52 protein-coding genes, 1 rRNA gene, 1 other RNA gene and 1 riboswitch (1 of these 55 running past the window's edge) are annotated in these 57,671 nt (G+C 48.7%); of the genes, 17 read left to right on the forward strand and 37 right to left on the reverse strand.

The features are described 5' to 3' along the window. The 15 genes from E0496_RS19755 to rpoE form a co-directional block, all read right to left on the reverse strand. Positions 1–80: ribosomal RNA gene (locus E0496_RS19755) — 16S ribosomal RNA — on the reverse strand; the annotation flags it as partial. 285 nt (positions 81–365) lie between these two features. Next, complete coding sequence (locus E0496_RS19760) at positions 366–629, reverse strand: pro-sigmaK processing inhibitor BofA family protein (RefSeq protein ID WP_141503569.1); 264 nt, start codon at positions 627–629, stop codon at positions 366–368. Then, a complete protein-coding gene (locus E0496_RS19765) occupies positions 626–874 on the reverse strand; it encodes a DUF2508 family protein (protein ID WP_241674894.1) in 249 nt (82 codons plus the stop codon). Before E0496_RS19765 ends, E0496_RS19760 begins: the two co-directional genes overlap by 4 nt. Before the next feature lie 165 nt (positions 875–1,039). Beyond that, positions 1,040–1,639, reverse strand: a complete 600-nt coding sequence (gene recR, locus E0496_RS19770; protein ID WP_141503571.1) for a recombination mediator RecR — start codon at positions 1,637–1,639, stop codon at positions 1,040–1,042. 137 nt (positions 1,640–1,776) lie between these two features. Next, positions 1,777–2,088, reverse strand: a complete 312-nt coding sequence (locus E0496_RS19775) for a YbaB/EbfC family nucleoid-associated protein (RefSeq protein ID WP_141503572.1) — start codon at positions 2,086–2,088, stop codon at positions 1,777–1,779. Positions 2,089–2,111: 23 nt separating this feature from the next. After that, entirely contained in the window at positions 2,112–3,902 is a 1,791-nt protein-coding gene (gene dnaX, locus E0496_RS19780) for a DNA polymerase III subunit gamma/tau (protein ID WP_141503573.1), read from the reverse strand. A gap of 231 nt (positions 3,903–4,133) precedes the next feature. Then, an RNA gene (gene ffs / locus E0496_RS19785) (signal recognition particle sRNA large type) lies at positions 4,134–4,402 on the reverse strand. A 70-nt stretch (positions 4,403–4,472) separates the two neighbouring features. Further along, complete coding sequence (locus E0496_RS19790) at positions 4,473–4,877, reverse strand: hypothetical protein (protein WP_141503574.1); 405 nt, start codon at positions 4,875–4,877, stop codon at positions 4,473–4,475. 86 nt (positions 4,878–4,963) lie between these two features. Beyond that, complete coding sequence (gene rpmE / locus E0496_RS19795) at positions 4,964–5,161, reverse strand: 50S ribosomal protein L31 (protein WP_053373265.1); 198 nt, start codon at positions 5,159–5,161, stop codon at positions 4,964–4,966. A gap of 143 nt (positions 5,162–5,304) precedes the next feature. Further along, positions 5,305–6,558: a radical SAM family protein gene (locus E0496_RS19800; protein WP_139990701.1), complete on the reverse strand. Its 1,254-nt coding sequence runs from the start codon at positions 6,556–6,558 to the stop codon at positions 5,305–5,307. Positions 6,559–6,579: 21 nt separating this feature from the next. Further along, positions 6,580–7,917, reverse strand: coding sequence for a transcription termination factor Rho (rho, locus tag E0496_RS19805; RefSeq protein WP_141503575.1), 1,338 nt, complete (start codon positions 7,915–7,917; stop codon positions 6,580–6,582). Between the two features lie 128 nt (positions 7,918–8,045). After that, the gene (locus E0496_RS19810; RefSeq protein ID WP_141503576.1) at positions 8,046–9,302 is read right to left on the reverse strand and encodes a UDP-N-acetylglucosamine 1-carboxyvinyltransferase; all 1,257 of its coding nucleotides are present in this window, start codon (positions 9,300–9,302) and stop codon (positions 8,046–8,048) included. A gap of 485 nt (positions 9,303–9,787) precedes the next feature. Next, positions 9,788–10,186: a response regulator gene (locus E0496_RS19815; protein WP_141503577.1), complete on the reverse strand. Its 399-nt coding sequence runs from the start codon at positions 10,184–10,186 to the stop codon at positions 9,788–9,790. 157 nt (positions 10,187–10,343) lie between these two features. Then, on the reverse strand, positions 10,344–11,945 hold the full coding sequence (locus E0496_RS19820; RefSeq protein WP_139990698.1) for a CTP synthase: 1,602 nt from the start codon (positions 11,943–11,945) through the stop codon (positions 10,344–10,346). A gap of 489 nt (positions 11,946–12,434) precedes the next feature. Beyond that, the gene (rpoE, locus tag E0496_RS19825) at positions 12,435–13,010 is read right to left on the reverse strand and encodes a DNA-directed RNA polymerase subunit delta (RefSeq protein ID WP_141503578.1); all 576 of its coding nucleotides are present in this window, start codon (positions 13,008–13,010) and stop codon (positions 12,435–12,437) included. Between the two features lie 461 nt (positions 13,011–13,471). On the opposite strand from rpoE, the gene E0496_RS19830 reads away from it, so the two are divergent. Next, positions 13,472–14,608, forward strand: a complete 1,137-nt coding sequence (locus E0496_RS19830; protein ID WP_241674895.1) for a S8 family peptidase — start codon at positions 13,472–13,474, stop codon at positions 14,606–14,608. A 29-nt stretch (positions 14,609–14,637) separates the two neighbouring features. Here E0496_RS19830 and argS read toward each other — a convergent pair whose 3' ends face one another. From argS to E0496_RS19895, 13 genes are all read right to left on the reverse strand, one after another. Further along, positions 14,638–16,317: an arginine--tRNA ligase gene (gene argS, locus E0496_RS19835; protein ID WP_141503579.1), complete on the reverse strand. Its 1,680-nt coding sequence runs from the start codon at positions 16,315–16,317 to the stop codon at positions 14,638–14,640. Then, positions 16,314–16,787, reverse strand: a complete 474-nt coding sequence (locus tag E0496_RS19840) for a YwiB family protein (protein ID WP_141503580.1) — start codon at positions 16,785–16,787, stop codon at positions 16,314–16,316. The genes argS and E0496_RS19840 overlap by 4 nt, the downstream gene beginning before the upstream one ends. A gap of 79 nt (positions 16,788–16,866) precedes the next feature. Continuing rightward, entirely contained in the window at positions 16,867–17,376 is a 510-nt protein-coding gene (locus E0496_RS19845; RefSeq protein WP_141503581.1) for a DNA-deoxyinosine glycosylase, read from the reverse strand. 187 nt (positions 17,377–17,563) lie between these two features. After that, positions 17,564–18,433: an agmatinase gene (gene speB, locus E0496_RS19850; RefSeq protein WP_102708963.1), complete on the reverse strand. Its 870-nt coding sequence runs from the start codon at positions 18,431–18,433 to the stop codon at positions 17,564–17,566. 36 nt (positions 18,434–18,469) lie between these two features. Then, complete coding sequence (gene speE / locus E0496_RS19855; RefSeq protein ID WP_141503582.1) at positions 18,470–19,297, reverse strand: polyamine aminopropyltransferase; 828 nt, start codon at positions 19,295–19,297, stop codon at positions 18,470–18,472. Between the two features lie 294 nt (positions 19,298–19,591). Continuing rightward, on the reverse strand, positions 19,592–20,458 hold the full coding sequence (locus tag E0496_RS19860) for a hypothetical protein (protein WP_141503583.1): 867 nt from the start codon (positions 20,456–20,458) through the stop codon (positions 19,592–19,594). A gap of 51 nt (positions 20,459–20,509) precedes the next feature. Next, positions 20,510–22,603, reverse strand: a complete 2,094-nt coding sequence (locus tag E0496_RS19865) for a 3-keto-disaccharide hydrolase (protein WP_141503584.1) — start codon at positions 22,601–22,603, stop codon at positions 20,510–20,512. A gap of 93 nt (positions 22,604–22,696) precedes the next feature. Beyond that, positions 22,697–24,265 carry a response regulator gene (locus E0496_RS19870; protein WP_141503585.1) on the reverse strand — a complete coding sequence of 523 codons (1,569 nt, stop codon included), beginning with the start codon at positions 24,263–24,265 and terminating at the stop codon, positions 22,697–22,699. After that, positions 24,243–25,979: a sensor histidine kinase gene (locus E0496_RS19875; protein WP_241674905.1), complete on the reverse strand. Its 1,737-nt coding sequence runs from the start codon at positions 25,977–25,979 to the stop codon at positions 24,243–24,245. Before E0496_RS19875 ends, E0496_RS19870 begins: the two co-directional genes overlap by 23 nt. An 83-nt stretch (positions 25,980–26,062) precedes the next feature. Beyond that, a complete protein-coding gene (locus tag E0496_RS19880; RefSeq protein ID WP_141503587.1) occupies positions 26,063–27,424 on the reverse strand; it encodes an ABC transporter substrate-binding protein in 1,362 nt (453 codons plus the stop codon). 166 nt (positions 27,425–27,590) lie between these two features. Next, complete coding sequence (locus tag E0496_RS19885; RefSeq protein WP_141503588.1) at positions 27,591–28,421, reverse strand: carbohydrate ABC transporter permease; 831 nt, start codon at positions 28,419–28,421, stop codon at positions 27,591–27,593. A gap of 30 nt (positions 28,422–28,451) precedes the next feature. Beyond that, positions 28,452–29,393 carry a carbohydrate ABC transporter permease gene (locus tag E0496_RS19890; RefSeq protein WP_141503589.1) on the reverse strand — a complete coding sequence of 314 codons (942 nt, stop codon included), beginning with the start codon at positions 29,391–29,393 and terminating at the stop codon, positions 28,452–28,454. 75 nt (positions 29,394–29,468) lie between these two features. Further along, positions 29,469–30,842 carry an FAD-dependent oxidoreductase gene (locus E0496_RS19895; protein ID WP_241674896.1) on the reverse strand — a complete coding sequence of 458 codons (1,374 nt, stop codon included), beginning with the start codon at positions 30,840–30,842 and terminating at the stop codon, positions 29,469–29,471. A 348-nt stretch (positions 30,843–31,190) separates the two neighbouring features. Between E0496_RS19895 and E0496_RS19900 the strand changes: the two genes are divergently transcribed. The 8 genes from E0496_RS19900 (at position 31,191) to E0496_RS19935 (ending at position 41,621) form a co-directional block, all read left to right on the forward strand. After that, a complete protein-coding gene (locus E0496_RS19900) occupies positions 31,191–33,293 on the forward strand; it encodes a transglycosylase domain-containing protein (RefSeq protein WP_141503590.1) in 2,103 nt (700 codons plus the stop codon). Between the two features lie 180 nt (positions 33,294–33,473). After that, entirely contained in the window at positions 33,474–33,755 is a 282-nt protein-coding gene (locus E0496_RS19905) for a hypothetical protein (protein ID WP_141503591.1), read from the forward strand. Between the two features lie 406 nt (positions 33,756–34,161). Beyond that, a complete protein-coding gene (gene cyoA, locus E0496_RS19910; protein ID WP_141503636.1) occupies positions 34,162–35,157 on the forward strand; it encodes a ubiquinol oxidase subunit II in 996 nt (331 codons plus the stop codon). Between the two features lie 62 nt (positions 35,158–35,219). Continuing rightward, positions 35,220–37,190 (forward strand): cbb3-type cytochrome c oxidase subunit I, encoded by a 1,971-nt coding sequence (locus E0496_RS19915; protein WP_141503592.1) that lies wholly within the window; start codon positions 35,220–35,222, stop codon positions 37,188–37,190. Beyond that, a complete protein-coding gene (gene cyoC / locus E0496_RS19920; protein WP_139990681.1) occupies positions 37,190–37,831 on the forward strand; it encodes a cytochrome o ubiquinol oxidase subunit III in 642 nt (213 codons plus the stop codon). Before E0496_RS19915 ends, cyoC begins: the two co-directional genes overlap by 1 nt. Before the next feature lies 1 nt (position 37,832). After that, a complete protein-coding gene (gene cyoD / locus E0496_RS19925; protein WP_141503593.1) occupies positions 37,833–38,156 on the forward strand; it encodes a cytochrome o ubiquinol oxidase subunit IV in 324 nt (107 codons plus the stop codon). 280 nt (positions 38,157–38,436) lie between these two features. Beyond that, positions 38,437–39,441, forward strand: a complete 1,005-nt coding sequence (locus E0496_RS19930; RefSeq protein ID WP_141503594.1) for a GNAT family N-acetyltransferase — start codon at positions 38,437–38,439, stop codon at positions 39,439–39,441. Between the two features lie 284 nt (positions 39,442–39,725). Then, positions 39,726–41,621, forward strand: a complete 1,896-nt coding sequence (locus tag E0496_RS19935; RefSeq protein ID WP_241674897.1) for a CotH kinase family protein — start codon at positions 39,726–39,728, stop codon at positions 41,619–41,621. A gap of 95 nt (positions 41,622–41,716) precedes the next feature. Here E0496_RS19935 and E0496_RS19940 read toward each other — a convergent pair whose 3' ends face one another. The 5 genes from E0496_RS19940 to E0496_RS19960 form a co-directional block, all read right to left on the reverse strand. Beyond that, entirely contained in the window at positions 41,717–42,400 is a 684-nt protein-coding gene (locus E0496_RS19940) for a hypothetical protein (RefSeq protein WP_141503595.1), read from the reverse strand. Further along, the gene (locus E0496_RS19945) at positions 42,397–43,572 is read right to left on the reverse strand and encodes a hypothetical protein (RefSeq protein WP_175598091.1); all 1,176 of its coding nucleotides are present in this window, start codon (positions 43,570–43,572) and stop codon (positions 42,397–42,399) included. Before E0496_RS19945 ends, E0496_RS19940 begins: the two co-directional genes overlap by 4 nt. A 28-nt stretch (positions 43,573–43,600) precedes the next feature. Continuing rightward, positions 43,601–44,134: an anti-sigma factor gene (locus tag E0496_RS19950; protein WP_141503596.1), complete on the reverse strand. Its 534-nt coding sequence runs from the start codon at positions 44,132–44,134 to the stop codon at positions 43,601–43,603. Next, positions 44,131–44,688: a sigma-70 family RNA polymerase sigma factor gene (locus E0496_RS19955; RefSeq protein WP_141503597.1), complete on the reverse strand. Its 558-nt coding sequence runs from the start codon at positions 44,686–44,688 to the stop codon at positions 44,131–44,133. Before E0496_RS19955 ends, E0496_RS19950 begins: the two co-directional genes overlap by 4 nt. 200 nt (positions 44,689–44,888) lie before the next feature. Next, positions 44,889–45,413, reverse strand: a complete 525-nt coding sequence (locus E0496_RS19960) for a YwhD family protein (RefSeq protein ID WP_139990674.1) — start codon at positions 45,411–45,413, stop codon at positions 44,889–44,891. A gap of 105 nt (positions 45,414–45,518) precedes the next feature. Here E0496_RS19960 and E0496_RS19965 point away from each other — a divergent pair, with 105 nt between their 5' ends. The 5 genes from E0496_RS19965 (at position 45,519) to E0496_RS19985 (ending at position 51,602) form a co-directional block, all read left to right on the forward strand. Next, positions 45,519–47,534: a M1 family metallopeptidase gene (locus E0496_RS19965; RefSeq protein ID WP_141503598.1), complete on the forward strand. Its 2,016-nt coding sequence runs from the start codon at positions 45,519–45,521 to the stop codon at positions 47,532–47,534. A gap of 27 nt (positions 47,535–47,561) precedes the next feature. Beyond that, positions 47,562–48,371, forward strand: coding sequence for a hypothetical protein (locus tag E0496_RS19970; protein ID WP_141503599.1), 810 nt, complete (start codon positions 47,562–47,564; stop codon positions 48,369–48,371). 137 nt (positions 48,372–48,508) lie between these two features. Further along, positions 48,509–49,093 (forward strand): copper amine oxidase, encoded by a 585-nt coding sequence (locus tag E0496_RS19975; RefSeq protein WP_141503600.1) that lies wholly within the window; start codon positions 48,509–48,511, stop codon positions 49,091–49,093. 388 nt (positions 49,094–49,481) lie between these two features. Next, a riboswitch (cyclic di-AMP (ydaO/yuaA leader) is annotated at positions 49,482–49,635 on the forward strand. Between the two features lie 4 nt (positions 49,636–49,639). Next, positions 49,640–50,113 (forward strand): C40 family peptidase, encoded by a 474-nt coding sequence (locus tag E0496_RS19980; protein WP_141503601.1) that lies wholly within the window; start codon positions 49,640–49,642, stop codon positions 50,111–50,113. A gap of 145 nt (positions 50,114–50,258) precedes the next feature. Then, entirely contained in the window at positions 50,259–51,602 is a 1,344-nt protein-coding gene (locus tag E0496_RS19985; RefSeq protein ID WP_141503602.1) for a cryptochrome/photolyase family protein, read from the forward strand. A gap of 221 nt (positions 51,603–51,823) precedes the next feature. Here E0496_RS19985 and E0496_RS19990 read toward each other — a convergent pair whose 3' ends face one another. After that, on the reverse strand, positions 51,824–53,071 hold the full coding sequence (locus E0496_RS19990) for an MFS transporter (protein ID WP_141503603.1): 1,248 nt from the start codon (positions 53,069–53,071) through the stop codon (positions 51,824–51,826). Between the two features lie 115 nt (positions 53,072–53,186). On the opposite strand from E0496_RS19990, the gene E0496_RS19995 reads away from it, so the two are divergent. Beyond that, positions 53,187–53,708, forward strand: a complete 522-nt coding sequence (locus tag E0496_RS19995; protein WP_141503604.1) for a GNAT family N-acetyltransferase — start codon at positions 53,187–53,189, stop codon at positions 53,706–53,708. On the opposite strand, the gene E0496_RS20000 is transcribed toward E0496_RS19995, so the two are convergent. Together E0496_RS20000 and E0496_RS20005 are read right to left on the reverse strand one after the other, a co-directional pair. Continuing rightward, positions 53,705–54,940 (reverse strand): EAL domain-containing protein, encoded by a 1,236-nt coding sequence (locus tag E0496_RS20000; protein WP_141503605.1) that lies wholly within the window; start codon positions 54,938–54,940, stop codon positions 53,705–53,707. The two genes, E0496_RS19995 and E0496_RS20000, sit on opposite strands and share 4 nt — an antisense overlap. 131 nt (positions 54,941–55,071) lie before the next feature. Next, complete coding sequence (locus E0496_RS20005) at positions 55,072–55,365, reverse strand: hypothetical protein (RefSeq protein WP_141503606.1); 294 nt, start codon at positions 55,363–55,365, stop codon at positions 55,072–55,074. A gap of 182 nt (positions 55,366–55,547) precedes the next feature. Here E0496_RS20005 and motA point away from each other — a divergent pair, with 182 nt between their 5' ends. Both motA and E0496_RS20015 read left to right on the forward strand, forming a co-directional pair. Next, entirely contained in the window at positions 55,548–56,348 is an 801-nt protein-coding gene (motA, locus tag E0496_RS20010; RefSeq protein WP_141503638.1) for a flagellar motor stator protein MotA, read from the forward strand. Beyond that, positions 56,332–57,171 (forward strand): flagellar motor protein MotB, encoded by an 840-nt coding sequence (locus E0496_RS20015; RefSeq protein ID WP_139990663.1) that lies wholly within the window; start codon positions 56,332–56,334, stop codon positions 57,169–57,171. Before motA ends, E0496_RS20015 begins: the two co-directional genes overlap by 17 nt. Before the next feature lie 101 nt (positions 57,172–57,272). Here the strand turns inward: E0496_RS20015 and rluF are convergent, their stop codons facing one another. Then, positions 57,273–57,671, reverse strand: partial view of a 23S rRNA pseudouridine(2604) synthase RluF gene (rluF, locus tag E0496_RS20020; RefSeq protein ID WP_141503607.1) — the 3' portion only. The gene runs 303 nt beyond the window's last position; only the last 399 of its 702 coding nucleotides appear in the window; its start codon lies beyond the right edge, outside the window — the gene reads right to left on this strand; it ends in the stop codon at positions 57,273–57,275.

Consider the following 57,671-nt stretch of genomic DNA (forward strand, 5'->3'; position numbering starts at 1 on the left):
CCTCATCAACTCCGCTCGACTTGCATGTATTAGGCACGCCGCCAGCGTTCGTCCTGAGCCAGGATCAAACTCTCCAAATTGGTGTTTGAAATGCTCATTACTTTTTTATCGCTTTTTCGCTTATCCCAAAGGATTTGCGAGGCAGTTATTACTCGTTGTTCAGTTTTCAAAGAGCAATCTTTTCTTTCGTGTCGGCCGTGTGTCTCATTGGCGACTTTTATAATATATCACAGATGCCCAAGTTAATGCAAGCACTTTTTTTATTTCTTTTTTTGAAGCTTGTTTACTTACTCTTGGCGCGAGATATAATGTAGCATATAAACACAGCCCGAGTCAACCTTTTGCGTGACCTTTTTTTCGATTCGCTACATAACCACCCATTGAAGACCAGCAATTAACGCTACTCCAGGGACTCCCAAGGTAAGAACGGTACCGATCGTCACTGGATTCAAAGGGATATACATACCTGGAACGAGTCCTGAATAGTTAAGTACATACAATAAACCAGCAGCCAACACCAAGTGAAGAGTAAAACTTCGGAGCCAACCCCATGACAGTTTGTTTCTTAATATAACCAAAATCAATAAAGCTGATGATGCAATGAAAATAGTCATCCAAATCGTTTTCATTTGATGATTCCCCTCCAGCTTGGCCAATTTTCACTCGTGCGTTTAGCTAATCGAAGCAGCATGTCATATCTTTTCTCCGCAGTTACCATACAATGAATGGCATAATCTATTTGATCCTTGCCATGAGCGTAATTAAAAAATCGGTTGGCGTTTTCCCACTCCCGATGAGCCTCAACGATCTCGCTTCGAATCTCATCCATTTGTCTTGCTTCTTTCTCCATACTGATATCCTGTCGCTTTTTCAATTGCCAACCCCTCCCGCTTGTCCGGTTTTCATACATCACATTACTATATGTATAAACATGGGGAGAGGATTAGAACGATGTCCTCGCTTTTAAGCATTCATTCCAGAAACAAACAAAACGGCAGACCGAGTTGCCCTCGGCCTGCCGTTTTGTTTGTTTTCTGTTCTAATTTATTTCCCTGCGGCCCTCCAGCGCTTTGGAGAGAGTTACCTCATCGGCATATTCAAGATCGCCGCCAACAGGCAAGCCATGGGCAATTCGCGTTACACGAATGCCGAAAGGCTTAATCAACCTAGATAAATACATGGCCGTCGCTTCACCCTCGATATTCGGATTGGTCGCCAGTATTAGTTCTTGGATTCGCTCGTCACTCAGCCGCCGCAATAGCTCGGCGATTCGAATCTCATCCGGACCGATCCCCTCCATTGGAGAGATTGCACCCTGAAGCACATGATACTGCCCTTGGAAATCCTTCATTCGTTCTATGGCCACAAGATCCTTCGATTCTTGTACGACGCAAATCACAGAATGATCACGGGATTTATCCTGGCAAATCCGGCATGGGTCCGTATCGGTAATGTTGCAGCAAACCGAACAATAGAACAAATTGCGCTTAACGCTAACTAGCGCCTTCGCAAAATCAATGACGTCGTCTTCTTTCATTCGAAGCACATGAAACGCCAGACGGGCGGCTGTTTTGGGTCCAATACCCGGTAATCGCGTAAAAGCATCAATTAATTTCGCTATCGGCTCGGGGTAATACAAATCAGGGTACAGCTCCTTTCAAGCAAAAAACGCCATCGGTGTCCCCTAGACACTGAAGCAGCTTTGACGGAAAAATAAAAGATAAGTACGAACGTAATATACTTTCCTTTATTTCAAACGTAAAGCAAGGTCGCTTCTTAGAACAATCCCGGTATTTTCATACCGCCAGTGAATTTACCCATATCTTTGTTTGCGAGCTCATCAACTTTAGATAGTGCATCATTAACAGCTGTAAGCACTAGATCCTGCAGCATTTCAACATCATCCGGATCAACCGCTTCCGGTTTAATTGTGATGCTTAGAAGTTTCTTGTGGCCATTTGCTGCAACCGTTACAACTCCGCCGCCTGCTGTGCCTTCAACCGTCTTCGTTTCAAGCTCTTCTTGTGCTTTCATCATTTGATCCTGCATTTTTTTTACTTGCTTCATCATTTGGTTCATATTGTTCATTACAATCACCTCATCATTAGTATTTAATCTTTATCCTTCACAACAACCAGGTCCTCACCAAAAAGCTTAATCGCTTCTTCTACCCATTCAGGTCTACTTGGATGCTGAGATGGAATTGAACCCTCAGGCTCCAGCTGAAGCGTCTCGCTCTTCTGAACGGTTGCGCCTTGCGCTGCCGCCTGCCACTCCTTCATCATCACCGTAACGATCCGAAATGGGCTGCCAAGGACAGTATGCATGACTTTCTCAATAATATCACGATTTGCAGGTTTTTCGGTCGTTTCCCGGTGCATTGTATTTTTGAAAGCGACAAGTATAGCATCGTCAGCCGATGCAACGGGCTCGCCATCCTTCAACCAAGCATGTACCGTAATTTTAGCATCCTTTACACCTTGGAGAACATCATTCCATTTCATGCGGATTTGATTGAATTCTGGACTCCCCGCTGTCGCGAGATAAGGATCAAGCTTGACCGATGACCTTGCTATGCCGCCTGAACTACCAAACGAGTTGCGAACCGCATTGGTTCGCGCCGCCTGCTTGCTCGCAGCTTGGTCGCTAGCCGAAGTCGTTCCCGAACTAATTCCATTCTGAATCGCTTGTTCCAGCTTCCGCTCCAAAGCCTCTATCTGCTGCCGCAATCGGCCAATTTCAGCTGATGGCGCTCCACCAGACGCAGCACCCTGTGATTCAGAAACCGCCGATTGGCCTGAGCCAGACGACTGTTCTTCACTTAGTGTGCAAAGCTTCATCAGTGCAACCTCAAACAAAGTCTGCGGCTGCGACGCATGCTTTAGCTCAACCTGATAACGGTTTAGCGTATCAATCATGGCAAACAGACGAACTGGAGTGAAGGCTGCGGCCATTGCCTTAAAGCGCTCTGGATCAACAATCCGCTCGGTGGCTGCCCCCCCTTGTGGAGCAAGCTTCATGACTAGCAGGTCTCGGAAATAATATATCAAATTTTCCATACATTTGTCCGCACTTTTGCCTGCTTGCATCAAGCTCTCCACAAGCGGCATAACAGCCGCAACATTCCGGTCCTTCACAGCCTCGGCCAACTGATAAAAATGATCAGCCGCCATGCCGCCAGTAACGTCTACCGCAGCTTCTAGAGTGATGCTCCCATCGGCAAAAGCAGAAACCTGCTCTAGCAAGCTGATCGCATCGCGCATACCGCCTTCAGACAATCTTGCGATATATGCGATAGCATCCTCTTCTGCCTGAATGCCTTCTTCTCGGCAAATCTTCACTAAGTGCTTCGTCTGCTCTTCCAGCGATACCTGCCTGAAATCAAAGCGCTGGCATCGTGAGATAATCGTCGCAGGAAGCTTATGCGGTTCAGTTGTCGCCAAGATAAAAATCACATGCCCCGGCGGCTCCTCAAGTGTCTTGAGCAACGCATTGAACGCCTCTGCCGTAAGCATATGTACCTCATCTATGATATAAACCTTGAACCGCACTTCGGAAGGGGCATACCGTACTTTATCGCGAATATCACGGATCTCGTCAATCCCACGGTTAGAAGCGGCATCGATCTCGATAACATCCATAATGTGACCCGCGGTAATGCCGATGCAAGCATCGCACTCATTACAAGGTTCTTCTGCAGGGCCCCGCTCACAGTTAACCGCTTTCGCCAAAATTTTCGCAGCGCTTGTTTTCCCCGTACCCCTTGGACCATTGAATAAATAAGCGTGAGATACGCGCTGTTCGCGAATGGAGTTTTGCAGCGTTTGAATAATATGCTGTTGACCAACCATGTCCTGAAACGTCTGCGGACGCCAGGCACGGTATAAAGCGATATGTGACACGCAGACCTTTCCTTTCATGTTGCCTTTTTGTATCAATGAACTGCAATATATGAATGCTTTATCCCTATTATACAACAACTGTGTAGCAATCAAAACTTCTTTTGCCCTTGTCGGCTCGAATAAAACAAAAGATTTAAAAACAAAAACACCTGCAATCGCTAGTTTCGATAAAATATCGAATAGCGAATACAGGTGTTGTTATTAGCATTACACTTCAGAAAATAGTTAGTACCGTGCACCTACTCCTGATAAATGCGACCCAAGCGACATCCTTGCACTACAGCTCGAGTCAGGCACTCCCCCGGCACATGAACTAATTTGCTTATGGCTGCTTCCTTCCGGACCTGACCGGGTTCACAAACGTCCATTGCGGCGGACCCAACTGTCAACACTGCTCGCAAGTGCCAAGACCCTACATCAGCACAACCTCAAATAGGAATTCAACCTCGCTACAGCGGATTGCGAGTTACAGGGCACCGCTACCTCCCCATCTAGCACGGCAAAAATAAGTATAGCCGATTCCGAGGCAAAGCGCAACTCGTACCTATAATTGATTAAAATGGGCTGCAATTACTTTTTCGCTTCAACATGCACGTCATACCGCGGCATATTGTATTGCACCACGGATTGTGCCTTTGCAAGCAGTTGCTCGGCTTGCGTATCAGAGAGCGATTTGTTTACTTTTATATTCACATGCAAAGCCGTACCATTAAAGTAGATTTGGGTATGCTCTATTCCCGTTAGAGGCTCGAGCACCTGCTCCACCATCTTGCCGTCTGCATCATAATTAAGATATTGATACCGATTCGGCAAATTGGGGTTGCTGTTGGAATAACCCATATACCCGTCATGCCCATAGGTTTTTAGCCTGTTTTCCTGCTTGCTGTTGCCACAACCCGCCACCATAAATACGAACGCAGCTGTCAGCAGCATGAAAACAGCAAAGCGGCTGAACGAATGTATTGATTTTTTCACCAATCAAAAAACCTCCCTTCTATCCAATAGGATGGCTGAGGGAGGTTCTTGTATTCTGCCAAATAAAGGCAAAACGATTTGTAGGATTAGATGCCGTATTTCTTCTTGAAACGATCGACGCGGCCGCCAGCATCCAGGAACTTTTGCTTACCCGTGTAGAATGGGTGGCATTGGGAACAAACCTCTACGCGAAGGCTCGGTTTAATCGAACCAGTCTCGAAGGAATTTCCACAAGCGCAAGTTGCTGTAATGATGTGGTATGTCGGATGAATAGCTTGTTTCATCTCGTTCACCTCTTTCTGCCCTGAATCGCATGCGGACCCAGAGTTAAATCACACATCTCGGATTATAGCATGAACTGATTTGCAGTTGCAATGAATAATCGCTCATATGTTAATAATAACGAAAATTACCGATTAATTGACAGTTAACGAAGCATCGTGGCTGGAGGTACATGCGTGTAGGAACCAATGACAACGTCAGGAAGCTCTTCACGGAATATCTCAAGCATCTGCTTCATCCCATAAATTTCGCCCTGCGCCTTTGGAATAATAGCCAGATAACTCTCAGGATCGATATTGAGATTACGCATCTGAATGAGCTTTAAGCCCGTCCGCTTCACGAAACCAATCATCGCTTCGATTTCTTCCTCACGGTCCGTAACCCCTGGAAAAATCAAATAATTAATTGAGGTATAGACACCCTTGTCGGAAGCATACTTCAATGACTTCTCGACATTTTTCAGCGTATACCCACGTGGTTTGTAATAAGCGTTGTAATGATCATCCAGCGCACTGATGGTACTTACGCGCATAAGATTCAATCCTGCATCTACAATAGCACGCATGTAATCGGTCAAGCCCGCATTAGTATTAATATTAATATAACCTAAAGAGGTCTGACTACGTACACGATTCATCGCTTCTACAATAATTCTCGCTTGCGTAGAAGGCTCACCTTCGCAGCCCTGACCAAAGCTTATAATGGATTCAGGTGCATTTAAATGCTCCAACATAATCTCAACTACTTCATCAACGGTAGGCTTGAAGTTCATCCGTGTCTGAGGCGCTACAAAGCCACTGTCATCCGGTTGCTCCGAAATACAGCCAAAGCACCCTGCGTTGCAGGAATAAGATACCGGGACTGCGCCTTCCCAACGTCCCAAGAACGTATTGGAAGAAGTTAAGCATTCATAGCCTAAAGCGCAGTTGGATAAATGCTTGTATAAACGGTTTTCTGGGTATTTAGCAAGCAGGCGCTCGACCTGAATGCCCAACTCGCCACGATCGCAGTTGAGTGGGTCCCAACGCTCCGGATCATCGCATTGCTCTGCCGTTACATAGAAATTGCCGTCCTTCCATACGACTGCTGTATAACCGAATAACGGGAGTTTTTCGTTTTTGTCCGCCTTGACATAACCAGGCAGACATAGACGCGTAAAGCCTTGCGGCAGCAGCGCACCAACCGCCTGAGCACCTCCGGGCAGCACCTGCATGTCACCCGTGTCCGGGTTAAGTCCAATAGGCCTGGTGAAGGGCAAGCTGACTAAAGTCGCTCCATTAGGAAGAGGAATAAGCTCATCCTCCATAATTTCAACGATCATGTCACCGCTTCTACCCAAGGCTATAAAATCCGGATGGTCAAATACATTGCCTTGTTCATCCGCATATACGAGATTCATGTTGTTCTCCCTCCTGCGGTCTTACGATCCGTGCGTTGTTCTAGGCGTAGGCCGTCTGCTTGTCGTTGTTGCTGTGCTGCTCTTGATACTAGTGCGCTCCGGCTTGGCTTCCACAGTAGTATCCAGCGACATCAGAAACTGTTCGTTGTTCTCGCTGTCTTTGAGCTTCTTCAAGAAATTATCAACATAATCTGGAGTATCCGTCATGCCTCTGCGAATCGCCCATACTTTATCAAGCTCTTCCTTCGTAAGCAGCATTTCTTCCCGTCTTGTCCCTGATCTGCGCATATCAAGCGCAGGGAATATCCGGCGTTCGGAAAGCTTCCGATCAAGATGAAGTTCCATATTGCCCGTACCTTTAAATTCTTCATAAATGATATCATCCATACGCGAGCCCGTTTCAATTAGGGCTGTAGCGAGTATCGTCAAGCTGCCGCCTTCTTCCACATTCCTTGCCGAACCAAAGAAACGTTTCGGACGGTGGAACGCCGCCGGATCAATACCGCCGCTCAGCGTACGGCCAGATGGAGGTATGACCAAGTTATAAGCACGAGCTAGACGTGTAATACTATCCATAAGAATAACGACATCCTTCTTGTGTTCCACAAGGCGGAGCGCACGTTCAAGCACAAGCTCAGCTACTTTAATATGATTTTCTGGCAGCTCATCGAACGTTGAGGCGATAACCTCACCTTTAACAGAGCGCTGCATATCGGTAACTTCCTCTGGACGCTCATCAATGAGCAGAACGAATAGTTTAATATCGGGACGGTTTTCAGAAATACTGTGGGCAATTTCTTTGAGAAGCAACGTCTTACCTGTTTTAGGAGGGGCAACAATGAGTCCGCGTTGTCCGAGTCCAACAGGAGCGAGCAAATCCATCATGCGAGTAGAAAGCTTCGAAGAGGTGGTCTCAAGCACCAGCTTCTTTTCGGGATAAAGAGGAGTAAGCGCAGGGAAATGAAGTCTTTCTGATGCTGTTTCCGGATTTTCACCATTTACAGCATTTACCTGCAAAAGCCCGAAGTATCGTTCGTTTTCTTTTGGCGGGCGACATTTGCCGGATACGAGATCACCGCTCCTAAGATCAAATCTTCGTATTTGGGAAGCTGAAATATAAATATCTTCCTTACTCGGCAAATAATTAATCGGCCGTAAAAATCCGAAGCCTTCGGACAAAATATCCAGTACGCCTTCCATGAACATTAAGCCGCTTTTCTCTGCTTGAGCACGCAATATAGCAAATATTAATTCTTTTTTCTTAAGAGTCCCGTAATACGGCACCTGAAATTGCTTTGCTAATTTGTATAGATCCGTCAATTTCATTTCTTCTAGATCAGCGATCTGAAGGTCTGTCATATTCTCACCACTTTATTCAATTTTCAATATAAGGTTAGATATCTAGTAAAATCATAGCACTGATTAACCATCATTGCCGAATTAGACGCTGTCTATTCCACAACGTCCGCTTCGCCATGCTTCTGAGATTATGCTTCCGTCTCCCGCCATACTTCGGCACCCAAACGGCATAGGTTTTCTACGAGATTATCATATCCCCGGTCGATATATTCCACGCCTGAAATTTCAGTAACGCCATCATTCACCGTTAGCGCAGCAACCACAAGCGCAGCGCCCGCACGCAAGTCCGCAGCTTTCACTTTAGCGGCATTAAGTTGATTGCCCTCAACCACAGCAGACCGGCCTTCCACGCGTATATTTGCTCCCATACGGGAAAGCTCGGGAACGTGCTTGAATCTCGTCCCATACACGTAATCGGTTAAGATACTAACCCCGCTTGCCTGGGTTAGCAAAGTCGTCATAGGAGATTGAAGATCCGTAGGAAATCCAGGATAGACAAGTGCTTTTACATCAATCGAAGAATACACCGGCGCGCCAATAATTCGGATGGATTCATCCATTTCAATGACTTGGACACCCATTTCCTCGAGCTTGGCAGTCATCGCTTCCAAGTGCTTTGGAATAACATTGTCAATGAGGACGTCGCCGCGCGTTGCAGCAGCTGCAATCATGTACGTACCGGCTTGAATACGGTCAGGAATAATGGAATGGCGGCAACCGTGCAGCTGATCGACTCCTTCAATGCGAATCGTTTCAGTCCCGGCACCTTTGATTTTTGCGCCCATGGCATTAAGGAGGGTGGCTACATCTATAATTTCAGGCTCTTTTGCCGCGTTTTCGATAATCGTTAACCCTTTGGCCCGGGATGCCGCCAGCATAATGTTAATGGTTGCTCCGACACTTGAGACATCGAGATAAATTTTCGCTCCGCGCAGCTCCTTGGCAGAGATACGAATCGAACCATGATCATTAGTAACCGTGGCGCCCAATGCTTCAAACCCTTTAATGTGTTGATCGATCGGCCTTGGTTCGAAGTTGCATCCGCCAGGCATTCCTATGGTCGCTTCTCCAAAACGGCCAAGCATGGCACCCATCAAATAATAAGAGGCGCGCAATAGCTTCACTTTTCCGTTAGGCATAGGCTTAGAAACTAGCTCCGAGGGTTCAATACGCATCATATCGCCATCACGCTTTACTTTAGCCCCAAGCTCTTGCAAAATTTCACTGTATACGGCTACGTCGCTTATCATCGGCAAATTGTCTAAAATGACTTCTGATTCTGCTAAAATAGCTGCGGGTACAAGCGCTACAGCGCTGTTCTTTGCTCCGCTAATTTGAACGGTTCCACGAAGCGGCCGTCCACCGCGTATCATCAATTTCTCCATCTAATTATAGTTCCTCCCGTAGATTGGAAGAGAATAAAGGAAAAACCGCCTATGCCAGCGAGTGTTGAGCCCACTTGTCGTTTTGAGGCGGTTTGACTCCTTTGCTCCTGTTATTACACTTGGTTGTGGCTTCCGAACAAACGGATTTTTCTTGCATAACAGCCCTCGCCGTATGGCAAACAGCTGTTGAATATTTACGCGGACTCAGCACTTCACCTTATTCGCCATAACTTCACGTTCAAGGCTCGTATAAGCCGCTTGGTTTTCGGTTTTCACATGGGCTTGGCATAAATTAGCTACAAAAGATTAAATAATAGCTTCGTCAGAAAGAATTGAACACCGCTTGTACAGCCTGCTCTGACTTGTCATTCTGAGCCATTATAACATATTGCGCCTCCAAATAGTAAAGCTTGTTTCTCCACTTCCAACAAATGCAAAAAACGACACCGTCTCCAAGCAAGCGACGATGCCGTTTGTAAGCTACACTAAGAACCTATTGCAAAACGACTTGGAGGGTTCCCGCCTCGCAGCTGCATATTTACTGCAATTCGCATCTCATCAATGTCGAAAGGCTTCGTAAAATGCATTAATGCGCCAAGGTCTGTCGCTTCTTTAATCATATCTAATTCACCATATGCGGTCATCATGATGACTTTAATGTTTCGGTCGATTGCCTTCACATGCTTCAAAATTTCGAGACCATCCATTCCAGGGATTTTCATGTCCAGCAGCACAAGGTCCGGAGCATCGTTTTTCACGATTTGCAGAGCCAGCTTGCCATTAGACGCCTGGAACGTATTATAACCTTCACTGCTGAATACTTCCATGAGCAATACGCGAATACCGTTCTGATCATCAACGATCAACACTTTCTTCTTATCCAACTCCAAATCCCCCCGCGACTGAGCTTACCTACAAAAATGGCCAACTCTTCCATAATCGTTAATATATTCGCTAATGTGGGTATATAATCCTTCTCGCCTTGAGAAAAACTTATCAGGTGTTGTAATAGAATATGTCATTGATAGAAATGGCAGCTAATTACTCTGAATAACCTAGTGCCGCTTGAACGAATCCACGGAACAATGGCTGAGGACGGTTCGGTCTGGAAGTGAATTCCGGATGGAATTGAACAGCCAGGAACCATGGGTGATCAGCCAGCTCCACCATTTCGACAAGGCGGCCATCCGGGGATGTGCCGGAAATGGAAAGACCTGCTGCCTCAACAGCTTCACGGTATTCATTATTAAATTCATAGCGATGACGATGGCGCTCATAAACAAGCTCATCTCCATATTCCCGTGCAGCAAGCGTGTCCGACTTAAGCTTGCAAGGGTATAGGCCAAGACGCATAGTGCCGCCCATGTCCTCGATGTCCTTCTGATCCGGCAGCAGATCGATAACCGGATAAGGGGTAGACGGATTAATTTCAGAGCTGTTTGCATTAGCAAGTCCCACTACATTGCGGGCATATTCAATCACGGCTACTTGCATACCCAAGCAGATGCCGAAGAATGGAATTTTATTCTCACGTGCATATTTAATTGCAGCAATCTTGCCTTCAATGCCACGATCGCCAAATCCGCCTGGTACAAGAATGCCATGAATGCCTTGCAGTTGCTCGTGCGCATTAGCATCCGTAAGCTCATCGGCATGCAACCAGCGAATCTTAACTTCCGAATCCGATGCAATACCTGCATGCTCCAGCGATTCTACGATACTGAGATAGGCATCATGCAAAGCTACATATTTGCCGACAATCGCGATTTCCGTCTTCTTATGAAGGGATTTTACGCGTTGAACAAGACTTTCCCACTCACGCATATCCGGCTGCTCGGTTTTCAGCTTCAAATGATTAACAACGATCTCATCAAGGCCTTCCTCACGAAGCATCAATGGTACTTCATACAGCGTAGATGCATCGCGGCATTCAACAACGGCATTGGCATCAATATCGCAGAACAAACCGATCTTGCGCTTCAAATCCTCGGCAAGCGGATGCTCCGTACGGCAAACGATAACGTTTGGCTGAATACCGATGCTGCGCAGTTCCTTAACGCTGTGCTGCGTAGGCTTCGTTTTCACTTCGCCTGCCGCTTTAATATAAGGAATAAGCGTAACATGGATATACATCACGTTGTCGCGGCCAATATCACTCTTAATTTGGCGGATAGCTTCAAGGAAAGGCAAACTTTCGATATCGCCAACCGTTCCGCCAATCTCAGTGATGACCACATCAGAGCCCGCTTCTTTGCCCGCGCGGAATACGCGGTCTTTAATTTCGTTCGTGATATGCGGGATAACCTGAACGGTTCCTCCCAAATAATCGCCGCGGCGTTCTTTCGTAATGACGTTGGAGTAAATTTTACCGGATGTCACGTTGTTGTTCTTAGACAGGTTAATATCGATAAACCGCTCGTAGTGACCTAGATCCAAATCCGTTTCCGCGCCATCATCGGTGACGAATACTTCTCCGTGCTGGTATGGACTCATTGTTCCCGGGTCCACGTTGATATAAGGATCAAACTTTTGAATCGTTACTTTGAGGCCCCTGTTCTTCAGCAATCTACCGAGCGAGGCTGCTGTTATCCCTTTGCCCAAGGACGACACTACGCCGCCGGTTACAAATATATATTTGGTCACTGTGATGATACCCTCCAAGCTCTTATGGTTATTGTTTAGGTTTGCCCATTTACTCGATAAACATGGATGCGGATACGCTCCGCCATTCCATCCAGTTTGTGGAAATTCGTCCTACAGACCCATTCCCTACAAACAAAAAAAGTGACACCCGTAGCAACGGGGCACTTTTCATTTTTTTGGCATATATAAAAATATAAGAAAGCATAAACTCAAGCGAGCCACACTTTGCTCATACTTCAACGCGAAACGAGTTTATGCTGCCAAATGACAGTGTCCGTCGCTTACGGTTGTATGCGTTATTTGTTAACCGAATCTTAAGCCCATGAGATAGTTTACTCTGCCCTTGTAGGACCTGTCAAGCGAAACTGACAGGATAAGTAAAAGTCGGCCAGAAACGGCTTAGTCACTATCTACCGCCAAGCATATTTGTCGATAAAATACAGGGCAGGAAAAGCTCTTCGCTCGTCCTGCCCTGCTGCTTGTCGCTCATTATTTCTCGTTCTCGTCTTCGTCCTCGAAATCTTCATCCTCGTCCGAGTCGTCATCGTCAGCTTCCAAATCGCCGTCGACCTCTTCCTCATCCAATTCTTCATCATCGATTCCGACTTCCTCATCGACTTCCGTTTCCTCTTCCGCTTCTTCGAAGTCCTCACGGTCCTCGTCAAATACGTCGTAGTCCTCTTCCGCCTCTGCGTAAGTATCTTCTTCCTCGTCCGCGAATACATCGTCATCCTCAAGATCATCGTCATCGTTAATAATGCGCGTGCGCTTAGCGTTGCCTACAGGATCTTCCGAACGCTCAACCGGGTACCAGCGTTTCAGTCCCCACATATTGCTGCCAACACAAGCAAAGCGACCGTCAATATTGATTTCCGTATATACCTGAGCAATAAACTGGTTGATTCCGTCTGCGGAAAGACCGCGTATTTTAGCGATCTCCATCATAAGATCGCGATAGTAGTAAGGGGTATTAGCCGCTTTCAGCACTTCAAAGGCCAAATCGACCATAGGCATTTCCTTCATACGTTCAGGATCCAGCTTTAACGTAAAATTGCTGCTGCTCATATGGACACATCCTCTCTTGCCATTCAAATTTATGTACTCGTTCATTACCTTCAACATGCCAGGAATGTGTATGCGTCCCTCTTATACACCGCTCGCATATCATTGCGCAACGAGCGGGTGCTGCCAGAGGATGGCACCGTCGTATACGCTAGTCAAAGTATAGTAAAACCTATTTCCCCCAAAAAAGCAAGCGCCCTTGCCCCAACACGTACAGCTTGGACTTAAATGCAAAAAGCGAAAGGATAGACCTTCCGCTCCGACTGTATCCATCCGACCATGACACAAGGTAACGTATCTTGGGCGTAAGAGCCCCTGAGAACTCTTTGTTCATCGTATGTACCCCGATGATTTTTGACACGGTTTGTTGCCCAATTATACGAAAAAAGGCAAGTGGCTCATGCGCCGAATAGCATTTCCTCATACAATAGTTCAGCACGGTCCGTCGGGAGGGGAAGCCAAGTTTGGACACCGCCGCTTTTATCCGTTTGCTGCAGGATACGATGGCTTGCACGGACGCCACGACTGTGAAACGAATTATTCGTTTTCGGCGTGCGAGCGACTACCGATATTTCCTACAGCAATTGTCTCAAGTCGCTTCGTCGTCATCGCCTCAAAAAAGCATCAGGCAAATGCCCAGTATTCGCGGTATTTCTTGTAGACTACCAGCCGAAGAATCGCTTGAGCGATTCTCGGGACGCGTATGGATTGAGAAGGATTGCAAAATCAGCGTTCATTCCTCTGCACAAAAGTCGATTATTGTAGATAAAGGAATACCCTGGGGCGTGAATCAAATTAAAGCTCCCCAGGCATGGAGCACAACAACGGGCCACCGCATAAAGGTTGGCGTCATTGATACAGGAGCTGATTTCAGTCATCCCGATCTCCGTCATTCCCTCTCTAGGGGCATCAACCTGCTAAACCGAAGCATGCTTCCTCACGATGACAATGGTCACGGTACGCATATCGCCGGTACAATCGCTGCAGCTAACCAGCTGCAGGGGATGATCGGCGTAGCTCCGCGCGCGCTGATCTCGCCAGTCAAGGCATTCGACCACAATGGGAGCGCCTTCGTATCCGACATTATTCTCGGTATTGAATGGTGCATCCGCAATCGCATGAATGTCATTAATATGAGCTTCGGCATGAAGACAAGGAGCAAAGCGTTGCTTGGCGCTGTTATTAATGCCCATAACGCAGGCGTCATTATCGTTGCCTCCTCCGGCAATGATGGAAAAAGGCGCACAGTTGACTATCCCGCCCGCTATCCTCAGACCATTGCCGTAGGAGCTACAAACAAGCTGCGCCGCATTGCTCCATTCAGTAACCGCGGGGCCTATATTGATGTATATGCCCCGGGAGACAAAATTGTATCGGCATGGCTGCGCGGCAAATATAACGAAATGAGCGGCACTTCGATGGCCACCTCGCACGTCAGCGGTGCCATTGCCTTGCTGCTTGCTCACAAACCAGGGCTTAATCCAACTGAAATCAAATCAATTATAAAACGTTCCGTACAGCCCCTAAGGGGCAGCAAAGCCCGCCGAATGATCGGCGAGCTTGACGTGATGCGTATGATGCAGGCCGTGGATAAATCATGAATCCACGGCTTGTCTTTATGTGACAGCTTCTACATACGCTCGGGAGCGGATACGCCGACCAAACGCAGTACATTGGCAATAGAGAGACGAACCGCTCCAAGCAATGCCAGTCGTGCCTGCGACTGCTCAGCATCGTCAGTAATGACGCGCTCAGCCCGATAGTAGCTGTGAAACTGCGAAGCCAACTCGTAAACATACCGAATCAGGCGATGCGGTGCGTATTGGACAGCTGCCTCCGAAATCTCGTGTGGAAGCTCTCCAATTTTAAGAAGCAGATCATACTCCCCTTCGGCAGTCAGCTTGCTGAAATCAATGCTGTCCACAGACTTAAGCGCGATTCCCTGCTCCTCAGCCTGTCTGAAGATGCTGCAAATGCGCGCGTGCGCATATTGTACGTAAAAGACCGGATTTTCGTTAGAGGTTGAAATAGCAAGGTCCATATCGAAGTCAAGATGCGAATCCATGCTCCGCATAGAGAAGAAATAACGGATGGCATCGATGCCCACCTCGTCCATCAAATCCTGCATCGTTACCGCTTTGCCCGTACGCTTGGACATTTTCATCTTCTCGCCGTTCTGGAACAAGCTAACCATTTGGGCGATCAACACGGTCAGTTTCTTCGGATCGTTGCCAAGCGCCTCCATAGCTGCCTTCACACGCGGAATATAGCCATGGTGATCGGCTCCCCAAATATTGATCATTTGATCGAAGCCACGGCCGTATTTGTCACGGTGATAGGCGATATCCGGCGTCAAATAGGTGTACGAGCCGTCATTTTTCACGAGTACGCGGTTTTTGTCGTCGCCAAAGGTCATGGTTGACAGCCAAGTCGCGCCTTCTTCTTCATAAACATGTCCTGTAGCTTTGAGCGCCGCAAGGCCTTGCTCAACTAAGCCGCTCTCGTAAAGGGATGTTTCACTGTACCATACGTCGAAACCTACGCGGAACCGTCCTAGATCACGCTTGATCTTGTCAAGCTCCCGCTCCAGGCCGAACTGACGGAAGAACGTAAAGCGTTCCTGATCGGGAAGCTCAAGCAGCTTGTCTCCCTCTTGCTCCACGAGCAGCTTGGCAAATCCGATGATGTCTTCGCCGTAGTAACCATCCTCAGGCATTTCAGCGATTTGTCCTAGCGCTTGCCGGTAACGAGCTTCAATGGAGACAGCGAGGTTCTCGACCTGTTTTCCCGCATCGTTAATATAGTATTCCCGAGTTACCTCATAGCCAGCGTAATCGAGCACGTTGCACAAAGCATCGCCAACGGCCGCGCCGCGCGCGTGGCCTAGATGCAGGCTGCCTGTTGGGTTTGCGCTGACAAACTCTACTTGGACGCTTTTGCCAAGGCCATCCTCGGTGCGTCCGTAGTTTTCTCCCGCTGCAAGCGCAGCCGCTACAACCGGATAGAGGTAGCTGTTGTCCATGCGGAAGTTGATAAAGCCTGGACCGGCAATTTCTGCGGCTTGAATGGATGCTTTCTCTTTATCCAAATGAGCTAGAATCGCTTCCGCAATCTGGCGCGGGTTTTTCTTAGCCAGCTTTGTCAACTGCATAGCTGCATTTGTCGCCAAATCACCATGCGATTTGTCCTTTGGCACTTCCAGCACGAATGCCGGCAGCTCCTCCCGCTCTGCAAGCCCAGCTGCTACCGCCGCATCGGCGATTGCCGCCTTGACCTGCTCATACATATTTTCCAATACATTTGTACTCATGAAATTAGTTCCTCCTGTATATGGAGCCGTATATGAAAACGGCCCGACATTTGTTCGCCTACGTGAAGCTCGTATTTCCATTCTAATGTAAAAGGCAGCTCTGTGGGCAGCAATTCAGCCTCCGTGCTTCCGCCCTTGCCGTCTGGCACCTGCATGGAAAGCCTATCCGTATCTGTCTCAAGCTCAAATGAAGTCATGCTCGAGTGATAACGGCCTGTCCGTCTCAGTCCCTGTACGAACAACTGCTCCGATTCTATGACGCCACGCCGCACAATGGACAGCTCGTCAATCCGGTATTTCAGCAGCGTGCGCACCTCGCCGGCACTTGGATCTCCTTCAACAGCGGGTTCACTATAACGAATAAAAATCGATTTTTCCTTACGGAACCATTCGCCCTCGTAGGTGTGAAGGTGCGAGCTTCCATCCTGCACGCTCTCCAATGTAATTCGCACTTTCCTGCTATCGCTCATGATCTTTCTCCTGTTATCAGACTACTCTTATGTAACTACTATATACAGGAAGCTTCTTAATTTCAACGCTAGCGCTCGGTTAACTTGTGGCATACGGCACAATAACGCTCCATGCGGTTACGCGATCCTCAAGCGTTCGCATACGGGGAGTTGGGATCGGGCTGGAGGAAGGAAGCTTAAGCAGGGCCATATCTTTAAAGCTTTCATGCCCGCGGTAAAACTTGTGAAAGGTATCATAAGCTTTGCTCCCATTAAAAGCAAAACAACGCAGCGACGGGTATTTGGCGACTAATTCCGGCAGCTTTTGCGGTACTTCCGCCTTTATATTCACATCGAGGCTGCCCTCCCGCTCACAGGATTCAATGACGTCCCATAACGCCAGATGGTGCTTTTTTAAGAAAATAAGCCGATTTTCATACACCGGGTCCATCTCGGAATCGTTAAACAAACGGTAGATAATCTTCCACATAAAATTTTGCGGGTGGCCATAAAATTGTTTGTGTTCCAGCGACTTTACGCTCGGCGCCGTTCCTAATATGAGCACGCGCGCATGCTCATCTATCACTGGCGGAAATGAATAGATACGCATGTGATCATCCCCTTCGCTCTTTTCTGCTGAAGATCGTTATCCTTTCATTTTAGCCTGATTTGCAATCTGGCATCCACCGTATCCGGCTTGGGGGGTTCAGAAGGAACCGTCATCAACGCAAAAAAGGGCTTCGTCCCAAACGGAATGTTTACCGCAAGGGGCGAAGCCTTTTTTGATCAAACCAAAACTATTTCAAAAATCCGAGCAGCATCTCACGAATGACTTTCGCTGCTACGATCTGCGTTTGCTCCGTTGGATCATAAGCAGGCGCTACCTCAACGAGGTCAAAGCCCACGATGTTCACACCGGAACGGGCAATCGCATGAACCGATTCGATCAACTCTTTCGACGTAATGCCACCCGCTTCGGCCGTGCCTGTACCAGGCGCTGCAGAAGGATCCAGCACATCGATATCGATCGTCAAGTAAACCGGACGTCCTTCAAGCTCTGGAAGCACCTTCTTCAGCGGCTCCAAAACCTCGAACGGATGGAAGTTAATGTTCTCGCGTGCATACTGCCATTCTTCGCGGGAGCCCGAACGAATACCGAACTGGTAAATGTTCTGACCGCCCATTAGGCCAGCTGCTTTGCGAAGCGGCGTAGAGTGCGACAAAGGCTCGCCTTCATACGATTCGCGCAGATCCGCGTGAGCATCAAAGTGGATGATCGCAAGATCAGGATACTTCTTGTACACCTCTTGGAAAATCGGCCATGAAACGAGATGCTCGCCGCCGAGTCCAACAGGGATTTTGCCATCGTCAAGCACGCCGCGCACGAATTCACCGATGATTTCAAGGCTGCGGGCCGCGTTTCCGAAAGGAAGCAGCAAATCGCCGGCGTCGAAATATTCAATATCCTCCAGGCTGCGGTCTAGGTAAGGGCTGTACTCTTCAAGTCCAATGGACACTTCCCGAATGCGCGGAGGGCCAAAACGCGAGCCCGGACGGAAGCTGACTGTGAAATCCATCGGCATACCGTAAATAACCGCTTTGGAAGCTTCATAGTTTTCCGAGCTCAAAATGAAGACGTTGCCGGAATATTTTTGATCCAATTTCATGAGGGCTTGTCCTCTCCTTCTATAACGTAGCCGCTATTACTTAATCAGATCTTCAACAAATTTAGGCAGCACGAAGGCTGCTTTGTGAAGGCGCGGCGTGTAGTATTTCGTATCGATTTCAGGAATTGCTGTCTCATCAACAGCCGTCGGATCGTATTTTTTGCTGCCCATTGTGAACGTCCACAGACCGCTTGGGTAAGTCGGGATGTTAGCGCCGTATACGCGAACGATCGGGAATACTTCCTTCACGTCTTTGTTTACGCTTTGGATGAGGTCAGCCTTGAACCAAGGGTTGTCCGTTTGCGCAACGAAAATGCCGTCTTCCTTCAAGGATTCGTAGATGCCTTGGTAGAAGCCTTTCGTAAACAGGTTGGCAGCAGGGCCTACGGGCTCCGTGGAATCAACCATGATCACGTCATACGTATTTTTATGGTCATGAATATGCATAAAGCCGTCGTTCACAAGCACTTCAACGCGCGGGTTGTCGAGCTCGCCAGCGATGGATGGCAAGTATTTTTTGGAGTACTCAATCACTTTACCGTCGATGTCGACTAGAACAGCCTTCTTCACCTTCGGGTGCTTCATTACTTCACGAATGACACCGCCGTCGCCGCCGCCTACTACAAGCACGTTCTCTGGGTTCGGATGCGTGAAAAGAACAGGATGCGCAACCATCTCGTGGTATACGAACTCATCCTTAACTGTAGTCATAACCATGCCGTCTAGCACGAGCATCGTTCCGAACTCTTCCGTTTCGATCATATCCAACTGTTGAAAATCCGTTTGTTCATTTACGTAAGTTTTCGTAATCTTCGCCGTAATGCCGAAGCTCTCTGTTTGTTTTTCCGTATACCACAATTCCATGTCGTAAAACCCCTTCTTTCCTTCAATCGTTCAACCTGTATTATATGCAAATTATCCAATCACTACAAGTACTCTATACAAGCCGTAATATTAAGGATTTTTAAATATTTCATTCTATAAGCTCCTTAACCTAATGTAATTTTCCACACCGTAATCCAATCCCCCCATCCATGCTGAAAGTCCAGGCACCCTGCTGTGAACATGCGGCCACAAGGCAAAGAACGTTCCCCAGTTTAACTAGAGAAACGTTCCTTACGCTTCTTATGGTCTGCTCAATCGTCGTGTCTGCTTCCGCTATTGTAATCCGGACAGCTTCAGGCGCGAATAAACCGGCGTATTGATTTGAACATCTGCCGCTCTTAACTGTTCTGTCAGCCATGATTCATAAGAAGCATGAGCGAGCGGTTGACCGAATGCCGCTCCAGCAGCATCGCCAGCGTCCACCAGATGTGCTTTTAGCTCAATCACCATGTTCGCCAGCGTATAGGTATAGTAGACTTTCTCGCTGTACTGCTTAGGCCCATAAATGGTTTGACCCTGAGCCAAGCGGCTCTTACGCTGGCTGTTCTCCTTTTCCATACCGGCCAGAAATGCCTGATAACTGATATCCTCGATAATACCAGCATTTCTCGCAGCCATTTGCTGCACCTTGATTTCAGCCAATCGATCAAGCGCAAGCTTCCGCAAGGCCTCGATCGGCGTATGCCCGTTCCGAGCCTCATACCAGAACGAATCCGAGCTGACATCCCCCGAAGACGGCGCCCATTCAGCTGCGACAACACTTCGCAGCTCAAGCATGCGGGGCATCCATTCCCCAATAGTTATCGGCTCGCTATTGATCCATGCGACAACGTCAGCAGATGCTTCGAACGGTTGCTCCGTATCGGCTACGGACAGAGCTTGGATAGCAGATGTGGCGCTCCCATTCCGATCTGCTTCTGCATGCATCCCTGCCGGCGCAGCAGAACAAGCGGTGAGCAGCAGCGGCAAGATCAACAACAGGAGGGATAGGGACAACAACAATGCCCGAATGCCTGGATGGCAGCGCGGCTTTGTCAGGGCGGCTCGCGACGCTCCTAAAGCCGAACGCTTGCCCACTGCTACAACCTTCCTCGAACACCGTTTGTGGATATCCTGGAATGAACCATTCTTCAACTCCATTTCCACTATCCCTCCTCATTATCTTTTTATCCTGATCAGCTTAAAGCCTAATTATTGAATCACTTGCACATTATCGTACGATGCCAGTGTGGAATGGCTGCGCAGCCCAATCTTGCCGGTCTGCAGCTCCGCTGGATTTCCGATCCAGGTGAGTATAGTCGTTCCATTCACGTAACCCGTTATATTCCCGCCGCTTATCGAAGCCTTTAGCCGGATGAACTGTCCTGCGCTAATGGGCGAGGACACACTCGTAAGCAATTGAAGTGTACCCGCTGTCTTCTTATAGAGGTCAACGGTATCGCTCGTGTCGTTCAAACGAAGCATATAGAAGTTGTTCGCATCTTGATAGCGGAACAGAATGCCTGCATTGCCTCCATTGGAATTGATCTTGATGTCAGCTTCCACGCTGTAATCACTCCAAGATCCATCGCCTGCATAAGCGATAAACTCTCCTGACATTGAATTCTGCACATAGGAGAACGTCCCGTCATTCTGCACGGCCCAGCTGCCGCCGATAGTCGTCCAGCCGTTCGCGTTTTCATCTTCAAAGTTATCCGTGAACAGCGTGATGGGAACCGTTACCGCTCCCGTGTATTCATGCACACCGATGTCCGGGACGCCGTTGTACAATGGATTGCCGAAGAAGTCACTCCCACCGTTGCTCGTGAGGGTTCGGCCTTTGTTGATGGCAGGAGACGCCGAGGTCAGCTTGTAAGCATCCGCGGTTGCGATGCCGGTTGCTGCCCCTCCGTTTACGAAGAGCGGGTTGCCGATCACTTTATTCGCATCATTGGCAGTGCCGGTATTGGCTCCGTAGAACAAATTGTTATTATATTGAACACGCGGACTGACTGTATAATTACCGCTGCCCATATTATAGAAGATGTTATTGCTGTAATAAACCATGCCCGTATTGCTGCCCTCGGTCAAATGGTTGTATGTCCCGTTGGTCCGATAGATGACGTTGTTGTATACGTATAGGTTCCCCCCGTTGTTAATCACATCAAAGGTCCCGAACGCATCTCCGTCGTTCTGGCTGATATTATAGCGGAAGACGTTGCCATCTGTATTGTTCATGACAAGCAGCGCGCCTCCTTCATTGTGATGGCTGAAATTATATTGGTAAATGCTGTTGTACACATCGATATCGAAGTCCCATGCTTGCCCATCTCCGTTGATGACTCTAGTATTAAAGGCTTCATTGTTCTGGAATACAGCCCCCGTCGTCGCATAAGCCCACTGTGCGGCCACAACATAGATCGGATCCAAATAGTTGACGATAGACGTATTGACGTCGCAGCTCACTCCGATTTCGTTCGTCGTATTGTATTCAATTAAAGGAGAAATCGCGGCACGTACGAGAATGCCATCCCGATGAATACGCTCCACGTAATTGTCACGGATAACTACATTTGTAAAGGCATTGAACTTGTGCGTCCAAGAAGCATTTGCGAAGGCGTCTGTCATAATCTGAATGCCCGTATCCGCCACGTTAATCACCGTGTTATTCTCAATAAGCACATCGTCCCAAGTGCTCTCCGCCATCCAATTGCTTCCCCGCGCATAGAAGTTGATGCCGCCGGTTCTTCGGTTCGTACCAAAAACATCATGAATATCGTTGTTGCGGATATAAATATGGCGGAACGCTCCCGCTCCGGCGCCTTCACCGAGCACTAAAATGCCGCTTCGTTTGCGGTCTGTCGCATGCTGTCCACTCGTAATTTCTAAATTGTTGACCTCCCAGTACGAGACGTTTTTGAGCCTGACACCAAAACCGTCTCCCTCTACCTCCGTATCCCCAAAGTTGATTAGCGGCTTAGAACCCGAACCGTAGCTATCGACCACAATGGGGCTGCCGCTCGTCCCTGAGCCTTGCAGATCCAAATACTGACTGTTCCAAATGGAACCTGCTTTGAGCAGGATCCGGTCTCCTGGACTAAACACGATGCTGTTCACCTTCGGCAGCGTACGCCAGGCGGTTGAGCTGCTTGTTCCGGCATTTGCATCATTCCCTGCGGCGGCATCTACATAATAAGTCGTCCCTGCGGCTTGCACCGATGGCGTGTGGATAGGACTCCATGGCGCTACGAATACAAGGGCAAAAACCAAAAAAATCAACGAGGTTTTAATTAAAAGCGCTTTCATAAATACGCCTCCTAATAATAATTTTAATAAAAGCAAACAAAGAGATTCACCGCGGTTACAGGATACCTTAGCAGTACCCCTTGATCTCCCTTATTACCCCTTGTATTCACTAGGGCTTTTGCCGCTATACTTTTTGAATACCTTGGAGAAGTACGCACGATCCGAAAACCCGATAGTATAAGCCACATTCTCAACCGTCTCATGCTCTTGCTTCAGCATGGCAATCGCAAGATTGATCTTATATTGGTTGACGTAGTCTGTGAAATTTACGCCTGCAAGCCGTTTGAAAAACCGAGAAAAGTAACTTGCATTCAGGTGTAAATGTGCCGCCATATCGAAGGAAGTGACCATTCGGTCGGCATTCGCCTCCAAATACAAATCGATGGCTTGCAGACGAATATCCTTCTCGTTTCCTGCTGTTGGTCCGCTGAACTGCTGCCCGAGTAGATTACGCAGCTCCCGCTTCGTCAACCGCGCTGCCTCATCTGCAGTAAAAGCATGACCCAAGAGCACGTAGAAACCATCCTCGACTTCGGCATTCGTCTCATAGGCAGATTGACGCACCAGGTCTGCCAACCGTTCCTTCACCAAGCGCGGGGACAGCTGCTCAGCCGCCGCTTGTTGGATCAAAACGTTGACCGCTAGATCGAATAACGACATATTGCCTTCTGAGAAGCCGAGCGACAATAGCGAACGTTCCTTATCGCCTCTTCCTTCGGAAGAGTGCCGGAAGAAGATTGGCGACTCCGGTGCTGCGACAACGACGGCTGATTCATAGAAGCCACTGTCGCAACTGCTCATTAAGGACTGGTACGAAGCACCGATCTGATGAAATGGATAAGCATGCCTGCTGTATATGCCGCGCAGCTCCACCTTCAAATAATGATAGGCCTTCTCCCTAACCGAAGACAGATAAGCTTGGAGTGAATCGCCCAAACTGACGGTCCCCTGAACATTTGAAATGATATAAAGATCCGAACCTCCGCTAGGCAACGCTGTTATTGCCGCACCCTCCGAAAGCTCGGCAGCGATATTGGCAACTGCAAAATGAATAAGCGGCAGATCCTGATGCCGATAGCGTTCCAGCGCACTTGCTGCGTCGATATGCAGCACAGCATGCTGGAAGTACGGAAGCTTCCAGGAGATGCCTAGACGTTCCCCGAACAACAGCAGCTCCTTCTCGCTGCTGCCTGCCAGCAACTGTTTGAGGAAGCTTTGCTTCAACGCTTCCTTATGTCGCATCATATCCTGCTGCAGCGTATACCGATCCAGCAGTTCGCGACGGCTTCTAATGCGGCTTATTGCTTTGTCCAGACTAGTCGCCAGTTGTTCGGCCGATAGCTCATCCTTGATGATATAATCGTCAGCGTCGAGCTGAAAGGCTCGTTTCGAATATTGGAAATCCTCATAACAGGTCAGAAATAACAACCTCACCTCCGGATTCACAACTCGGAAGGCTTCGGCCAGTTCGAGCCCGTCCATGCCTGGCATGCCAATATCAGTCACGACGATATCGGGCTCCGTAAGTCTGAATTGCTCCAGCGCTTGCTCACTCGCAGATGCCGAGGCAACGAGCACCAGACCCAGATTCGACTCGGCCAGCAGCCGTCCGACATATTCCAACATCGGGACGTCATCATCAATAAGCATGATCTTCATCATGGCGATCCGCCTCCTTTCTGCTTTGCATAGGAATCTGCAAGGTAAAGCTCATGCCACCGCCCTCGCCTTCAGCAGCCGTCAAGCGCGCACGGTGGCCATAGAGCACACGCAATCGCCGGGCGGTGTTAACAAGCCCTACGCTTTTCTCTTGCACGGGTATGTTGGACTCCGCGTCCAGCAGCCGTTGATTCAGACTCATGATCGCCTCTTCCGGCATCCCTCGTCCATTATCACGAATCTCAATTTCCGCCATGCGGCCTGCTATGCGGGCAGATAACGAGATGACTGGCCATTCAGGACGAGCCGAGAAGCCATGAATGATAGCATTCTCGACAATCGGCTGTAGTAGAAGCCGCGGCAGAGACAGAGACGACAAGCCTTCGTCCAGCGTGAAAACAAAACGAATATCGAGCCGATTGCGAATTTGCATCACCTGGATGTAGCTATCTAATATTTTTACTTCCTCGGCAAGCTCCAGCGGCGCATCTACCCTTACGTAGGCGCGCAACAGCTTCATTAACGAATCAATCATTCCGCCATGGGCATCGTCGCCCGCCATGAGAAGGTTGACCTTGATCGAATTAAGCGTATTGAGCAAAAAGTGAGGCCGAATCTGTGCCGCCAGCGCTTGCAGCTCCAGCAGTCGCTTTTCCTCTTGTTCGTTCTCCATTCGCCGCAGCAGTTCATCCATCTCATCGAGAATCTGGTTAAAGGCCGCGGACAATACCGCTACTTCATCCTTTCCTTTTACAGGGATGCGCACAGCCCGATTGCCTCCCACATACTGTTTGACGTTTGACCTTAGCAGACTGATCGGCTTGTTAATTTGCCGGGCCCAGAGCATGGACAAGATCAGGAAAAACAGAAAGAACAAGCCGACGAGCGAGGTGGAGAAGAAGAATTCCCGATTGATCTGCCCAACTACGGAGCGCTGCGGCATGTGACTCTCCAGCTTCCAGCCCACTCTCTGGAGGACCGTTTCGCTTTTCAACACGCTGCCTGATGATTCCGATTTACTGCCCTCATGCCTAGCAATCAGTATGCCCGCGCGATCGGACAGCGTGATGGAAACAGCAGGATTGCCCGTGTCCAACAGACTGCGGAAATAGTCGGCGGGGATGCCAATGAACAAAGTGGCCAGCCGCTCGCGATCAAGCGGATCGACGATGAAACGTGCCGCATAATACATATCTGGCAAGGCTCCTGCCTCGCCATCTGCGAACCAATGAAGCTCAGTTGTTTCCTTGGCATCAAGCTTGCCAAGCTCATCCTGAAGCCGGTCCGGAAGCACAGCAAAAACAGGCCTGCTTTGGTTGGAAATAATGACACGGTCATGACGGTTAATAAGCAAAATTTCAAGATTAAGATCGAGCGACTGAATGGAGAGGATGCTCGCCATCTCCTTCAGCTTCGCTTGATGCGCATAGGTCTCATAATTCGTGAAGCTCTCCACATCCCTCAAACTTCGCAACCGTTCGAGTAGATCGGTATCGTAAGGTTGAGAGAAAAAGACCGACGCAAAGGAAATGCCGTCGATCGTTTTCTCCATTTGATGGGCAATAACGTTCAGTGTCTCTTGATTGGAGAGCGTAATCTTGTCGCTTACATTGCGTCCAACGGAAGAGTAGGACCAGAACGTAACCGCGATGAATGGCAGCAAGATAAAGATAATGAAGGAGAACTGCAGTCTGCGATAGAAAGAAAATCGACTCATCCAATTCAAGCTGACATCCATCCTCACGCTGATTTTTCGTTAAGTTCTATTATATCTTATCGCTGCCACTGCCCGGCCAACTTTTATTTTTGGTTCGCCTGAACGACCTTCTCGACTTCAGCAGTCATTTCCTTCTGGACATCCTCAAAGCTGCGCTCGTCCAGCATGAAGCTGGCGAAGCCGTTCTCGACGATCTTCTTAAGCTCGCTTCCATAAGGAACACTGAAGCTGTCTGGCATCTTGTTGCGTGGATCGAACAAAGTCTTCGCCAGGGAGTCGATATCGATCAGATTCGTGTTTTTGCTAAAGAAGGTATTAAGTAGTGCAGTGCCGTCCACGTCCTTGATGTTCGGTATATCCTGCGTATATTTATAGGCCTCCATCGTCATCCAACGCATAAAATCAAAAGCTGCTTCTTTGTTTTGCGACTTGGCGCCCATGGCAAGACCGCCGCTGGAAATATTGGTCATACCCACGTCCTTAGCGTTCACCGAGCGCGGAAGCGGTGCGTAGACCATTTGGAAGCTGTGCGGGAACTTCTCCAGGTTCAGACCAGCCCGAACTGCGTAACTCGGAACAGCCAGCATGCTTGCGTTACCGGCAAAAAACTGCTGAAGCACATGATAATTAGCGGCCAATACGTCGGCATAAGGTTCAACGCTCTTGTCTTCCTTCTCCATGACACGGCGCAGATTAAAGAAATAATTGAAAGAAGGGTCGTCAAAAATCGGCTTCAGATCGTCGCTTAGCTGCGGATTGGAGCGCTCGGTATAAGCTACGATATTCGGATATTCACCCCACGTATGGAAATAGGTTCCGTAATGGTCTTTAGTGGTCAGCTTCTTGGCATAGGTACGGAAGTCATCCCAAGTCCAGCCCATCTCAGGCAGCTCCAGCCCCGCTTCTTCAAGGTGTTCGCGGTTGAAGACCGTGAACCACTGCGTGACGCTGTTCATCAGACCGTAGATCTTCTGATCCATCTTCAGCACTTTAAAGTACTCATCCTCCGCCTTAATGCCTTCAGCCTCCAAAAAGCTGTCAAGCGGTTCTACCACGCCGCGCGACGCGCGTTCCATAAGCGTCTCCTCGTTGCCCGTCATAAAGACGTCCACGACTTCGCCGCCCGCGATCAGCACATCAAGCTTGCTCAAAAATTCTACGCTGTCGCTATTCTGTACGAGCGACACGTATTCAACCTCTACCTTGTCTTGCGATTTGTTGTACTCCTGAACCGCTTGGTAGGTCGGTTCCTCCGGTTTGTTGGCCTTAAATGTATAAAACTTGATCTTGGACTTCGCTGACGGCTCCACCGACTCAGTCGCCGCTGTTGACGTACCTGGAGAAGCGGATGGGCTGGCAGACTGTTCGCTGCCGTTATTTCCTCCGCATGCTGCGAGCGGTACGATAATCATCAAACTGATAAGCAAGGCTAATGCTCTCTTCAAGTTGAATCCCCCTATTTAGATGATCACTGCAGGCTCATTATATAATGGCTAGATTCGGAATACCGTGTATCGTATTGCCATTAATGCGTGGATATTTTTGACTTCATGCACGGGCCTCACTTGAACACGAGTGTACAGCAGGGAGCAGCCCTTCATCCTTCCCTCGTCAGCCCTTAACACCGCCGATGGCAATTCCGTTAATAACCTTTTTCTGCAGCAGCAGGAATAGTATCAGCAGAGGAACGATCGCCGATAAGGATGCCATCATCATGACCGATATGCGGGTACCGAACTCCTCCTTGAAGAATTGCATCCCAAGCGGGATCGTGAACAGGTCGTTCGAATATAGGAAGATAAGAGGACCTTGGTAGTCGTTCCATGTCCAGATAAACTTGATGATGCCCACGGTCGCCAGAATAGGCTGGCTTAGCGGAAGGACAACACTCCAGAAGACACGAAAGAATCCAGCGCCGTCTAATTCAGCGGCCTCGAGCATATCGCTATGGATGCCAAGCATGAACTGACGCAGCAGAAACGTAAAGTAGCTGGAGAAGAGTCCGAGCAAGATAAGTGAGGTATGTGTGTCGTACAGCCCCATCTCTTTAATCATAATATAGCGCGGAACGAGGGTCGCCTGCTCGGGAATCATCATAAAGGCCATCATCAAGCTAAAAAGCAAGCCTTTTCCCTTAAAATTCAGCTTGGCGAGCGCATACCCAGCCATCGAACAGACCAGAATCGTGCCGATTGTAGACAGAATACTAATTTTCAATGAATTCATATAAAACAGGCTGAAAGACACATCCCCCATCCAGACCGCCTTGAAGTTCTGGACAAAGTTCCATTGGTCCGGAATCCATTGAATCGGAAACGTCCAAACGTCCAGTTCCGTCTTGGAGGCGGCTGACAGCATCCAGAACAGCGGTAATAGAAAAAATATGGAGAGCGCTGCAAAGAGCAGCGTTAACAATAGGTTGCTTACTTGTACTTTTTTCATCACAGCGGGCCTCCATTAAGTCTCAATAGGTCAAGCATGAACCTTCTTGCTTTGCGACATCCAGGTAATCGAGGTGACGAGGAGAATGAGCAGGAACAGCATCCATGACATCGCCGAAGCATAACCCATTCTGAAATTCTTGAAGCCTTCCTCGTAAATTTGATACACGATGACCGTACTGGAGTGAACGGGACCGCCATTGGTTAGGAACTTAATCATGTCGAACACTTTGAAGGAAGAGATCGTGCTCGTTATTGCCAAGAAGAAGGTTGTAGGCGCTAGCAGCGGCAGGGTGATCAGTCTAAACTGCTGGGTGCCGTCCGCTCCGTCTATTCTCGCGGCCTCGTACAGCTCATCCGGTATATTCATCATGCCCGCCAAGAAGATAATGATCTGATACCCGATTAGCTGCCAAATATAGATAATCATGATCGCAATCAGCGAGAAGCTCGTATCGACAAGCCAGCGCGGTGGATCGGACAGACCAAGCTGCACAAGAAACTGGTTCAGCGGTCCCTTCGACGGGTGATACAGTGCCGACCAGACGGCTGCGACCGCGACAGTGGAACAAATATAAGGTACGAAAAATGCAACTTTAAAATAGCTCTTGGCATATAGCTTCTTATGAATCAGCGCCGCCATAATAACGCCCAGCAGCATCGTTATCGGTACTGTACCGAGCGCGAACAGCAAATTATTTTTCAGGGCACGAAGGAATAAATGATCTCGAAACAGCTCAATAAAATTGTCTAACCCAATATAGTTAATGGCAGACAGACCGCCGACGAGATTCCATTCCGTTAGGCTCAGGAACAGGCTGAATCCGAGTGGAAACACCGCCAGCAACAGCATGCCGAGCGCCTCGGGAGCAATGAAAAGCCAGCCGGCAAGCGTCTCACGCCGCTTGCGGTTCCAATAGGCTTTTGGGGGTACGGATGCCGCTTTTCGAAGTTCGGCTTGTTCGTTTATCATTGGATACTCCCTTCCTATCGTTAAATACAAGCAAAAGCAATCGTGGTAGCACTTCGAAACAGCTCTTGTTTCTGTTTAAGCTATAGAAGATGGAGCTGTCTCAGCTGGATATGCTGGCAGATAAGCACCTTCTTCGCGCAAACGGTCTCTCAGGACATGTACGTCAACCTTATGAACATCCCCTTGATTGCCCGAAGCCGCCAGCGCTGCTGCGATGCCTGCTGCCTCGCCCATCGCCAGGCATACCGGCATAACACGCACACTGCCAAGCACCTTGCGCTCGCAAGAGATCGAACGACCGGCTACGAGCACGTTGCGCAGTCCGCGCGGTGTGAGGCAACGGTAGGGAATGCCGTGCGACTCGCCCGGACCGTAAAGTTCGATGCTAGGCGTATTGCCACTCTTCTGTTCTTTCTCCGTACCGTGGACGTCGATGAAATAGCTATTGCGGCAAATCTCATCCTCAAAGCTTCTGCGCTCGACGTAATCTTCTACCGTAAGAATATAGTCGCCGGTAATGCGGCGTGATTCGCGCGTTCCCATCAATGTCCCCGTACTCATAATGTAGGCGTTGCTAAAGCCAGCCGGATGCTCAGCAGCCAGCATATCCCGGTAAGCGGCAGCCATGCGACGCCCCTGAATCAGCGCACGGGACACCGATTGCGAATCCGTGTTATCAACACCCCAGAGATGGCCGGCGTTGAAACCGACCGCGCGCGGCGCGACGAGATTGTTGCACAAATGGGTATCCGGAATCAATGGATAATTCCCCGATTTGACGACTTCGTGAATTGGGCTTAGCGGATTGCCGGCGTAGAGCATTTGCCCGTTCAAATAAGCATACTCGTCCACGTTGCCAAGAATGAAGCAATGTGTGGCAGGCTGAAGTTCGCCCGTCACCTCGTCTCCCTTGTGGTACTCGGCGCCTGCCCAGGCCGCGACATCACCATCACCTGTGCAATCGATATAAACCGCCGCGAGGAATGCCTGCAATCCGCTCTTGTTGAGCACGACCAGTGCCGTGATATTGCCTTCGTCATCCGTCTCCACTTGCGCTAGCGAGGTCAGGAATAGCACATCAGCGCCGGCCTCTGTGACGAGATCGTCATACACAACTTTGAGCTTCTCGGGATCGATTGGAACCCAGTCCATCGCATCCGTCCTGACATGAGGCATCTGAGCCTTCAAGGTTTCGAAGACGCGAGCGGCAAGACCGCGGTAGACCATCTTCTCCTTATCAGAGAATGGGCACCATGCTGGGACAAGGCCGGAAGTTCCCATGCCGCCAAGGCTGCCCGTGCCTTCGATTAACAACGTGCGCGCACCTTCCCGAGCAGCGGCTGCCGCTGCTGTGCATCCTGCCGGGCCACCGCCGACGACGATGACGTCGTAGGATTCATCCAGCAAAATTTCTCTTTGTTTCATTAAATAAGTCTCCATGTATACCATCCTCTTTTCGGTCCGCGTATCCCTGTTCCCATGAATCGCACCGTAGTGTTTCTTGCTTCATATTTATTGTAGCAACCGGCTTCCTACATGACGGTATAGGTTTCATACGCGTTTTCGTGCATTATTTTGACCTCGCCTAGGGGGGACAAGAATTACGGACAGATACATGCTGACACAACAAAAAAACCAGACCATAGCGCTGGCTGGCTTCTTTCTCTTCGTTTAAGTTCTATTTTTTAACAGAATCAAACAAATATTTATACGAATGCGCTTGGCTAATGAATAGGCTGCTCTTTGTTTTTCCATACTAAGGAAAAGTGAAGCTATGCATCGAAGGGAGCCTGCTCCATGAATAAGTCTTCCAAACGGCAAGGGAAACCGCGCCGCCAACCCGTCTTCCCTATACTCGCGGAGCGGTTCCTCCCCTACTTGTTGAAAATGAAAAATTGGCTGCGATGGGGCGCTGCTACCATTATAATATTTTTGCTGGTGATGGCAGGTACGCTCATCTACCTGCGTACACAATCGCTGCCTGTAGCCGCCATTAGCCAAACCTCGCAAATGGTCGATTTGCAAGGCAACGTCATTGATACGTTCCATGCAGGAGAAAACCGTCGTTCGGTACAGCTCTCAGACATTTCCCATCATGTCATCGAAGCCACCATCGCTATTGAAGATCGACGCTTTTATGATCATCGCGGATTTGATATGAAGGGTATGGCACGCGCCGTTATGGTAAATGTTCAAAGCTTCTCGGCACGCCAAGGAGCAAGTACGCTCACGCAGCAGCTCGCACGCAATCTTTATCTGACACATGAGCGAACCTGGCAGCGCAAGATCAAGGAAGCCATGTATACCGTTCAGCTCGAGATGCGCTATTCCAAAGACGAGATTCTTGGCATGTACCTCAATCAAATTTATTACGGTCATGGCTCCTATGGTATTGAAGCCGCAGCCATGATGTATTTCAACAAACATGCTTCCGAGCTTTCCTTGGCTGAAAGCGCCATGCTGGCCGGCATTCCGAAGGGACCTAAATATTATTCCCCTTATTTGAATATGAAAAATGCAAAGGACCGCCAGCTAACGATTTTGCAAGCTATGCTGGAGGGCGGCTCCATCACGGCTGAGCAGGCGGATGCGGCTTATGCAGAGGTTCTTCATTTTCAATCGCTGGGTTCCGGTGAACAAGAGGGCTTCGCCCCTTATTTCCGGGATTATATTCGTTATGTCGCCGTGGACAAGCTTGGCATAAATGAGCAGTTGCTGAATGAGGGCGGCATCACCATCTATACCACGCTTGATCCTACTGCCCAGTCGAAAGCGGAAGAGGTGCTTGCCGAAGGCATCCCCGAGAGTTCAGAGCAGCAGGCGGCGCTAATCGCCATTGATCCTCGCAATGGGTATATTAAAGCGATGGTGGGCGGCAGAGATTACAAGAAGAACCAGTATAACCGCGTATTTGCCAAGACGCGCCAGCCTGGCTCATCCTTTAAGCCGATCTTGTACCTGACGGCTCTGCAAAGTGGCTTCATGACGCCAGTATCCCGCTTTAAGAGCGAGCCTACCGTATTTACTTACGATGAAGGACGCAAAAACTATGAACCGCATAATTACGGAGATAAATACTTAAATGAGCTGATTGGCATGCGCCAAGCGATAGCGAGCTCAGACAATATTTATGCCGTGAACACCATCATGACCGTCGGTGCGGACAAAGTTATTGAGACAGCCAAGAAGCTTGGCATAGATAGCCCCATGAAGCCGGTTCCGTCTCTTGCGCTTGGCACCTTCCCGATCAGCCCATTTGAGATGGCATCGGCGTTCGGTACGTTTGCAAACGGAGGTATCCATGTCGAGCCCATTGCGATCTTGCGGATCGAAGACCGCAAAGGTCAAATATTATATGAAGCGGAACGAAAATCCGAACAATCGTTAACCTCAGCTGAGGCTTATGTGATGACCAGTTTAATGGAGAGTGTATTTGAGGAAGGCGGCACCGCATTCCGAGTATCTTCTATTATTAAGCGCCCGGTCGCCGGTAAAACGGGTACAACGCCAACGGATGCTTGGTTGGTCGGTTACACGCCCGAGCTTGCGACAGCCGTATGGGTAGGCTATGACAAGGACCGAAAACTTACCGTCGCAGAAGCTTACCGCGCCGCACCGATCTTCGCCAAATTTATAGAGGGCGCGCTAGCTGCGGTTCCACCAAAGATGTTTCCAATTCCTGAAGGTGTGGTAAATGTATATATCGATCCGACAAGCGGCAAGCTTGCTGAAGGCAGCTGTCCGAACAGAAAGCTGGAATCCTTCCTTGCCGGAACCGAGCCAACCGAAGTTTGCGGCGAGCCTGCGTCCGCAGAAGATAGCGGTGAGACCAAAGACGGAGCCAAAGCAGCGGGACGACGCTCCTGGTGGAGTGACTTGAAGCGTTGGTGGACAGACTAACAGGACGACTCATCGCCGTCGGTCGATATTAGATTGTAGACATCGGATAGCCATTCGCAAAGGCCTTCGCACAATTTTGTCCGATTTATGATCAAAAAGTGAATTTTCTTTGAACAAAAGCTTGAAGTTGTGGTATAGTAAACATAAGAAAACACTTACAACTGACCGGGAGTGTTCAATATGACAACGAAAACAGCAACAATTAGCCAAGTTCAACCTTTAAAATCAGATGTCAAGCGTCTTGTCAAGGCAATGACCGCTATCGCTTGGGTCGTCCTTGCGATCGGCGTTCTGCTCAGTCTAGTTAATTTAAGCCATTTCAGCGATCAAAATGTCGGCCTTATGGTTGGCATCGGGTTCCTAATCGGCAGCGTTCATATTTATGTCATCGGCACAGCGATCGGGCTTGTCCACGCACGCCGTGTTCAAGATCAGCTGTCAAACGATCAAAGTGACCTTTAGACTTTAAACAGCAATTTCATTTTCAGAAGCAAATAGACAGCCCTAAATGGTCATTGACCTGGACGGGGCTGTCTATTTTCTTATGCGGCTGTCGCTGTCCTTTGACGGCGCGGCGCATTTCATTCCGTGAAGCATAGAGAATGTATAGCCTAAGGATAGCTTCCTATATTTGAAGTGTAGACAAGCCCTTCCCTTCCTTGTAGTGAAGCAAATTCATTATCAATGGGTAACTATTAGAAGAAGAATCCAAAAATTGAAGTTCCTAAATGTAACAGTTGTCTAAGCCGTGAACTTTCTATTACAGAAAAAAGACGAATTCTTGACGTAATTGTTAACCCCGCAGTTATTCGTCGAAGTATCTGCTATTGTAGTCGTAAGCAGTAATATTTGAGGAGTTGAACTGATGATGAGACCGTATCTTCGTATGCTGACACCCGTTCTTATTATGCTAATGGCCGTTATGCTTTCCGGCTGCGGCGAGCAATTCATTGTGCTCGATCCGAAAGGGCCAATCGGCGAGTCTCAGAAAGATTTGATTTATTTTTCAACCATTTTATGTGCGGTTATCATCGTGCCTGTACTCATCATGACAGCAGTCATTGTCTGGCGATACCGCGATAAAAAAGGCAGCACGGCTTCCTATAAACCCAACTGGGAGCATAGCACGAAGCTAGAGATTACTTGGTGGAGCATTCCGATTGTTGCGATTCTGATCCTGGCAATCGTCACTGTTAAATACACGTATGCACTTGAGCCCTCCAAGCCGATTGAGTCGGCTAAGGCGCCGATTACAATCCAAGTAACTTCGCTCGACTGGAAATGGCTGTTCAAATATCCTGATGAGGATATCGCGACGGTCAACTACATTAAGATTCCGGAAGATGTGCCTGTGAAGTTCCAATTAACATCCGATACAGCTATGAACTCTTTCTGGGTTCCGCAACTCGGCGGTCAAATCTACTCCATGTCAGGAATGGCCATGACCTTGTACCTGCAAGCAGATGAGCAAGGCAGCTATTACGGCTCTGGCGCAAACTTTACCGGTAAAGATTTTGCGAAAATGACCTTTAAGGTCGATGCAACCTCTGAGGAAGAATACAAAGCATGGGTTGCAGAGGTCAAAGCAACGTCTCCTGCGCTCACCATGGAAGGCTTTGAGCAGTTGACTGAGCCGGGCACGTCTGACGTGCAATTGTTCTCCAGCTTCCCAGAAGGATTATTCAATAAAATCGTAACGCAATATGTGAACGGCGACGGCGGCGCTCATCAGAATCATGGCGGCGGTACAACTGAGCCGGCAGCAGCTACTGATGGAGAAGCGACTCCTGCGGATACGACTGAGTCACATGATCACACGGCCAGCATTACGAACTCTAATGCTCATAACCATGCGGGTCATTAGCCCATTAACAAGCGAAGGCTTTTGAAGCGAGTTTGTTCCACAAACTTTTAGGAGGACCCCTCATGTTAGACAAAATTAAAGAATTCGCATCCGAATTTTTCGTTACTGGCGATCCGCTTATTTTAGGGGCTCAGGTATCCATCGGGTTGTCGATGGTCGCGATTATATTCGTGCTCACCTTTTTCAAGAAATGGCGTTGGCTTTGGACCGAATGGCTGACTAGCGTCGATCACAAAAAAATCGGCATCATGTATATTATCGCTTCTATTCTTATGCTATTCCGCGGTGGCGTCGATGCGCTGCTCATGCGGGTACAGCTCGCCGCTCCGGAGCTTGAATTTCTAGTCCCGGAACACTATAACCAGATATTTACCACGCATGGCGTAATTATGATCTTGTTCATGGCCATGCCGCTTATGTTCGGACTATTCAATATCGTCGTTCCGCTGCAAATCGGCGCGCGCGACGTTGCCTTCCCCTTCCTGAACTCCCTTAGCTTCTGGATGTTCTTCTTCGGGGCCATGCTGTTTAACGTTTCATTTATTATTGGTGGTTCTCCCGATGCAGGTTGGCTGGCTTATCCGCCGCTCTCCGAGCTATCAGGCAGTCCGGGCCTTGGGCAGGACTTCTATATTTGGGGAATTCAAATTTCCGGTATCGGCTCCTTGGCAACAGGGATCAACTTTGTCGTTACGATTCTAAAAATGCGTGCACCAGGCATGAAGCTGATGCAAATGCCGATGTTCGTTTGGTCGGTACTATCGTCATGTATCACGATTATGTTCGCATTTCCTATTTTGACCGTTACTTTGTTCCTGTTATTCATTGACCGCTATCTGGGCGCGCATTTCTTTACGCTCGACGGCGGCGGTAATCCGATGATGTATATAAACCTCATCTGGATGTGGGGACATCCCGAGGTCTATATCGTTATTTTGCCCGCGTTCGGGATATTCTCCGAGGTCGTATCCGCGTTCTCGAAGAAAAAACTGTTCGGTTACAAGTCGATGGTATTCGCCCTTATGTCCATCAGCTTCTTCTCATTCTTTACTTGGGCGCATCACTTCTTCACGATGGGCTCCGGCGCCAACGTCAATGCATTCTTCGCCTTAACGACGATGCTTATTGCGATACCGACCGGGGTCAAGGTGTTCAACTGGCTCTTTACCATGTATCGAGGCCGGATCAAGTTTACGACGCCGATGATGTGGACGATCGCGTTCATCCCATGCTTTGTCGTCGGAGGCATGACCGGGGTGCTCCTGTCGGTTGCGCCTGCTGACTTCCAGTTCCATAACAGTTACTTCCTGATTGCGCATTTCCATCAGGTACTGATCGGCGGCGTTGTGTTCGGTTATTTCGCTGGCCTTTACTACTGGTGGCCAAAAATGTTCGGCTTCCGCTTGCATGAAGGCCTTGGCAAATGGGCATTCTGGTTCTGGAACATTGGTTTCTACGTCTGCTTCATGCCGCAATACGCACTTGGCCTAATGGGTATGACGCGCCGCTTCAACGCCTACGACTTCGATATGGGCTGGCAGCCGCTTAACGTCGTATCGACGGTCGGTGCATTCTTGATGGGTATCGCGTTTATTTTCCAAGTGTGGCAAATCGCGCACAGCATCAAGTTCTACAAGAAAGAAAAAGACGGCGATGCATGGGATGGCCGTACGCTAGAATGGTCGATTCCATCGCCAGCACCACTATACAATTTCGCGCGCTTGCCGCAAGTGACAAGCCAGGACGAGTGGTGGGAAGAGAAACAACGCATTGCAAACGGCCAGCCTGCCAAGCCTTTGGTACCGCTTGAGCCGATTCATATGCCGAAAAACTCCGGTATCCCGTTCATTATGTCGCTCTGCTGGTTTACCGCAGGCTTTGGCTTCGTATGGGATTGGCTGTGGATGGCCATTCCGGGTCTGATCGGCGTAGCCATATGTATGCTTGTTCGTTCTTTCTCCTACGATACCGACTATTACATTCCCGTGGATGAGATTGAACGTACGGAAGCCGCTTTAAGGGGGACAAAATAATGGCACATGCAGTTTCTACCCCGGCAGGGGCGCATGGCGGACACGGAGCCGGTCACGGCGGCGGTCACCATGATGACCATCATGATCAAGAATCATTAAAAACATTTGGCTTCTGGCTATTTCTTATAACAGACGTTATTTTATTCGGTACGTTATTTGCAACCTATGTCGTTCTCCGTCTCAACACAGACGGAGGGCCGACAGGTGCAGAGCTGTTAGAGATGAACGGTATTATTATTTCGACCTTCATCCTGCTTACGAGCAGCTTCACGAGCGGTATCGCCGTTCTTGAAATGAACAAGGGCAACAAGCGCGGACTTATTCTGTGGCTCGCCATAACGGCTGTGCTTGGCGCATCCTTCGTTTTTCTTGAAGTTAATGAGTTCATGCACTTGGTACATGAAGGCGCAAATATCGGAACCAGCGCATACTGGTCAGCCTTCTTCGTACTCGTCGGCACACACGGACTTCACGTTTCCGTTGGTCTTGTCTGGATGGTCGCATTGATCCTGCAGCTTAGCCGCCGAGGCATCACGCCTGTGACGAAGCGCAAAGTCAGCATCATCAGCTTGTACTGGCATTTCTTGGACGTCGTATGGATTTTTGTATTCTCAATCGTTTACTTGATGGGGGTGATGTAGGATGGAAAATCATAACGCGAATGCGCATAACGCACACGGCGGATCGATGAAGTCCTACGTCATCGGCTTCCTCTTCTCCATCATCCTGACAATCATTCCACTTGTTGTCGTCATGAATGATATGCTAAGCAAGACGGCTACAACTGTGCTCATTCTTATTATGGCGATTCTGCAGTTCGCCGTTCAGCTTATCTTCTTCATGCATATCCGTGATGAAGAGAAGCCTCGCTTCAATCTTATGGCGCTTATATTCGGCCTCGTCATCTTGCTGACAATCGTCGCCGGATCCATCTGGATCATGACTTACAACGCTGTTGCTTCATAAGCAGCAGCCATAGCTTATGGCTTCAGCCTGCAACTTGAGGCAGAACCTTTAGTAGAGCAATCTACTAGGGTTCTGCCTCTTTTTTTCGGCTATGTTAACTCTCATGTTGATCATCCAGAATCTAGAAAAACGAACCGCTCTTTAGATAACGGGCTTCGAATTAGCCAAATTCCAATGCTTGGGCTTTGTTAGCTATAGCCAAACTCTACCTTCCAATTCCTTCCTACTGCATGTCATAATCAGGATATAGTTACAGTTCAAGGATAAAGAGGTGTCAACGATGTCAATTACAATTCGTTCGCTCCAGCTGCCGGATGACTACGAACAGCTAGCAGAGCTGCTCAATCAGGTATGGTCGGAGCCAACTACCGCGCAAAGCCTCCTTGAGGCTGACCAAAAGCTCTATGAAGTAGGACACACTTATATGGACGATAACGGCCTGCTCGCTGGTTATGACCGGGAACGTAAGGTTGCCGTGACTGCCCGAGGGGAAATCGCAGGTTATGCCTGGTCATGGAGAGCGCCTTGGACAGAGCCTGGATATCTCTGCAATACGCTCGTTGTGAAGGAGACTTACCGCACTCAGGGAATCGGACAGCTTTTGCTTCAGAAAATTGGACAGTGGGCTTTACAAATTGGAGCCTCCACTCTGATTACTGAAGCATGGGATGATCAGCCAGCGTCGGTTCGTTTTGCCAAAAACCGGGGATTTGTTACAGAAAGGCATGCTTTCCAATCCATGCTGCAACTGAATCATCTCTATGAGATTCCCGTTATGCCTGAGATTGGCAGCTTGCGTTTTCTAACGCTGGCAGATGCTCCTGGTGAGGAGAGCGAGCACAAGCTATACGAACTCTATAAGGAAACCTTGGTCGATATTCCAGGATTCCTCGGTGAGGTGCCTGAATTCTCCGAATGGCTCAAATGGTATTTGAGGGTGGATGGCTATGCCCCCGAGCGTGTCATCATAGCAGCAGACGGCGATTCCTATATCGGGGTAACGAATGTCCTGCATAATCAGCAAACCAATGGCATGTATCACGAATATACTGGCGTAAGCCCAGCCTATCGGGGCAAGAAAGTCGCATTAGCGCTTAAAATAAAAGCTATACAACTGGCGATAAGCCAACAAGCTGCGTATATTCGAACAGATAATGACTCAACCAACCAGCCCATCCTCAGCATCAATCGCAAGCTTGGTTATGTTCCGCTTCGCGGCTCTTATCGGCTGCTCGCCCCACTAGATCAAGTGATGAATTGCTTAAAGCCTCCCGCTCATCTATAAGTTTAATAACCCTTATAGCAGCTCTGTCACACTTTGCTAAGCAATCCATTCCGTACTTTTAGTACTAGATAAAGCCTTCAAAACCGCGTAGATGCGGTTTTGAAGGCTTTTATTTTTGTGAATTAATAGCCCTAGCCTCACCTCAAGAGCGTTCATACTTCCTCATTTTAGCTAACGGGCATACATTCAGTGAACTTTCAATTTCCATTAAGGTTAAGCTAACTTCCAACAATTAGACTGAATGAAGGATTTAAATCTGATCAACAAGGAGGAATAATCAACACATGATAGTTCATCGTCTACTTAAAAAATGTACCGTTTCCGCATTAGCGCTCATGATTGCAGCAGTCCCCTTCACATTCAGCACAGCAAGCAGCGGCTCTACCGCATGGGCCGCAGAACAAGGGGTAGCCCAGCCTTACGAATCCCTATTTGAGGGAGACCAAATTATTGATGTTAATGTGACGATTGGCGACGAGGATTGGAAGAGCATATTGGAGAGCCCTCTCGACAAAGAGTATAAAAACGTTACCGTTGAGGTAGACGGCAATGTGGTCAATAACGTCGGCTTCTCAACTAAGGGAAACCTGACACTCAAAGCTGTTGCAAGTATGACCGACTCCGATCGTTACAGCTTCCGATTGAAGTTTGATAAATACGATAAATCACAAACCTTGCTCGGTCTGGACAAAATGGTGCTAAACAACAGCTACGCCGACCCATCGTTCCTGCGCGAGTACCTGCATTATGAGGCTTTGCGCGCAATCGGACTTGACGCTCCACTGACGGTATTCACCAATCTCTATATTAACGGGGAATTGTACGGCTTTTATATAGGTGTAGAAGCTATTGATGATAGCTATATGGAAAGAAATTTCGGAGAGGACTATGAAGATGGCGTGCTCTACGATACGGATGAGAAAAGCTACCTCCAATATGCAGAGAACAGCGAATATGAATCCCTTACTTACGAATTAGGCACGGAGGATGAGAAAGCCTCGCTCAAAAAATTCATCAGCGTATTAAACGCTATGCCTGAAGGCGAGAAGGGCGACATTGAAAATGTCCTTGATGTAAGCACCGCCTTAAAATATATCGCGGCTAACGCCGTGCTAGGCAACTATGACAGCTATAACGGCGATAAGGGACATAACTTTATGCTGTACGGCGATGCGAGCGGCAAATATTCTGTACTGCCATGGGATTTTAATATGTCTTTTAACGGCTATTCTGGAGGTGGTCTAGGTACCTCTGCGGCAACAGGCAGCACAGTTAATACAAATGCAGCAACCGCATCCGTGGATGTGCCTGTGCTAGGCATTAACATGGAAAGTGTACCCTTGATCAATAACTTGCTGAAGGTTGATGAATATAAAGAGCAATACTTGACTTACGTCACCGAGCTCGTAGACTATTTGGAAGGCGTCGAAAACCGGATCACGGAGCTTTCTGATATCATTAGACCAAGTGTACAAGCCGATCCCACCAAGTTTTATACGATGGAACAGTTCGAATCGAATATCGCTTATTCCGCTGTTGAAGACAGCAATGAAGGAAGCATGGGCGGCAGCGCGCCTGCCGATGGCCAGGCTCCTCCAACATGGACGGAAGGCAACGGCCCTGCGCGTCCAGACGATGCTCAACAGCCTACTGAACCACCTAACGGTACAACGGCCCCTGGAGCAAATGGCGGCGGAGCAGGACAAGGACAGGGACAGGGCATGGGAAGCATGGCCGCTGGCTCATTAATGACGTTTGCGCTGAACAGGCTAAATAACCTGCAAACGCAGTTGGACCTGACGGTTACAGCTTTGCCGACTGATCAAGAGATTTCCGTCATACTCGACGGCACCAAAGTCAACTTCAGCCAACAAGAACCCTTGATCCGCAGTGGAAGGGTGCTGGTGCCCTTTAGAAGAATTTTCGAGGCTTTGGGGGCTGAGCTGAAATGGGACAATGCAGCCAAAACGATTACGGCGATCAAGGATGATCGCACCATTGTGCTGACCATCGGAAGCAGTACAGCTTACGTAAACGGAGTGGCGGTTACCCTAGAGGCCGCGCCAACGATCTTAAATGCAAGAACAGTCGTACCCGTTCGTTTTATTGCCGACAGCTTAAATAAGGAAACGAAATGGGATTCGGCTACTTCAACAGTAACGATCAACAGCGCTGCATAAGCAAATGATATGTAAAAGAGGCTTTCCTCAAATCAATCGTGGTTCGTTCCGATTGGTTGGGGAAAGCCTCTTTACTTAATATCGGGCTCTGAAATCTAGAAATCAGCAAAATTGACCTTGAGGCCTTTAGGCACGGACAGCGTCAACTGCATCTCTATCCGATCCGAGACGAAACCTCCATCTCTATAATCAGGCGAGCCAATCATCACATACATCGTAGAGCCTACGATTTCAGTTTTCATCATGCGATTATCCTGCCGCTCCAGCTTGTCCGGTGACCAATAACGAATTTGGCCGAGCAGCTGCAGCTCCTGCGTATCCGCTTCGGAAATCTTCACCTGTGAGAGCGAATGTACGATAATCTGCTCAATGCCAGCAGGCACCTTCACTGCCTTCGTCTCGATAAAAGCGGAACGCTGCGTCATCTTCAGTTCTCTTTGCAGCTCATCGTATAACCCCGTTGACATTAAGAAAGCAAGCCCAAGACTGGCCATACCTATGACCCCAACAAAGAAAACGCTTAGCCAATCGTAGCGCACAATCGCCTTTTCGCTTTTTGAAAACTTCAAATACAACAGCAGCTCTAGACCCAGCATGATGAAAACAATGGGTGCGACCCATAAAAGCACCTCGTAAGCATTAAAATCCTGCCAAAGCGATACCGCAAGCGCGGTGCCGATAAGAAGCAGCGTAATGCCCATCGATATGGAGCCCACACGCCAGGTCCTCACAACAAGCGGACGGTTATCTGCCATGCTAGTCATACTGGTATTGTTCAACGAGGCTCCTCCTCACGCTTCGCTAAGAGTGTTGGGGGCAATTCTGGAGGTTTGCCCCTTCTCTCTCCCACTGGCGATTGGCTTCCAAAGGCCAGCCGTAAACCGACAATAATCATAATAAAAGCGACAACCGCTGTTGGAATCATATATTTGACCTGCATGTACTGGGAGTAAAGCTCCCTGGAAAAATGCGAAGTGACCTCGGCCGCAACCCGGTCCAGCAAGTAATAAACTCCAAAACCAAGCAATCCAATGCCAAACCAGCGCTGATAGGGAACCAGCTGCGTCAATACAGGTTCATCGGTAAGCGTCTGATTCTCGTAACGGGAGGTCTGCTGCACCGCATCAAAAAAGGCAAAGCACCAAAACAGCGGCAGCAGAAAAAAGAACAGGGATAAGCGCATATTATCCAAAATGAAGATAGCCAGGAGAAAGCCGCCCATTAATTGCAGGCCTCTCTTCTGCAAGCCCAAATACAGATGGCCTGCGCCTGGGAATATGGATAAAGCGATAGCCAGTACCTTGCTTTTTTTCCCGGAGCCGATAAACGTTTCCATGTCCTCAAAGATAGCCCGGTCCTCAAGCCGCTCACCGCGCTGCTTGGCGTGGAGCTGACTGATCACATCAAACATGCTGTAGATCCAAATCACAGGCAGCACAAACAAAAAGACAAGCATCTCAGCACGATGAATGATCGCGCTCAAGAAGATAACAATCGCCATCCATCCAATAAAGGAAATGAGAATGGTAATGCCGCGCTGCATTAATCCAAGACTCATATGTCCAAGACCAGGTACAAGCGAGAACATAATCGTTCTTGTTTTTTCACGCTGATGCTCCATCTGCAAAGGCACAAAGCCTGGGCCAAAATGGTCTGGCGGCTGGTCGAATGGGTGATGCTGATTAGGATAGGAGTTCAAATTTTTCCCTAACAGCAAAGTAAAAACCATATCAACCATGTTGATAATACCCGAGATAGCTGCTACAAAGAGCAGGAAAAAGACAAGTCCATCCTCAACATAGCCACTAAATATCGATATTAATAGTAATAAGGCTATGGGACCAAAGAATGCCCCTCCGTACAAAATGGTACGGAACGGCCTTCCTATATAGGCGTGTCCTGCGCCTGGAATAAAGGAAAGCAGAAATGCCACTAAAGGGCTTTTATTCATCGTCGGTTCATTCCTCTCCGATTTTCATTTATTTAAAGCGGGACGCCTTCAGACCGTCCAGCCATGATCCGGTTTGATCAACAATTTTGTCCGACCACGATATCGAAGGCCTGCCAACTGTCGGCACTGGTACCGCTGCCTGCTCACTTTCAATCAAATCAAGCTGCGCCAGCTTCTGAGAGAAGGAAGCAAAGGTTCCGCTGGCAAGCAGCATCAGCGTAATAGAAGCTGCGATCGTATAGTGCGTAACCGGGTGCTGAAGCCACGAACGCAGGCGGGCAGGATTTTTCCGAGGCACCTGACCTGCTGCCTCCTCTTCACCTACTTGCTCAAGCAGCTCTTGCTCGCTTATAAGCTGTGCGACAACTCGTCTCTCCATCTGCGCAAAGTCAGGCTGCGAAGACAACAGCTCATTTTCGGCCGATTCCATCATACCAATAAACAATTGCAAGCATTCGTCACAAGCCGTCAGCTCCCGCTCCACTTGCTCCCGGTCAGCCTCAGGCAGCTGATCCTTCACGTAAGCAAGCATTTGGACCGGTGACACATGATCATTCCTCATTCAAAATCCTCCCTCCGCCAATGGCGCTTCATCCAGTTTCTAGCTCGGTAAAGCCTGGACTCCACGCTTTTGCGCTCCAGTCCCGTTTCAAGAGAAATCTGCTCATACGACTTGTCTTCCATATAATAAGCAACGACAACCTCGCGATAGTTATTCGGCATTTCATCCACCCGCTCGCGAATCTGCCGCCGATCTGCCTGCTCGATCGCAATCAGTTCAGCCGCTGGGTTAGCCGCAAATTCTTCCTGCAGCTTTTCCGACATCGCCTCACTATCAGCCAGCTCCTCTGGTCGCCGCGCTTTGCTTCGCTTGAAATCAATGGCTCGATTGACGGCTATGCGGTAGATCCACGTCTTCAGCCCTTCCAAACGGCAATCCGGAAGGGAGCGATAAATTTGCAGCAGCACTTCCTGAGTAATATCCTCCGCGTCATGCGGCGAACGCAGCACTGCGAAGACCGTTCTATATATATAAGGACCATAGGCCGTTACGAAAGGGCCATAATGCTCGGGCCCGCCCTTCTGTACCGCTCTGATCCAATCCTCTTCTTGAATGTCGCTCCCCTCCTTCCCAACCTAATAGACGTGTGCTCGTCCCTTTTCCCCTGCACCTATCCCAAAAATATTTTTCGCAAGCTCGAAACAACACCCAATCAACGCGCAAAACCCCATCATTCGTAAAAAGAATACGAACGATGAGGTTCTCATCTACTATTTTCTTTTCTATAGGCTCCTGCCGGAGTCAAATCCAAAGGCTACACGCTTAAGGCTTGCTTAAGCTCTTCAGGCGAGCGGTCCCACCACTCTAGGTTATGCTCAACCAACAGCTTTTGCAGAGCACCCTTCTCCACTTCGCCAAGCTCGCTCAGATTATAGCGTCTCTTCAGCGATTGGTCCAGCTTGTTCACGTGATCGGGTAGAATTTTCCACCCGCGGCGCGCTTCCGAATCAATCAGCATCTCGCACGCGGTCGCTCCTGCATAGAAAGAGCCTTCCTCGTTGCGGTCGACGGCTACCCATACGATCCAGCATTGGCGGCCGTTCGGCGTATCTTCTTTGTTCGGCGTAAATTTAATGCCGCGCTCCACCTTGCTCTTCGCATGCATCGCGCCTACATCGATATAAGCGACGCCGTCATCAATGATTACACAAGAAACGGCGCTCAAATCGATCGTACCCGCTCCAAAGCCTTTATGTTGTTTGCTGCTCACGACATTGAGCGACAGTGATTTCTTTTCCTTCTTTTCCGGCTGAGCCGGCTGTCCTTGTTCTTCCGTCATGCGTCTTCACACCTTCCCCATACAATAATTCCATTTTAGCTAATAATCCTTGAAAAGCAAACATATACATGCTTTAGATGCTTGTCAACGGGAGGGAAACGTTCAATGACTCCACGCTATTTCAAAAGATTTTTGCTCGTAATACTCGCAGTCGTCATGCTCGGATTGTCTGTGCGGTACGACTTCGGGACGGCTTGGCAATCCCAATATACTTATGCCTTCACCCCTGCCGCCAATGCCAAGCCAGTGTCTGCCCCTGCTCAAAATTCGGCCAAGCCACCCGTCGTACAAGAGCCGAACACGGTTATGACGCCAAAACCGCAAGAGCTCAGCAAACGCGTCGTTGAGTACCATATCAGTGTTCACCTGCTGGACGATGCGAAGCAATTAAACGGCGACCAGACCGTGACCTGGACAAATCCAGGCAAAAAAACAGTGTCCGAGCTGTATTTCCACCTCTATCCGAATGCCTTCCAATCGGACAAGACGACCTTTATGAAGGAATCCGGGGGAAAGCTTCGCCAAGACAAAGCAACCATTAACAGCCAGGGTTATATGAAGCTGCTGACGCTGGAGACGCTGAACGGCGAGAGCCTGCTGCCACGCCTGCAATACGTACAACCCGATGACGGCAATGCCGAAGACTTCAGCTTGGCGAAAATCCGCTTGCCGGAGCCTGTGGCCCCAGGGAAATCTGTCACGCTTCATATGGGCTATGAGGTGAAGCTTCCGGAAGTCTTTGCACGAATGGGCTATTCCGGGAATTTTGTCATGGCAGGCCAGTGGTTTCCCAAAATTGCAGTGTATGAAACCGCTGGCACGCGTGGTCGGGCAGCTGAAGGCTGGAACGTACATCAATATCATGGCAACTCAGAATTTTACAGCGATTTTGGCATTTACAGTGTACGGATCAAAGTGCCGGAAGCGTATACGGTTGCGGCCACCGGCTTCCAGACCAAAGAGATTGAAATGAAAGACCAGCTGAAGGTTTACCAATTTTATGCTGATGACGTGCATGACTTTGCATGGTCGGCATCGCCGGACTTTGTGTATGAAGAGACCGCCTACTCCGATACCGGCATTCCCGGCGTTCGCATAAAGCTTTATCTGGACCCCGCACACGCCGCCCTTAAGGACCGTTACATGCATGCTGCCAAATCAGCACTATCGAGCTATGCGAAATGGTACGGAGAATATCCATACAGTACGCTTTCTATCGTGGTGCCTCCAAAAGGGGCAAACGGTGCCGGAGGCATGGAATATCCTACACTCGTTACCGCATTCGCAGCCGAGAAAGATAATCCAGGCTATGACCTGGAACGGACGGTCGTTCATGAGATTGGACACCAATACTGGTACGGCATGGTTGCCTCCAATGAGTTCGAGGAAGCTTGGCTCGATGAGGGCTTCACCTCCTATGCGGAGGACAAAGTGATGGAGACCGCTTACGGGTTGGAAGCGAACCTTCGTACGGAAGCCAGTTACATGACTGACCCAGCACCGCTCAAGCAATCGTCCTGGACTTATGGCAGCCATTCGCAATATGCCGAGAATGTTTATATGCGGGCAAAGCTGGTACTCATTGGCATCGAAAATCAGGTTGGCTCCCGAACGATGCAGAAGATATTGCGCACCTACTTCCAAAAGTATAAGTTCAAGCATCCATCCAGCTCAGACTTCCAGCGCGTGGTAGAGCAAGTCACCAAGACCAAATGGCATGACTATTTCAGTCAGTATGTATATGACGACCAAATGGCCGATTTCTCCATTGAGTCGATCCATGTGCGCCCCGTCATGCAAGATGGAAACTCGCTCTATGAATCGGTCGTCCTTGTCAAGAAAAACGGCGGCAACAACGGCGAGATCAAAGTCGTCATGCAGTTCACCGACGGCAGCCAAGTAACCAAGCTTTGGAGTGCTGATGAGTCTCATATTCAATATACGCAGGTGCATACCGCTCCGCTTGAGTGGGCGGTCGTCGACCCGAATTACAGCAATGTACTCGACAATAAGCTCATTAACAACTATATGCAGGCGCAACTGCCTGAAGAAAAGCGGACAAGATGGAGCCTAGGTGTCGTCAAGCTGATCGAAGGGCTGCTCGGTTCGCTTAGCTGGTAAGTAATTGCGTTCAAGGAGCGATAAACCATGAAGATCTATTTGAAGCAAGGCTGGCGGCTAACGGTGAAGCATTTTTATCTGGTTATTTTATTATTTCTTTATCAGCTGCTTTGGGGCTTTTTTCTCTATCGTTTCATTGATTCGGTTGTAACGCCGCTGCTGCGCCGTTATCCTAGTGCCTATCCTTCCGACACGGCAGCTCAGTTATTCCTTACGGAAGCCCAGTTCCAGCTGTTCAAGACCGATCTCATTTCCCCTTATGTCTGGATGCTCGGCAGCCTCCTGCTCATCCGAATGCTGCTGACGCCCTTATTCAATGCCGGGCTCTTCTACTCGCTAAACCAAACAAGAGCCGACGAAGGAACACGGTTTTTGGAAGGGATCCGCAAAACTTGGAAGCCTGTGGTTCTACTATACTGGATGGAATCCGTTCTTTCCCTAGCTCCCGCTTGGTGGTTGCTCCCGCGCGCGCTCAATTCGCTTCTGGAGAGCAACTCCATTCCCGACCTATTGCAAAATGTACTGCCTGGGGCAGCCATATGGCTGGTGTGGGCCACGGTGCTTCACCTGTTATTTTTGGCCATGCAGCTGGGAGCAGCCTCGGGAGAAGGGATATTCCGCTCCTTATGGCACGCGCTTCGAAACTTCCTCGTATACGCCGCCATATCGCTCATTATGTGGGGGATTGGAGCTGCAGCGGGGCTTGTCGTCACTAGCTTATCCATGCTTTGGGCGGGCCTATTCGCGCTCATTCTCCATCAAGGGTATCACCTCGTTCGCACGTTGATGAAGGTATGGACGATTGCGACGCAATATGAGCTGCTGCAATCCAAATAAGTACGAGGCAGCAGCCCCCTCTCTCCCGCAGCTTGCTGGGGATAAGAGGGGTTTTTTATTTTCAAAGAACCGCAACTAAATGAAGGCATCTCTGTATAAATAATTGGTAGAAATTCATTAGTGGAGGAAACCTATACATGATGCGTAAAAAACTGATTATTATATCTATGGCCTTGCTCCTATCGGGCGGTTCATTAGTTGCAGCAGACAAATTATTTCAGAAAGTAACATTTGTATATAATAACAAGTCTTCCTCGGAAGAAGCTTTAATGGTTGATGATAAGGTATACATTAATATCCGTTCCCTCAGTGATTCCCTGCAAGCTTTTATTCAATGGAAGAACAGTGAGAAGAAACTCATCATTCAAAAACCGAATGTCCATATGTTTCTAATGAACGAGAAGCGCACAATGTTTGGCCAAGTGGATAAAGGCACCGTCCAGAAGTTTTTGGTGCAAGCGCAAATCGATAATTTAAATGTGGCCTTATCCGAGTTCAAGGTTACCCTTGTCGATCCAAATGACAAAGAAACGACGATCGATAGCCGCAGCCAATCCGATGACGACTTCAAGGAGTTCCTTGAGAAAGACACCTTTTGGTTCAGCTCAAAGGTTATTTCTTATGATTTTAAGTACGCCGGCAAATACAAGCTTCGATTCTATATGGAACAAAAGAACAGTGATCCGCAGCTTATTTCGGAGAAAATCATTACCGCTAAGTAAATCATGCTTAACCTGCAAGAGGCCGTTCTCATGAACGGTCCTTTTTTCGACCTCTATCTCATGCAAATAACCTCCGATAATGCCGGAGGTTATTTGCATGAGAGTTTTTTAATATTTGCTGCAAAAGGTTAACCTGCCGCCATTTATAGCCTTTAAGACGGGCCTGCGCGACAGGGCCGCAACAGGACAAATCGGTATATTTTACATCAAATCCACATAATTAATGAAATTGAGCCGTGAATTTTAGTCTGAAAGCACTACATACCTGTGTTTATATTACAGAAAAAACGATTAAACGAAGCAAATAGTCAAAAGGTTACATGAGAATTATTAGAATTTGCCAGTAAAGGCAGGAGATCATTGAAAATAATCGAATATTTCTCAAAGCAATAAAAAACAGCCTAATTCCCTATGGGGAAACGGGGGAACCACTTTGGGTGAATTGATTCCGACGTCTGATCATTTGTGCAGCGCCTGAGGAATCATAGGGAGCCTTCAACCGAACCCCACAGCTAACCTCGTCGGCCTTGGAAGGAGTTTCACAATTTGAAAAAGGTTACTGCACTACTTCTGGGACTCGTTCTCGTACTTGCTTTCCAAGCAGGCAGCGCGTTCGCAGATTCCAAACTGAACGGAGTTATTAATGATGTTATTGGTTCTCCGTACAAGAGCGGCGGAACGACAGCAAAAGGCTTTGACTGCTCCGGTTTTACGGGCTTTGTGTTCGAAAAACTAGGCATTGAGCTTCCGCGTACGTCCGGCTCGCAATCGAAAGCAGGCACGAAGGTCGCTAAAGCTGACCTAATTCCGGGAGATCTTGTGTTCTTTGACACCGTTGGTGGCAATAACAGCACCGTATCCCACGTAGGCATTTACATCGGAGATGGCAAGTTTGCTCATTCGTCCTCCAGCAGAGGCGTTGTAACAGACAAACTGAACTCCTCCTATTATGAAGACCGTTATGTGACTGCTCGTCGCGTCATGGATGACGAGTCTTTCCAAGCACTTGCTAACGGATAATAGAGTGACCTGTTCCTTCTCATCAAAGGTTTTCAGGTAGACTCATCCAGCAAAGCCGCAGTTTTTTGTCCTGAGTCGACAAATGACATGCGGCTTTGCTGTTTCATTTCAAGGCTGCCGCGGTAGTTGAAAGGAGCTTTGCTTGATGTATTTATTTATTCATCGCAAGGATTTGCGTACAGCAGATATGCGAGCATTTGATTACTTGAAGAAGCAAGACATGCCTGGCATCCACTTGCTTATCATAGATCCGATTTTGACTGGGGGCAGCAGGCTGAGCAGCCATAGCGGGCGAAACTTTATGGCACAAGCGGCTTCCTTGCTGCAAAGCTACTCCAATGCGGATAAGGAGCTCCATGTGCTGTATGGCGAGCCCCAACCGATTGTTGAAGCCCTGCTGCAAGCCCATTCCATTGAAGAGGTAGTCGTGCATGCCGATTATTCGCCATACTCCCGTGAGCGGGACGAGCAGCTGCAGCAGGTTACCCGCCAATCGGGACGCCGCTGGATGCCAATTGTGGATGCGCCGCTGGCTGATTTGGAAGCTTTCCCGGCATTTGCACGCCGGACAGAGCCCTACAAAGTGTTTACACCGTTCTATCGCATGTGGAGCAGCTACATGCAGCAGTGTTACAGCCCAATGAGCCATGCCACCATTCAAGAGCTCACAACGCTTAATGAACTCAGCAGCAGTATCGCGCAGCAGTTTGCCCTGCCAGACTCCGTCTCTTCCGCATTAGGCGAGACGAATGTAGAAGGAATGCCTAAATCACTGAACAAGCTCGAACGCTTCATGCGCGAACGCCTCGCCTCTTATGACGATAGCCGCGATGCCTATGCCAATAACCACACGAGCGGTCTTTCCCGCTTCTTAAATACCGGGGCCATCTCGTCACGCTGTGCATTCGAGCAAACCCAGGGATTGCCTGGCTCCGAAGCTTGGCATCGCCAGCTCGCCTGGCGTGATTTCTACTTGTATCAGGCCATGTATCATGAAGACTTCTTCCGCTATGAGCATTTGACTGATATGTCGGCCTTGTCAGATACCCACTTGGAATTATGGAAAACTGCTGCAACAGGCATACCGATTATAGATGCGGCCATGACGCAGCTGAATCGTACAGGCGAGCTGCCTAATCGCTTGAGAATGGTCGTTGCGATGTTCTTAACCAAGAACTTGCTTTGCCCCTTCACACTCGGAGAACAGCATTTCCGCCATTATCTGAGCGATTACGATAATACGCTTAATCGAGGTGGCTGGCTTTGGTGCTCATCTCTGGGCTACGATGCCGCGCCTTATTTCCGGATCATGAACCCTGCAACACAGTCTCAAACTCATGATCCCAGCGGAAGCTACATTCGTCGCTGGCTGCCTCATTTAGCTCATTTGTCCGATAAGGAAATACATCTCCCCCAAAGCGGTGCCATTGTCGATCTAAAGGCCTCTCGCGCCCGCGCGATTGAGGTGTACAAAACCATACTCAAGTAGCAATCTTGAACCCTAATCGAAAACGCCTCACTCAGATAACTTTTTATATATAATTATAAATAAACCTCGCCAACCGCTTTTGAATCAGCGGGCGCGAGGTTTTTTTTACATTATTTATGTTATACACGCCATTTGCTAGCGTATCCGTCGATTTCATCTATCGAGACTGCTTCTCCAACTGCAATATAGTCATCCGCATCCTTAGGGATATGGAGGCTCGCTTAATTTTGTTTTAAAGCAGTACGCTGACCCTGTCTTCGACCAAGCACAAGCATAGCAACAAGAAGCAGGAGCAGGAGAGCGACGAGCGCGCATATCAGCCACAACGTAGACTGAACATGGTACTGATCCATGAACCAGCCGGTTAGACGAGGGAAGATTGCACCGCCAAGCCCACCGCATGCAACGAGAAGGCTCGTCGTCCTTTCGGTCATACCCGGGATGAGCTCATTGGCATAAACGAGCGCAATCCCGAAAATACCGGAGAAAAACAATCCGCTTAGCGCGACCATAGCCAGCAGCCAGCTCAACTGCCCCAGCATAGCCATGCCTACAAAAATGACAGAAGCGCCTGCGGTCGCGATCAGTAAGTATCGGGCATAACCCATCCGGTCGGCTAGCACACCAGCAAAAAGACGGCCAAGCACCATAGTGCCCCAGAAAAGGCTCAGCGCAGCAGCCGCACTGGATTCTCCAAGCCCCGAACGGGAAGTCAAAATCGATGGCAAATAATTAGAGAAACTCATTTCCATGCCCACATAAATCATAAAAAACAACGCTGATAACAGCAAAAAAGGCAGTGCTTTCCGCGGATATCCAAAAAAAGCGGAGACTTGCTCCTTGTCTGCAGCAAGCAATGCCTGCGGTGCCGCAGCCCCATTCTGTTCCGCCTTAACGCTCCGTGAGACAAAACCAAGCTGCTCGTCCAGCTCTCCGAAGGACATCGTTAGCCATAAAACAAAGGTGATTCCTGCCATTGCCGCCAATATAGGAAAAGAAACCTGCCAGATTTGATGTTGGATCAGGTAAGCAGCGGCAATCGGAATCAATAACGCACCAACCCCAAAAAAGATTTCCAGCCTGCTCATGGCCGAAGCCTTCCCGTTCTTAGCCATATCAATAATCATGGCTCCCACTACAGCTTCTGTCATGCCAAAGCCAACTCCCGCGAACGGAGCAATGGCCAGCATCCACCCCCACGGAAGAAGAAGACTGTAAGCCGCCTCACTTACTGTTAGTACTCCAATAGCTAGCAATACAGCGCCGCGTTTGCCTATTCTGGCTGTAATGGAAGGAGCAAGCAAGACACCGACTAAAAATCCGAGAAACTGATTCATGATCCATTGACCGCCATCTTTATAAGATAAGCCGTAATGAGCGATCAGCTGCTCCAGAATGGACCCGCCCACCACATGAGCAACTCCTATGATCAAGTAGGATAAGCAGCCAAGCCAAATTAATTTCTTCATTCTCGTAATTCTCCTTATGAACGCACCATCCACTTGCGTCAATCTGTTATAATAAATCAATTTCAATCGTCTTACACATCATCATAACCCTTATATGCGCGGAGGCTATTTCTTTATGGACAATAACCAAAGCTCCACCCATTATAATCGAAATCCGCTCGTCATGACCATATGTCCGCTAGAGCTTCATCATACGGAGGAAATATGCAGTTGGTCCTATCAGGACCGCTATGCTATTTATAATTGGCCTTCATGGGCGCAAATGCAAAAGGACGGAATCGAATTTGGCGATTCCGTCCTGCGCGCTGCGCAATATGCTGCTGTTATCGATGACCAGCATAGGCTGATCGGTTATGCTCAATTTTTTCCCATTACGGGCGTCACAAGGCTCGGACTTGGACTAAGGCCGGATCTTTGCGGAAGAGGCCTTGGCCCTACTTTCATCCGCCTAATTGCAGCGGAAGCACTGCGGCGCAAGCCAGAGAACGAGATTGATCTGGAGGTGCTTGCTTGGAATGTCCGAGCTGTGCGCGCCTATGAACATGCCGGATTTAAAATCACAGATACGTATACGCGCTCTACGCCACAAGGCGACTACGAATGTTATTGCATGGTCTATGAGTCTGGTGGGAACTAGAGACGCTGAGCCCCCCGCTCCGAATCCTTTAAATCCATAAATAAAATAAGACCCGGCGCTACTAATACCGAAACGGTACGAATCCAGGCATACGAATCCAAATCGGTGTATGCCCGTGAGACGATCGCCCGGCGATTTTCATTCAGCTGTACCAGATTGGGAACAAAGTAAGGACGCCAGCTCCAGTTGGCACCACGATACTGTTCTTCGCGCCTCCAGTCCCTATCCGTTTCACGATAGTAATTGGATGAGAGCTGAATACCATCCTCGTTGCATAGGTACACCCGAATACAATGATCATAAAGCTCCGGCAGAAGTTTTTCGATCCATTCGTCCTTCTGTTCTGAGCAGCGCGCCTGCTGTACAAGCTCAACAAGCTGCTCCGCCAATCGTTCGGATTGTCGCTGCCAGTAACGTTCGGTTCCTAAATGATGAAGCAAACGCTGCTCCAGCTCTGCTTCTATCACAAGAGCAAAACAATGCGGCTCCATAAACTCCGGCTCCGCTCGCGCGAACATGAAGCCCTGCACATAACGCGCCCCAGCTTGAATCGCGCGTGCCAAATCTTCACGCGTCTCGACCCCTTCGACAAGCAGAGAAGCCCCTATTTGCTCAGCCAAATCAGAGAAGGAGCGCAATACACCAAAATAACCGTCATGCGTCGCACTTTTCTTTATCATATGAATATCTATCTTGAGCAGGTTAGGCTGAATTTGCGCAATGCGGTCCGTATTGCTATAACCGCTGCCTACATCATCAATAGCAATGATGCAGCCTCTGGACCGATAAATGTCAACGACGGTCCGCAGCCGCTCCATAGAACCAAGGAAAGACTCCTCCGTAATCTCTATAACAATCTGCTTCGGATCAATCCCATATCTATCGAGCAGCGATAAGGTATAGAGCTCGCCGTTCTCCTCATAGCGGTATATCCAAGATGGCTTCAAATTAATGAACAGCAGCGGCTGCTCCTGCATGGAGGCCAGCTTGGAGAAGGCCTGTTCGCGCAGCAGCCGATCTACCACAATATGATCCTCTTCCGGAACTTCCTCATTGCAGAAAAAAGGCCCAAGGCTGCGCACGGCATTCCCTTTTACTGCGCGGCCAAGCACCTCATAGCCTATAATGCGTCTCGTATCCATCGCTATGATAGGCTGATAAAATGCGGCTAGTGTTTCACCGTTCAAACCAAGCGTTTTCGGCAGCAGAAACGATGATTGGCACTCCTTCATAGCGGTCTCCTCTATGTTACATATGCGTTAATTTATCTGTCATACTTATTGAATAATATTGTAATAGAGTCGACATAAATTGTAAAGATCCGACATCTCTACTTCCAATAAAAGATGGATACTGTCGAATTTTAGATTAAGCGAATAATTTGTGTCACCTTATCACCCTGTGAAACTTCAATAATATGATGCTTGTTATTATAGGTAATGACACCTTCGCCCACTTCAATTACCGGGTTCTCGCCCAAACCAAAAAAAACGTCGTCAGCCAGCGCTTCCATTACTTCATGACGGTCTTCGCTCGGCAGCACCGCCCATTCCTCAGGCTCCATCTCAAAAAAGGTATAGCTCCCATCAATTTCCGCAACTGCAGCTGTCAAATCCTTCAATATATCCGCGTATTCCCTTGCATGTCTAACTCCCATTTGCCTTTTCCACCTTTATCATCGTCAATTTTTGTACACATCTCTCTACTATTCTACCGCATTTTATCAATTTTTAACGCGATTGCCTTCAAATCGTTCCATTTACTCTAACTTCAGAATACCCATCTGACGATAATATAAGAAGTAGAGAAATGTCGAAATCGTATTGGACGGGGTGTATGATGAAAAATTCAACAATTATTGGTCTTGTGCTAGGATTAGTCGCTGTACTAGGAGGCATGGTTTTAAAGGGAGCACACCTCTCATCTCTTGCAAACCCTGCTGCTTTTATGATTATTATTTTGGGAACCATCGCTTCTGTTATGATTGCATTCCCAATGTCAGAGCTCTCCAAAGTCGGCAAGCTGTTCAAAATGGTATTTACTGAGCAAAAGCTGCCTCAGCGCGATGAGTTAATCCAGCGCTTTATGGAATGGGCTTCCATTACCCGCCGCGAAGGCTTGCTTGCCCTTGAAGCAAAGGTAGATGAAATTGAAGATACGTTCCTTCGCAATGGTATGCGTATGATTATTGATGGAAATGACCAAGACTTCGTACGCGATGTTCTGCTGGAAGATATTGCAGCAACCGAGGATCGCCACAAAGCTGGCGCTTTGATCTTCACACAAGCAGGTACATATGCTCCAACGCTAGGGGTACTCGGTGCGGTTGTCGGGCTCGTTGCCGCGCTTGCAGATATGAGTGACATGAACAAGCTTGCCCACGCCATTGCGGGAGCCTTTATCGCTACCCTGCTTGGTATCTTTACAGGTTATGTTCTGTGGCATCCTATTGCCAATAAACTTAAGCGCATGTCCAAAAGAGAAATTCAAATTCGCCTGATGATGGTTGAAGGGCTTCTGTCCATTCAATCCGGCGTGTCCACGATCGCCATTAATCAGAAGCTGTCTGTTTTCCTTACCCCTACAGAGAGATTGAAGATGAAGGAGAAGGAGGAAGGCGCCGTTGAGCAAAAAGCATAGGCATGAGGAACATGAGGAGCATGTTGATGAATCTTGGCTGATTCCATATGCTGACTTGCTGACGCTCCTCCTGGCCCTCTTTATCGTGTTATACTCCATGAACTCGGTAGACGTTAAGAAGTTTGAAGAAATGTCCCAAGCCTTCAGTATTGCGCTTAGCACGGGCAGCGGCGTCCTTTCGGAGACCGCAATTGTCAAAACCGGCGAAGACGATGGGAAAAAGCAGGATGACACTGGCGGCGTTATCGACTCGAAGGAGGATCCTACGGACGAGAGCAATGATTTGTCTGCAGAGGAGAAAGCCCGGGAAGAGCTGATGAAGCAGGAGCAGAAGGATCTTGAGGATCTTAAGAAAAAAATCGACTCATATATTGAGAAAAACGGCCTTACCTCCGATCTCGAAACTAAGCTCAATCTCTCTCAGCTTATGATTACGATTAGCGACAATGCGTTATTTGCACCAGCCCAAGCGTCCGTCAAGCCCGAATCTAAAGAACTGGCGATCGCGATCGGCAAGATGCTGCAGCAATATCCAGATTACGAGGTCGTCGTATCCGGACATACGGACACCACGCCAATCTCGACTGTATTCTTCAAGTCCAACTGGGATCTAAGCTCCATGCGGGCCATTCGTTTTATGGATATTTTGCTTGAAAATAAACAGCTGAAGCCTGAACGCTTCAGTGCAATTGGTTACGGCGAATATCGTCCGGTTGCCGATAACAAGACGGTTGCGGGCAAATCCAAAAACCGCCGCGTTGAGGTATCTATCATGCATACCTATGCTGATCCGAAGAGCGCGCAATCGATTTCAGTGAAATAACACGATCGAACGGATATCGTTTTCTATTTCAAAAAAAACCTGAGGCTACACGCAACTGGCGTGTAACCTCAGGTTTTTTGCTGCTATATCCAGCCATTTCATTATACCGGCTCGTAGCTTAACGTTTCAAATAGCTCGTTCTTCTCCGCTTCGCTGAGATTCCGCCATTTGCCGACCTGCAATCCGCCCAAATGAATGTTCATAATTCTTTGGCGCTGCAGCCTTCTTACGTGAAAACCAAACGCCTCACACATCCTGCGGATTTGACGGTTGCGACCCTCCGTCAGAATAATCCGGAATACCCGATCGGTCACTCGCGTCACCACGCAAGGCAAAGTCATGCTGCCAAGAATATGGACGCCAGTCGCCATCCCTTTCAGGAAGGCCTCTGTTACCGGCTTGTCCACCGTGACTAAGTATTCCTTCTCGTGTTTGCCTTCTGAGCGAAGAATCGGATTAACAATATCTCCGTCATTGGTTAGTAGGATTAAACCTTCCGA

The organism is Paenibacillus luteus (genome assembly GCF_006542765.1).
Lineage (GTDB): Bacteria > Bacillota > Bacilli > Paenibacillales > Paenibacillaceae > Pristimantibacillus > Pristimantibacillus luteus.

Bases quoted from the DNA above. Each gene is read 5' to 3' on its own strand.
- E0496_RS19760 (WP_141503569.1), bottom strand. From the start codon at position 629: ATGAAAACGATTTGGATGACTATTTTCATTGCATCATCAGCTTTATTG.
- E0496_RS19775 (WP_141503572.1), bottom strand. From the start codon at position 2,088: ATGAACAATATGAACCAAATGATGAAGCAAGTAAAAAAAATGCAGGAT.
- rpmE (WP_053373265.1), bottom strand. From the start codon at position 5,161: ATGAAACAAGCTATTCATCCGACATACCACATCATTACAGCAACTTGC.
- E0496_RS19800 (WP_139990701.1), bottom strand. From the start codon at position 6,558: ATGAATCTCGTATATGCGGATGAACAAGGCAATGTATTTGACCATCCG.
- rho (WP_141503575.1), bottom strand. From the start codon at position 7,917: ATGACAGACCTTCAGATCGCTGATCTAGAAGAAATGAAATTGACGGAT.
- E0496_RS19810 (WP_141503576.1), bottom strand. From the start codon at position 9,302: ATGGAGAAATTGATGATACGCGGTGGACGGCCGCTTCGTGGAACCGTT.
- rpoE (WP_141503578.1), bottom strand. From the start codon at position 13,010: ATGAGCAGCAGCAATTTTACGTTAAAGCTGGATCCTGAACGTATGAAG.
- argS (WP_141503579.1), bottom strand. From the start codon at position 16,317: ATGAGTACAAATGTATTGGAAAATATGTATGAGCAGGTCAAGGCGGCA.
- E0496_RS19840 (WP_141503580.1), bottom strand. From the start codon at position 16,787: ATGAGCGATAGCAGGAAAGTGCGAATTACATTGGAGAGCGTGCAGGAT.
- E0496_RS19845 (WP_141503581.1), bottom strand. From the start codon at position 17,376: ATGCGTATCTATTCATTTCCGCCAGTGATAGATGAGCATGCGCGCGTG.
- speB (WP_102708963.1), bottom strand. From the start codon at position 18,433: ATGAAATTGGATCAAAAATATTCCGGCAACGTCTTCATTTTGAGCTCG.
- speE (WP_141503582.1), bottom strand. From the start codon at position 19,297: ATGGAATTGTGGTATACGGAAAAACAAACAGAGAGCTTCGGCATTACG.
- E0496_RS19860 (WP_141503583.1), bottom strand. From the start codon at position 20,458: ATGGAGTTGAAGAATGGTTCATTCCAGGATATCCACAAACGGTGTTCG.
- E0496_RS19865 (WP_141503584.1), bottom strand. From the start codon at position 22,603: ATGAAAGCGCTTTTAATTAAAACCTCGTTGATTTTTTTGGTTTTTGCC.
- E0496_RS19870 (WP_141503585.1), bottom strand. From the start codon at position 24,265: ATGATGAAGATCATGCTTATTGATGATGACGTCCCGATGTTGGAATAT.
- E0496_RS19875 (WP_241674905.1), bottom strand. From the start codon at position 25,979: ATGAGTCGATTTTCTTTCTATCGCAGACTGCAGTTCTCCTTCATTATC.
- E0496_RS19885 (WP_141503588.1), bottom strand. From the start codon at position 28,421: ATGAAAAAAGTACAAGTAAGCAACCTATTGTTAACGCTGCTCTTTGCA.
- E0496_RS19890 (WP_141503589.1), bottom strand. From the start codon at position 29,393: ATGATAAACGAACAAGCCGAACTTCGAAAAGCGGCATCCGTACCCCCA.
- E0496_RS19895 (WP_241674896.1), bottom strand. From the start codon at position 30,842: ATGGTATACATGGAGACTTATTTAATGAAACAAAGAGAAATTTTGCTG.
- E0496_RS19900 (WP_141503590.1), top strand. From the start codon at position 31,191: ATGAATAAGTCTTCCAAACGGCAAGGGAAACCGCGCCGCCAACCCGTC.
- E0496_RS19905 (WP_141503591.1), top strand. From the start codon at position 33,474: ATGACAACGAAAACAGCAACAATTAGCCAAGTTCAACCTTTAAAATCA.
- cyoA (WP_141503636.1), top strand. From the start codon at position 34,162: ATGAGACCGTATCTTCGTATGCTGACACCCGTTCTTATTATGCTAATG.
- E0496_RS19915 (WP_141503592.1), top strand. From the start codon at position 35,220: ATGTTAGACAAAATTAAAGAATTCGCATCCGAATTTTTCGTTACTGGC.
- cyoC (WP_139990681.1), top strand. From the start codon at position 37,190: ATGGCACATGCAGTTTCTACCCCGGCAGGGGCGCATGGCGGACACGGA.
- cyoD (WP_141503593.1), top strand. From the start codon at position 37,833: ATGGAAAATCATAACGCGAATGCGCATAACGCACACGGCGGATCGATG.
- E0496_RS19930 (WP_141503594.1), top strand. From the start codon at position 38,437: ATGTCAATTACAATTCGTTCGCTCCAGCTGCCGGATGACTACGAACAG.
- E0496_RS19935 (WP_241674897.1), top strand. From the start codon at position 39,726: ATGATAGTTCATCGTCTACTTAAAAAATGTACCGTTTCCGCATTAGCG.
- E0496_RS19945 (WP_175598091.1), bottom strand. From the start codon at position 43,572: ATGAATAAAAGCCCTTTAGTGGCATTTCTGCTTTCCTTTATTCCAGGC.
- E0496_RS19950 (WP_141503596.1), bottom strand. From the start codon at position 44,134: ATGAGGAATGATCATGTGTCACCGGTCCAAATGCTTGCTTACGTGAAG.
- E0496_RS19960 (WP_139990674.1), bottom strand. From the start codon at position 45,413: ATGACGGAAGAACAAGGACAGCCGGCTCAGCCGGAAAAGAAGGAAAAG.
- E0496_RS19965 (WP_141503598.1), top strand. From the start codon at position 45,519: ATGACTCCACGCTATTTCAAAAGATTTTTGCTCGTAATACTCGCAGTC.
- E0496_RS19970 (WP_141503599.1), top strand. From the start codon at position 47,562: ATGAAGATCTATTTGAAGCAAGGCTGGCGGCTAACGGTGAAGCATTTT.
- E0496_RS19975 (WP_141503600.1), top strand. From the start codon at position 48,509: ATGATGCGTAAAAAACTGATTATTATATCTATGGCCTTGCTCCTATCG.
- E0496_RS19985 (WP_141503602.1), top strand. From the start codon at position 50,259: ATGTATTTATTTATTCATCGCAAGGATTTGCGTACAGCAGATATGCGA.
- E0496_RS19990 (WP_141503603.1), bottom strand. From the start codon at position 53,071: ATGAAGAAATTAATTTGGCTTGGCTGCTTATCCTACTTGATCATAGGA.
- E0496_RS19995 (WP_141503604.1), top strand. From the start codon at position 53,187: ATGGACAATAACCAAAGCTCCACCCATTATAATCGAAATCCGCTCGTC.
- E0496_RS20000 (WP_141503605.1), bottom strand. From the start codon at position 54,940: ATGAAGGAGTGCCAATCATCGTTTCTGCTGCCGAAAACGCTTGGTTTG.
- E0496_RS20005 (WP_141503606.1), bottom strand. From the start codon at position 55,365: ATGGGAGTTAGACATGCAAGGGAATACGCGGATATATTGAAGGATTTG.
- motA (WP_141503638.1), top strand. From the start codon at position 55,548: ATGAAAAATTCAACAATTATTGGTCTTGTGCTAGGATTAGTCGCTGTA.